General features: G+C 63.7%; 61 protein-coding genes (1 of these 61 cut by a window edge). 21 read left to right on the forward strand and 40 right to left on the reverse strand.

The features are described from left to right. Positions 1-233: 233 nt before the first annotated feature. Entirely contained in the window at positions 234-563 is a 330-nt protein-coding gene (locus AC1DXS_RS19205; protein WP_477739126.1) for a hypothetical protein, read from the reverse strand. A 386-nt stretch (positions 564-949) separates the two neighbouring features. On the opposite strand from AC1DXS_RS19205, the gene AC1DXS_RS19210 reads away from it, so the two are divergent. Then, positions 950-1264, forward strand: coding sequence for a hypothetical protein (locus AC1DXS_RS19210; protein WP_477739065.1), 315 nt, complete (start codon positions 950-952; stop codon positions 1262-1264). Between the two features lie 327 nt (positions 1265-1591). Here AC1DXS_RS19210 and AC1DXS_RS19215 read toward each other — a convergent pair whose 3' ends face one another. The 3 genes from AC1DXS_RS19215 to AC1DXS_RS19225 all read right to left on the reverse strand — a co-directional run bounded on the left by AC1DXS_RS19215 (position 1592) and on the right by AC1DXS_RS19225 (position 3274). Continuing rightward, on the reverse strand, positions 1592-2083 hold the full coding sequence (locus AC1DXS_RS19215; RefSeq protein WP_477739066.1) for a GNAT family N-acetyltransferase: 492 nt from the start codon (positions 2081-2083) through the stop codon (positions 1592-1594). 303 nt (positions 2084-2386) lie between these two features. Next, positions 2387-2680: a hypothetical protein gene (locus AC1DXS_RS19220; RefSeq protein WP_477739067.1), complete on the reverse strand. Its 294-nt coding sequence runs from the start codon at positions 2678-2680 to the stop codon at positions 2387-2389. A 117-nt stretch (positions 2681-2797) separates the two neighbouring features. Then, positions 2798-3274 carry a low molecular weight protein-tyrosine-phosphatase gene (locus tag AC1DXS_RS19225; protein WP_477739068.1) on the reverse strand — a complete coding sequence of 159 codons (477 nt, stop codon included), beginning with the start codon at positions 3272-3274 and terminating at the stop codon, positions 2798-2800. Positions 3275-3474: 200 nt separating this feature from the next. Between AC1DXS_RS19225 and AC1DXS_RS19230 the strand changes: the two genes are divergently transcribed. Continuing rightward, entirely contained in the window at positions 3475-3750 is a 276-nt protein-coding gene (locus AC1DXS_RS19230; RefSeq protein ID WP_477739069.1) for a hypothetical protein, read from the forward strand. 30 nt (positions 3751-3780) lie between these two features. On the opposite strand, the gene AC1DXS_RS19235 is transcribed toward AC1DXS_RS19230, so the two are convergent. The 10 genes from AC1DXS_RS19235 to AC1DXS_RS19280 all read right to left on the reverse strand — a co-directional run bounded on the left by AC1DXS_RS19235 (position 3781) and on the right by AC1DXS_RS19280 (position 15775). Beyond that, positions 3781-4278 (reverse strand): hypothetical protein, encoded by a 498-nt coding sequence (locus tag AC1DXS_RS19235; RefSeq protein WP_477739070.1) that lies wholly within the window; start codon positions 4276-4278, stop codon positions 3781-3783. Positions 4279-4469: 191 nt separating this feature from the next. Next, complete coding sequence (locus AC1DXS_RS19240; protein ID WP_477739071.1) at positions 4470-5162, reverse strand: Crp/Fnr family transcriptional regulator; 693 nt, start codon at positions 5160-5162, stop codon at positions 4470-4472. Positions 5163-5577: 415 nt separating this feature from the next. Then, a complete protein-coding gene (locus tag AC1DXS_RS19245; RefSeq protein WP_477739122.1) occupies positions 5578-6294 on the reverse strand; it encodes a Crp/Fnr family transcriptional regulator in 717 nt (238 codons plus the stop codon). 158 nt (positions 6295-6452) lie between these two features. Beyond that, positions 6453-6734 carry a hypothetical protein gene (locus AC1DXS_RS19250; RefSeq protein ID WP_477739072.1) on the reverse strand — a complete coding sequence of 94 codons (282 nt, stop codon included), beginning with the start codon at positions 6732-6734 and terminating at the stop codon, positions 6453-6455. A gap of 25 nt (positions 6735-6759) precedes the next feature. Further along, positions 6760-7158 (reverse strand): type II toxin-antitoxin system death-on-curing family toxin, encoded by a 399-nt coding sequence (locus AC1DXS_RS19255; protein ID WP_477739073.1) that lies wholly within the window; start codon positions 7156-7158, stop codon positions 6760-6762. Further along, positions 7155-7379 (reverse strand): AbrB/MazE/SpoVT family DNA-binding domain-containing protein, encoded by a 225-nt coding sequence (locus AC1DXS_RS19260; RefSeq protein ID WP_477739074.1) that lies wholly within the window; start codon positions 7377-7379, stop codon positions 7155-7157. Before AC1DXS_RS19260 ends, AC1DXS_RS19255 begins: the two co-directional genes overlap by 4 nt. 131 nt (positions 7380-7510) lie before the next feature. Continuing rightward, a complete protein-coding gene (locus AC1DXS_RS19265; RefSeq protein ID WP_477739075.1) occupies positions 7511-8902 on the reverse strand; it encodes a TIGR03862 family flavoprotein in 1392 nt (463 codons plus the stop codon). Between the two features lie 201 nt (positions 8903-9103). Then, positions 9104-9736 (reverse strand): hypothetical protein, encoded by a 633-nt coding sequence (locus tag AC1DXS_RS19270; RefSeq protein ID WP_477739076.1) that lies wholly within the window; start codon positions 9734-9736, stop codon positions 9104-9106. A 65-nt stretch (positions 9737-9801) separates the two neighbouring features. Next, the gene (locus AC1DXS_RS19275) at positions 9802-13086 is read right to left on the reverse strand and encodes a UvrD-helicase domain-containing protein (protein WP_477739077.1); all 3285 of its coding nucleotides are present in this window, start codon (positions 13084-13086) and stop codon (positions 9802-9804) included. A 130-nt stretch (positions 13087-13216) separates the two neighbouring features. Continuing rightward, positions 13217-15775 (reverse strand): PD-(D/E)XK nuclease family protein, encoded by a 2559-nt coding sequence (locus AC1DXS_RS19280; RefSeq protein ID WP_477739078.1) that lies wholly within the window; start codon positions 15773-15775, stop codon positions 13217-13219. Between the two features lie 179 nt (positions 15776-15954). Between AC1DXS_RS19280 and trxA the strand changes: the two genes are divergently transcribed. From trxA to AC1DXS_RS19305, 5 genes are all read left to right on the forward strand, one after another. Then, positions 15955-16287, forward strand: coding sequence for a thioredoxin TrxA (gene trxA / locus AC1DXS_RS19285; protein ID WP_477739079.1), 333 nt, complete (start codon positions 15955-15957; stop codon positions 16285-16287). A gap of 255 nt (positions 16288-16542) precedes the next feature. Then, the gene (gene rho, locus AC1DXS_RS19290) at positions 16543-17805 is read left to right on the forward strand and encodes a transcription termination factor Rho (protein WP_477739080.1); all 1263 of its coding nucleotides are present in this window, start codon (positions 16543-16545) and stop codon (positions 17803-17805) included. Between the two features lie 244 nt (positions 17806-18049). Then, positions 18050-18307, forward strand: coding sequence for a type B 50S ribosomal protein L31 (locus AC1DXS_RS19295; protein WP_477739081.1), 258 nt, complete (start codon positions 18050-18052; stop codon positions 18305-18307). A gap of 180 nt (positions 18308-18487) precedes the next feature. Beyond that, positions 18488-20269 (forward strand): hypothetical protein, encoded by a 1782-nt coding sequence (locus AC1DXS_RS19300; protein ID WP_477739082.1) that lies wholly within the window; start codon positions 18488-18490, stop codon positions 20267-20269. Beyond that, entirely contained in the window at positions 20266-21636 is a 1371-nt protein-coding gene (locus AC1DXS_RS19305) for an MATE family efflux transporter (protein ID WP_477739083.1), read from the forward strand. Before AC1DXS_RS19300 ends, AC1DXS_RS19305 begins: the two co-directional genes overlap by 4 nt. On the opposite strand, the gene phoR is transcribed toward AC1DXS_RS19305, so the two are convergent. The 7 genes from phoR to pstS form a co-directional block, all read right to left on the reverse strand. Next, the gene (gene phoR / locus AC1DXS_RS19310; protein ID WP_477739084.1) at positions 21633-22997 is read right to left on the reverse strand and encodes a phosphate regulon sensor histidine kinase PhoR; all 1365 of its coding nucleotides are present in this window, start codon (positions 22995-22997) and stop codon (positions 21633-21635) included. The genes AC1DXS_RS19305 and phoR overlap by 4 nt on opposite strands. Then, on the reverse strand, positions 22994-23719 hold the full coding sequence (gene phoB / locus AC1DXS_RS19315) for a phosphate regulon transcriptional regulator PhoB (protein WP_477739085.1): 726 nt from the start codon (positions 23717-23719) through the stop codon (positions 22994-22996). The genes phoR and phoB overlap by 4 nt, the downstream gene beginning before the upstream one ends. Positions 23720-23726: 7 nt before the next feature. Then, positions 23727-24428 (reverse strand): phosphate signaling complex protein PhoU, encoded by a 702-nt coding sequence (gene phoU, locus AC1DXS_RS19320; RefSeq protein WP_413331142.1) that lies wholly within the window; start codon positions 24426-24428, stop codon positions 23727-23729. Between the two features lie 166 nt (positions 24429-24594). Next, positions 24595-25377 carry a phosphate ABC transporter ATP-binding protein PstB gene (gene pstB / locus AC1DXS_RS19325; RefSeq protein WP_436154924.1) on the reverse strand — a complete coding sequence of 261 codons (783 nt, stop codon included), beginning with the start codon at positions 25375-25377 and terminating at the stop codon, positions 24595-24597. A gap of 11 nt (positions 25378-25388) precedes the next feature. Further along, positions 25389-26273, reverse strand: a complete 885-nt coding sequence (pstA, locus tag AC1DXS_RS19330) for a phosphate ABC transporter permease PstA (protein ID WP_074574719.1) — start codon at positions 26271-26273, stop codon at positions 25389-25391. Beyond that, the gene (pstC, locus tag AC1DXS_RS19335) at positions 26270-27235 is read right to left on the reverse strand and encodes a phosphate ABC transporter permease subunit PstC (RefSeq protein ID WP_477739086.1); all 966 of its coding nucleotides are present in this window, start codon (positions 27233-27235) and stop codon (positions 26270-26272) included. The genes pstA and pstC overlap by 4 nt, the downstream gene beginning before the upstream one ends. A gap of 118 nt (positions 27236-27353) precedes the next feature. Further along, complete coding sequence (gene pstS / locus AC1DXS_RS19340) at positions 27354-28361, reverse strand: phosphate ABC transporter substrate-binding protein PstS (RefSeq protein ID WP_477739123.1); 1008 nt, start codon at positions 28359-28361, stop codon at positions 27354-27356. A 293-nt stretch (positions 28362-28654) separates the two neighbouring features. Here pstS and AC1DXS_RS19345 point away from each other — a divergent pair, with 293 nt between their 5' ends. The 4 genes from AC1DXS_RS19345 (at position 28655) to AC1DXS_RS19360 (ending at position 32820) form a co-directional block, all read left to right on the forward strand. Next, positions 28655-29137 (forward strand): fasciclin domain-containing protein, encoded by a 483-nt coding sequence (locus tag AC1DXS_RS19345; protein WP_477739087.1) that lies wholly within the window; start codon positions 28655-28657, stop codon positions 29135-29137. Between the two features lie 136 nt (positions 29138-29273). Further along, entirely contained in the window at positions 29274-30416 is a 1143-nt protein-coding gene (locus AC1DXS_RS19350) for an ABC transporter substrate-binding protein (RefSeq protein ID WP_477739088.1), read from the forward strand. A 327-nt stretch (positions 30417-30743) separates the two neighbouring features. Continuing rightward, on the forward strand, positions 30744-32243 hold the full coding sequence (gene ppx / locus AC1DXS_RS19355) for an exopolyphosphatase (RefSeq protein WP_477739089.1): 1500 nt from the start codon (positions 30744-30746) through the stop codon (positions 32241-32243). A 124-nt stretch (positions 32244-32367) separates the two neighbouring features. Then, a complete protein-coding gene (locus AC1DXS_RS19360; RefSeq protein WP_477739090.1) occupies positions 32368-32820 on the forward strand; it encodes a hypothetical protein in 453 nt (150 codons plus the stop codon). Positions 32821-32929: 109 nt separating this feature from the next. Here AC1DXS_RS19360 and AC1DXS_RS19365 read toward each other — a convergent pair whose 3' ends face one another. The 16 genes from AC1DXS_RS19365 to arsC all read right to left on the reverse strand — a co-directional run bounded on the left by AC1DXS_RS19365 (position 32930) and on the right by arsC (position 44716). Further along, on the reverse strand, positions 32930-33484 hold the full coding sequence (locus AC1DXS_RS19365) for a hypothetical protein (protein WP_477739091.1): 555 nt from the start codon (positions 33482-33484) through the stop codon (positions 32930-32932). A gap of 135 nt (positions 33485-33619) precedes the next feature. Next, positions 33620-34051: a hypothetical protein gene (locus tag AC1DXS_RS19370; protein WP_477739092.1), complete on the reverse strand. Its 432-nt coding sequence runs from the start codon at positions 34049-34051 to the stop codon at positions 33620-33622. Between the two features lie 107 nt (positions 34052-34158). Then, positions 34159-34683 (reverse strand): SLOG cluster 4 domain-containing protein, encoded by a 525-nt coding sequence (locus tag AC1DXS_RS19375; RefSeq protein WP_477739093.1) that lies wholly within the window; start codon positions 34681-34683, stop codon positions 34159-34161. Positions 34684-34761: 78 nt separating this feature from the next. Then, positions 34762-35199 (reverse strand): membrane protein insertion efficiency factor YidD, encoded by a 438-nt coding sequence (yidD, locus tag AC1DXS_RS19380; protein WP_477739094.1) that lies wholly within the window; start codon positions 35197-35199, stop codon positions 34762-34764. Between the two features lie 68 nt (positions 35200-35267). After that, positions 35268-35807: a GFA family protein gene (locus AC1DXS_RS19385; RefSeq protein ID WP_477739095.1), complete on the reverse strand. Its 540-nt coding sequence runs from the start codon at positions 35805-35807 to the stop codon at positions 35268-35270. A gap of 259 nt (positions 35808-36066) precedes the next feature. Continuing rightward, positions 36067-36471: an iron chaperone gene (locus AC1DXS_RS19390; RefSeq protein ID WP_477739096.1), complete on the reverse strand. Its 405-nt coding sequence runs from the start codon at positions 36469-36471 to the stop codon at positions 36067-36069. Between the two features lie 98 nt (positions 36472-36569). Further along, on the reverse strand, positions 36570-37163 hold the full coding sequence (locus AC1DXS_RS19395; protein WP_477739097.1) for an immunity protein Imm33 domain-containing protein: 594 nt from the start codon (positions 37161-37163) through the stop codon (positions 36570-36572). Positions 37164-37273: 110 nt separating this feature from the next. Then, positions 37274-37693 carry a hypothetical protein gene (locus AC1DXS_RS19400; RefSeq protein WP_477739098.1) on the reverse strand — a complete coding sequence of 140 codons (420 nt, stop codon included), beginning with the start codon at positions 37691-37693 and terminating at the stop codon, positions 37274-37276. 89 nt (positions 37694-37782) lie between these two features. Beyond that, positions 37783-38001, reverse strand: a complete 219-nt coding sequence (locus tag AC1DXS_RS19405; protein ID WP_477739099.1) for a hypothetical protein — start codon at positions 37999-38001, stop codon at positions 37783-37785. 194 nt (positions 38002-38195) lie between these two features. After that, the gene (locus AC1DXS_RS19410) at positions 38196-38669 is read right to left on the reverse strand and encodes a SixA phosphatase family protein (protein WP_477739100.1); all 474 of its coding nucleotides are present in this window, start codon (positions 38667-38669) and stop codon (positions 38196-38198) included. Between the two features lies 1 nt (position 38670). Beyond that, entirely contained in the window at positions 38671-40767 is a 2097-nt protein-coding gene (ppk1, locus tag AC1DXS_RS19415) for a polyphosphate kinase 1 (RefSeq protein ID WP_477739101.1), read from the reverse strand. A gap of 75 nt (positions 40768-40842) precedes the next feature. Further along, positions 40843-41955, reverse strand: a complete 1113-nt coding sequence (locus AC1DXS_RS19420) for a glycosyltransferase family 4 protein (protein ID WP_477739102.1) — start codon at positions 41953-41955, stop codon at positions 40843-40845. After that, complete coding sequence (locus tag AC1DXS_RS19425) at positions 41952-42821, reverse strand: UDP-2,3-diacylglucosamine diphosphatase (protein WP_477739103.1); 870 nt, start codon at positions 42819-42821, stop codon at positions 41952-41954. Before AC1DXS_RS19425 ends, AC1DXS_RS19420 begins: the two co-directional genes overlap by 4 nt. Then, entirely contained in the window at positions 42821-43687 is an 867-nt protein-coding gene (locus AC1DXS_RS19430; protein WP_477739104.1) for a GNAT family N-acetyltransferase, read from the reverse strand. Before AC1DXS_RS19430 ends, AC1DXS_RS19425 begins: the two co-directional genes overlap by 1 nt. Before the next feature lie 132 nt (positions 43688-43819). After that, positions 43820-44101, reverse strand: a complete 282-nt coding sequence (locus tag AC1DXS_RS19435; RefSeq protein WP_477739105.1) for a hypothetical protein — start codon at positions 44099-44101, stop codon at positions 43820-43822. 180 nt (positions 44102-44281) lie between these two features. After that, positions 44282-44716: an arsenate reductase (glutaredoxin) gene (gene arsC / locus AC1DXS_RS19440; RefSeq protein ID WP_477739106.1), complete on the reverse strand. Its 435-nt coding sequence runs from the start codon at positions 44714-44716 to the stop codon at positions 44282-44284. 98 nt (positions 44717-44814) lie between these two features. Here arsC and AC1DXS_RS19445 point away from each other — a divergent pair, with 98 nt between their 5' ends. Genes AC1DXS_RS19445 through AC1DXS_RS19460 form a run of 4 tightly spaced genes read left to right on the forward strand, consistent with a single transcriptional unit; the run spans position 44815 to position 47647 of the window. Then, positions 44815-45177, forward strand: a complete 363-nt coding sequence (locus AC1DXS_RS19445) for an ArsR/SmtB family transcription factor (protein ID WP_477739107.1) — start codon at positions 44815-44817, stop codon at positions 45175-45177. 58 nt (positions 45178-45235) lie between these two features. After that, positions 45236-45688 carry an ArsI/CadI family heavy metal resistance metalloenzyme gene (locus AC1DXS_RS19450; RefSeq protein ID WP_477739108.1) on the forward strand — a complete coding sequence of 151 codons (453 nt, stop codon included), beginning with the start codon at positions 45236-45238 and terminating at the stop codon, positions 45686-45688. 44 nt (positions 45689-45732) lie between these two features. Then, positions 45733-46395, forward strand: coding sequence for an aquaporin (locus AC1DXS_RS19455; protein ID WP_477739124.1), 663 nt, complete (start codon positions 45733-45735; stop codon positions 46393-46395). Between the two features lie 43 nt (positions 46396-46438). Continuing rightward, the gene (locus tag AC1DXS_RS19460; protein ID WP_477739109.1) at positions 46439-47647 is read left to right on the forward strand and encodes an MFS transporter; all 1209 of its coding nucleotides are present in this window, start codon (positions 46439-46441) and stop codon (positions 47645-47647) included. Here the strand turns inward: AC1DXS_RS19460 and AC1DXS_RS19465 are convergent. Genes AC1DXS_RS19465 through AC1DXS_RS19475 form a run of 3 tightly spaced genes read right to left on the reverse strand, consistent with a single transcriptional unit; the run spans position 47629 to position 50012 of the window. Further along, complete coding sequence (locus AC1DXS_RS19465) at positions 47629-48147, reverse strand: GNAT family N-acetyltransferase (protein WP_477739110.1); 519 nt, start codon at positions 48145-48147, stop codon at positions 47629-47631. The genes AC1DXS_RS19460 and AC1DXS_RS19465 overlap by 19 nt on opposite strands. 9 nt (positions 48148-48156) lie before the next feature. Continuing rightward, entirely contained in the window at positions 48157-49011 is an 855-nt protein-coding gene (locus tag AC1DXS_RS19470) for an amidohydrolase family protein (protein WP_477739111.1), read from the reverse strand. Next, positions 49008-50012: an aldo/keto reductase gene (locus tag AC1DXS_RS19475; RefSeq protein ID WP_477739125.1), complete on the reverse strand. Its 1005-nt coding sequence runs from the start codon at positions 50010-50012 to the stop codon at positions 49008-49010. The genes AC1DXS_RS19470 and AC1DXS_RS19475 overlap by 4 nt, the downstream gene beginning before the upstream one ends. A 153-nt stretch (positions 50013-50165) precedes the next feature. Here AC1DXS_RS19475 and AC1DXS_RS19480 point away from each other — a divergent pair, with 153 nt between their 5' ends. The 6 genes from AC1DXS_RS19480 to AC1DXS_RS19505 form a co-directional block, all read left to right on the forward strand. Then, positions 50166-50612: an RbsD/FucU family protein gene (locus tag AC1DXS_RS19480; RefSeq protein WP_477739112.1), complete on the forward strand. Its 447-nt coding sequence runs from the start codon at positions 50166-50168 to the stop codon at positions 50610-50612. A 4-nt stretch (positions 50613-50616) separates the two neighbouring features. Further along, on the forward strand, positions 50617-51324 hold the full coding sequence (locus AC1DXS_RS19485) for a GntR family transcriptional regulator (RefSeq protein ID WP_477739113.1): 708 nt from the start codon (positions 50617-50619) through the stop codon (positions 51322-51324). Beyond that, positions 51321-52253 (forward strand): dihydrodipicolinate synthase family protein, encoded by a 933-nt coding sequence (locus tag AC1DXS_RS19490; RefSeq protein WP_477739114.1) that lies wholly within the window; start codon positions 51321-51323, stop codon positions 52251-52253. The genes AC1DXS_RS19485 and AC1DXS_RS19490 overlap by 4 nt, the downstream gene beginning before the upstream one ends. 61 nt (positions 52254-52314) lie before the next feature. Further along, positions 52315-53331 carry a sialic acid TRAP transporter substrate-binding protein SiaP gene (locus tag AC1DXS_RS19495; RefSeq protein WP_477739115.1) on the forward strand — a complete coding sequence of 339 codons (1017 nt, stop codon included), beginning with the start codon at positions 52315-52317 and terminating at the stop codon, positions 53329-53331. 26 nt (positions 53332-53357) lie between these two features. After that, a complete protein-coding gene (locus tag AC1DXS_RS19500) occupies positions 53358-53837 on the forward strand; it encodes a TRAP transporter small permease (RefSeq protein WP_477739116.1) in 480 nt (159 codons plus the stop codon). Beyond that, positions 53834-54169 carry the start of a TRAP transporter large permease gene (locus AC1DXS_RS19505; protein WP_477739117.1) on the forward strand. The gene runs 957 nt beyond the window's last position, so 336 of the gene's 1293 nt are visible here — the first part of the coding sequence; the start codon lies at positions 53834-53836; its stop codon lies beyond the right edge, outside the window. The genes AC1DXS_RS19500 and AC1DXS_RS19505 overlap by 4 nt, the downstream gene beginning before the upstream one ends.

Genomic DNA, 54169 nt, shown 5'->3' on the forward strand with positions numbered 1-54169 from the left:
GAGCCCAGCTACCAAAGGCGGGCAACCGCAAGCAAGCTCGATCCCTACGCCGAGAAGCTGGCCACCTGGTTGGTCATCGAGGCAACAAAATCGCGGAAACAGCGGCGCACTTTGAGGCAGATCCACACAGACTCAGCCCAAAAAGGAGAAAACCAAGAACTTATCCACATCGTGAGCACCTTCTGCTCACAAAGAGTGTGGGTCAATATTCGATGGAAAACTCGGGTCAGACTTCAGTGGAATTCAACAACGATGACTTCGCTCGACAATTCAGCCAATTCGCGTAGTTGCTCAAGAGTAGCGTTTGCCTGAGAAATAGCGGCATCAAGTTTGCGAGTTCGAGCCTCCACTCCTAGTCCTTTGAGGACTTCGAAACGCTCTATGGAGGACGCGAGCAAAAAGATGAGCCCCGCAGCGAGGCCAGGAATTGGCGCGGTGATGTCTGGGCGCAGCCACAACACAAAAACGCCCTGCAAGATACAGGCTATCCCTGCTAAGCCCAGCGTCAGATTGGTTGCCCACTGGAGTATTTGACTTCCCCAATGCGCTTTCTTTTCGCTCATCTTTTGACTCCCTTTGCGGCGAATATACGCCCTACCTCAAACACTAAGCGTTTGAATCCTGCGTTATCGGCGAAAGCCAAACCGCCGCCGCCTGCGAGGGCTCCATAGCTCTTAAGTTGGCATCCTGCCAGATACCCACGGCCACCTCTTCAAGCTGCCCAGGTTCCACCGTCTGCCACCTTTCATGCAGCCGCTCGGCACACTTGGAAATCCATTGGGTTGGCGTGAGGTCGTCCATAACTCGATTCTAACCAGAGTGCTGTATTTTTGTACAGTACCAGGGTTCGTTTTGATGGCTTATGACACCCTCCCCGAATGGCCCTTAAAAACGCTGTAGTCAAGCCAAGGCCTTCGCTATACCATGACTTTCACAGAGGGGGCACATCATGCAAAAACGATTTTTTATACTGCTAATGTTTGTCACATCTATGGCCGCTCACGCACAAGTCGCTTTCGGAACACCCGATTGCGGGCGCTGGATAAAACAGCCTACAGAGCCTCGAAAGGCTTGGCTGCTCGGCTACATGTCCGGCCTGAGCGCTATGCACAAGATGACTAACGGTAAGCCGAACGACCCTCTCGACAAGGTCAGTTCTGCCGAACAAATCTTCCTCTGGATGGATAACTACTGCAAGGAGAACCCACTCCAAGTGCTGACGGTAGGAGGTGCTGAACTCTTTGTTGAGCTAATGAAAAAGTAGAGCCGATCCGCGTTAAGCTACGGCTTCGCGTGGCACTCTGCTGTGTCACTTGAGGAACCGGAAGGGTCTGCAAACCCGCATGGATATTGGGTTTAGGAGTTTGAACCGTGAGGTCAAGGCTCGTCACCTTATTCATTTCAAATCTGCAGTTCTTGCGGGTTTCGAGCCCATAGCGGCCCTCCGCAGCGGTTTTTGTATCACTTGACTGTGTTACTTCATAAGATGAAGCAAGGAACTGCCATGGCTCAGTCGAAGGATTAAACCTCCGGTGCTTCCATCGATATGTCCGAATCGCCGTCACGCACGACCTCCATCATTGACGTCTACCTACCGCTCGCGCCGCTGCCAGAAACCGTTGGGTAAAGGCGCCATGCCAATGCTTTCATAAAACCCAACCGATTCCGGAACGGAACTGAGGATAAGGCTCACATTCGGCCCTAAGTGCTTGCGTGTTGCCTGAATCAAGCCAGCGCCTACGCCCTTACCCTGTGCCTGGCGGCTTACAGCCAAATCAGAGAGGTAACAACAAAACGCAAAGTCGGTAACCGACCTGGCAATACCCACCAGAACGCCGTCTGTTCTGGCCGTCACCACCAGGTTGGCGTTCCTGAGCATCGCCTGAAGTCGCTCGGGCTCATCCACCGGCCTGCGCACTCCCAGACCCGATTCCGTCAGCAGCAAGCGAAACTCTTCAACGGAAACCGTTGCTTCAATGGCGTATGTCGGAAGGCTTGATATCACTACGTTGTTCCTTGAGTAAAGCAGTGGAATTTTATGTTGGAGATAAGTGATCCAAATTATCCAAACATACTTCAACATGTGAGCATCTCCAGCGGGTGGCAGCGACAACGCACATGCAAGCCAGCGAAGCAAAATATCTGTCTGCGCGCGCCCTGAGGCTCACTCAAGTACCACATCGACCTCCCCGCTAATCTTTCCAGCTAGCACATTGCCCATTCGGCTTGCGGTATCCAGGCCCCCCTCTGGACCCGCAACCACGGCTTCTGCCGCCACCGCCGCTACGGCCTCCAGAACCGCTACGCTTCCCGCCGCTTCTGCCTCTCGCCGCCGCCTCGTTACCTACCAATGCGGCAACGATCCACGCGGCAAACAATCGCCGCTTCATTTCTTGGCTCCCTCTTTGCCGGTATAGGGATTGGTGTTTCCCTTGTGCGTGTAGTTGTCGCGCCTGGTCGAATTGGGATTGGTCGCGTGGCTTGGAGCGACATGGGTGCCGTCCTTTTTGGTGTAGCCGTGTACCGAGTGGTTCTGGCTGTTCACATGCCCCGAGGAGCTGTGATGAGAGGCGCCGCTGGAGTGGCTTCCTGAGCTGCGGTGCCCACCTCCGCCCCCACCTCTTGCGTAAGTCCCCATCGAAATGGTGCAGAGCACCAAAAGAATCAATATTGTTTTCATGCGCATCCCCATGGCCCGGAACGGGCGCCCCGAGTCTGCGCTTTAGTTCCGAAAACAGCATCATCTACATGGAGTAGATGGCGGGGAAAGGGAGGCTCGGCGAAGGCCTTTATGCGGCTACAAGCGCTGCTCAACGTGGCGCATCAACCCCTCGCAGGCATCCTCCACCAGATCCAGCACGTGCTCAAAGCCATCCTTGCCACCGTAGTAAGGATCAGGCACCACCGGGCTGTCATGCCTCAAACAAAACTCCGTGAGCCTGCGCACTTTATAAAGATGCTCAGCGGGACAATCGTCCTGCACCAAAGCCAGGTTGTCCCAGTCCATGGCCAGGATCAAATCGTGGCGCTCAAAATCCGCATCCGAAATCTGCCGGGCCCTGAGGCCTGAGAGGTCGTAACCGCGTCTGGATGCATGGGCCTGTGATCGCTCGTCGGGCGGGTTGCCGGGATGGTAGTTGTGCGTGCCGGCCGAGTCGACCTGAATCTGGTGGGCCAGGCCGCGGTCCATGACTTTTTGCTGGAACACGCCATGGGCCGTGGGGCTGCGGCAGATATTGCCCATGCAGACGAAGAGGACGGAATAGGGTTTCATTAAAGGGACGTGGGACGGGGATGTGGGCCGGAAACTGGCCCTGCGAGCTCAGCCAAAGGATTTTTGCCTTTGATCTGTCAGCCCCATTTTAGGTTTGCCGCCCTGCTATCCGGCCGTCCAGGCCGCCAGGCCAGCCGAAAGGGCCATAGCCACAAACGCCCCATGCGTATACAGTCCGCTGAACAGAGGACAACAATGCAATGCTGATGACCTGCATAGGCGGCCCGCTTCATGGGCTGCAAGTGGGACTTGCCGACGATGCCCGGGTGTATGAGGTGCAGGACAGCAAGCCGCGCGCGCGTTATTTGCGGCAGGTGCCGTCACAGTACTATGACCCGCAAACCGGCAATGCCGGCTCGACGGCCTTCTTTGCGCTGAGTTCGCTGGGCGGGATGGAGGTGACGGACCTGATCATCGCCCACCTGGAGAGCTTCAGGCCCGCTCCACCCCTGCCGGTCGCGTCCAGGCCGGCCTGACAGGCCCCCAGGCAAATCCCAAAAGAAACATCAGCGCAGGGAAGCCGGCCGGTTGGCCTGCACGCCCGCTGCCGTCGCCGCCGGATGATCGCGCTGGCCGCGTTCCTGCATCAGCGCCAGGTGCAGCTGGTGCAAGGCACCCACGCATTCGAGCACAATGGACTGCACCAGTTCGGCCGCCTCTTCGGCCTGCGACTTGGGCGCGGCCGCGAGCTTTTCTCCGACGCTGAGCATGAGCCTGGCCCTGACAGCGCGGAACAGCACGTCCCAGTCGGTGATGGCGATGTCCATCGGATGGTCGGGTGCAAGCGCTTCGAGTTGCCGCTCGGGAAGCGAGGCGAGATGGATGTCATCAGCGCCCTCGCCGTCCCCTTTGGCCCAGTCGCGCAGCACGTCCAGCGCGGCGGCGCTGCTGGCGGGCAGTTCGCATCGGGATTCCTTCAGGAGCTCGGGAGAGCTCAGCATGGTCAGCGCGGAGCGCGCCAGCAGCTTGAGGCTGGGGGCAGGTGCGGAAGCAAGTCGGATCATGGCGAAACCCTCGCTAACACGGATGCCGCATGGCGCTGCGGCATGGAACGGGCACCACAGCCCGGCTGGGCCCGTGATCGCCTTTCTCCTCATTTGTAGGCGGCCTGACGCTGCCCGTCGGTGCGGTGCCGCACATGCGGCGCCAAAGTTTTGTATGCCGCGCCGGAACGCGAGCTTTCTCAGTACAAGCGTCAGTGCAGCAGGCGGGCGTAAGTCTTACGGTCGGTCGCGTAACAGCTACAGGTCGCGGCTTCCAGGCCTGGGCGGTCCAGCACCGTCACATCGCCGCGGTGGTATTCGATGAGGCCGCCGCGCTGCAGGGCCTTGGCAGCGGCCGTAATACCGACGCGGCGCATGCCCAGCATGTAGGCCAGGAACTCGTGCGTGACGTGGAAGTGGTCGGAATGCGCCCTGTCCTGGCTCATCAGCAGCCAGCGGGCCAGGCGCTCGGTGGTCTGGTGAAACCGCAGGCAGGCGGCCGAGGCGGCTTGCTGGGCCATGAGCACATAGAGGTAGCGGTCCAGGCCGCGCTGCAGCGGCAGGCTGCGCGCCAACTCGCGCCGGAAAGCCGGTGTGCCGATCCGCCAGGAAGAGCCTGCCCCCTGCACCACCGCATGCAGTGGCGCGGTGACGACGCCCAGCGCCAGCTGCGCACCCAGCATGCCTTCGCGGCCGACCATACCGACTTCCACGCCGGGACTGCCTTCGACCATGGCCACCAGGGAAATAAAGGCGTCGATGGGAAAGTAGACATGGCGCGTGGGCTTGCCGGGATCGCAGAGCACCTGGGCCAGCACCAGCTCGACAGGCTCGCAAACGGCCAGCAGGCGCAGACGGTCCTTGCGCGGGAGAATCTCAATGAGGTGGTTTTCGACAGGGGCCAAGATGGCTCTCCGGTGAAGAACCTGTTCACGGCCTAAACGGGGCCGCGCAAGCACCTTCTCGGGATGGGATGCAAGGCGCGGTGCGCCAGCCCATAGCATCGCTATGGGCCAGCGCCGCAACGCCGCAGACCGCCCGAGAAGGCGCTTGCCCTCCGGGTTGGGGTGAAATCGGGCGATTGAGCCACCCGAGCCCTTGCATGGGCATTAGCCCATGCGGCGTTCTCGCGCGACCCACTCATCCCGATTGCACCCCAACGCGGCTCCGTTTAGGCCGTGAACAGGTTCTAGGACTCCCGGATGTGCCGGGTCATGGACAAGGCCGCGCTACTGTCGTCAGTTCAATTCGGTGTCCCAGTATGCACGACATACCGCACACGCCACCGTGTGCCGGCGAACACAGACCGCAAACGGCCGCCTAGACCGCAAGCTTTTCGGGCAGCAGCCGGTCGTATTCCCTCTTGACCACGGCATAGCATTCGCAGGTGCGTTGCTCCAGGCCCGGCCTGTCCAGCACCGTGATGCGGCCGCGCGAATAGCGGATGAGCCCGAGGTTTTGCAGCTTGAGCGCGCCTTCGGTGACGCCCTCGCGGCGCACGCCCAGCATGTTGGCGATGAGCTCCTGCGTCATGACGAGTTCATTGCCCTGCAGCCGGTCCAGGCTCAGCAGCAGCCAGCGGCACAGTTGCTGGTCCAGCGAATGATGCCGGTTGCACACGGCCGTCTGCGCCATCTGGGTGATCAAAGCCTGTGTGTAGCGCAGCAGCAGGTGCAGCACCGGCGCGCGCTTGAACTCTTCCTTGATCACATCGGCCCCCAGGCGAAAGCCCTGGCCGGCACTTTGCACAACGGCGCGGCTGGTGGTGGATTCGCCGCCCATGAAGAGCGAGATACCGACCACACCTTCATGGCCGACCACCGCGATTTCGGCCGAGGCGCCGTTCTCCATCACGTAGAGCAGGGAGACGATGGCCGTGGCGGGGAAGTACACATGGGCCAGCGTGCTGCCCGATTCATAGAGCACCTGGCCCAGCGGCATGTCGACCCACTCCAGTTGCGGCGCCCAGCGCTGCCACTCCGCGTCCGGCAAGGCGGCGAGCAGTTGGTTCTTTTTGGGGTCGGGGGAAGTGCTGATTGCGAACTCCGGGCGGATCTGGCTTCGAGTCGGCCTCTGGCAGAGGTCTCGCACCGTCTTCGGAGTATAGGCAGTAAAGGCCTCCTGGTATGTACGCTAGCGCACAAACCAAAGCAACTGATTCAAGGCCCCGTGAGTCTTTTGGCCTACCGGGGAGACTACCTGGCCGCCTCTTCAATCGCCTCTGTGGTTTGCAAGGCATGCTGGGCGATCTGCGCCGAGGCCAGGGCCAGCGAGGCCAGCGCATAAGTGCCGCTGATGATGCCTTTGTAAGCCACTTCGGCCGCGATGGCGTCCTGGCCCAGTCCTTCGGTGGCGGCGATGATGCAGGCCTCGACGCTGTCCAGGCCGGCGTCGCCGAAAAGGTCTTCGCCTTCGTAGCTGACGCGGTACTCGAACTCTTCCTGCATCATCGGTTCGATATGGAAACGGACAATCATCGCAAGCTCCTCTTCATCAGCGAAATCACAATTTTTTTCCAGGTCGAGCAAGCACTGTTCTGCGAAGCCAGGCGGCAAACTGCTCTTCGGTGATGTCACCCGCGGCCAGCGCCAGCACGGTGACGGTTGCATCCGCTTGCGTTGTACTCAAACGGTATCCGTTCAAATAAAGAAACATACCCACCGTCAAAAAGGCAGCGCGCTTGTTGCCGTCGACAAAGGGATGATTTTTCGCCACACCCATGGCGTAACTTGCAGCCAGAGCGGCTACGTCGGGTTCGCCATAGGCAAGCAGGTTTAAAGGTCGGGCCAACGCGGAGTCCAACAGGCCCTCATCACGCAAGCCCTCACCACCGCCGTGCTCGGCCAGGCTTTCGCCGTGCAACAGCAGCAAGGCCTGTTTGTCGATCCAGCGCCAGCTCATTTGGCAAGCTGGTGGAAGGTGTCCCGGTATTCACGCATGAATTCACGGCCTGCCTGAATCTGCTCGTCCAGGGCGGGGTTGTAGGGCGTGATGACGTAACCATCCGGTGTCTCCATGAGAAACACGGACTCACCTTTTTCAAGCTTGAGCCGCCCCAGCACTTCGCGCGGCAAGATCACGCCGATGGAATTACCAATTTGGGTCAGTTTGAGAGTGTGCATGACATACGCCTGTAAGTTATAACGTATGTAATACTAACCCAAACCAAGGTTTTCTACCACTCTGGCGATGCTGAAGGCCAGCAACACAAAGAAGCCTCACTCAATTGCGCTTGAGTCCCACGCCTATCAGGCTACAAGCCGAAATGCGCAATAACGCCCTGCCCCGCAGCGCGGCCGCTGGCAAAGCAGGCGGTCAGCAGGTAGCCGCCCGTCGGCGCTTCCCAGTCCAGCATCTCGCCGGCGCAGAACACGGGCTGGCCGGGTCCTTTGAGATTCTGCAATTGCAGTTGCGCGTCCATGGCCTCGAACACCACGCCGCCGGCGGTGCTGATGGCCTCGTCCAGCGGCCGGGCCGCCGTCACACGCACCGGCAGGGCCTTGATGCCAGCGGCCAGGCGCACCGGGTCGGCGATGGCGTCCTTGCCCAGCAGTTCATAAAGCATGGCGGCCTTGATGCCGTCAAGATTGAGTCGGCTTTTGAGGTGGCTGGAGAGGGAACGCGAGCCACGCGGGTGACGCACTTCGACCAATACCTGCTCGGCTGATTTGTCGGGCAGCAAATCCAGCATAAAGGTGGCGCTGCCGTGGGCGGCGATCTCGTCGCGCAGCAGGCTGGAGGCGGCATACACCAAACTACCTTCGACGCCGGTAGCAGTGGCGATGAACTCGCCCTTGCGGCTGAAGCTACGGCCGCGCGAATCGGTGAAATGGATGGCGACGGATTTGAAAGGCTGGCCGGCGAAGCGGCTGGCGAAATGTTCTGTCCAGCCGGTGTGCGGCTGCGGGCTTTTGCCTATGAGCTCCTGCAAAAATTCGCGGCGGGTTTCGCCGGGCTCGGCGATTGCCTCCTGCAGTTGCGCGGGGCTGTCGGGCCGTGCCGCGACGTCAAAGCCGCAGTTCGCAGGCAGCAGCGGCGCAAGCGCCACGCCGCGCGCGGCCAGCAGCGGCACCCAGGCGCCGTCGGAGCCCAGCCGCGCCCAGCTGCCGCCACCCAGCGCCAGCACCACGGCGTCGGCCTGTGCCAGCACCTCGCCGGTGGGCGTTGAGAACTTCAGCATGCCGTCATTGGCCCAGCCTAGCCAGCGGTGCCGCATCGAAAATTTCACGCCGGCATTGCGCAGGCGCTGCAGCCAGGCGCGCAGCAGCGGCGCGGCCTTCATATCCTTGGGGAACACGCGGCCGGAGCTGCCGATAAAGGTTTCCACGCCCAGGGCTTCGGCCCAGGCGCGCAGCTCGGCCGGGCCAAAGGCGGCCAGCAAGGGCTGCAACTGTGCGGCGCGCTCGCCGTAGCGGCTGAGAAAAATCTGCGGCGGCTCGGAGTGCGTGAGGTTGAGCCCGCCTATGCCGGCCAGTAAAAATTTGCGGCCCACCGAAGGCATGGCGTCGTAGACCTGCACGGACACGGCAGCCCCCGCGCCGGCCAGTACCTCGGCGGCCATCAGGCCGGCGGGACCGCCGCCTATGACGGCCACGCGCAATGCGGCGGCGGGTGAGGATTGAAGAGGAGATGCGCCAGGGATCAAGGGGTTTCCGCGTGCAGCGGTCGCAGGTTAGACAGGAACAGGACAATAAAACAAGGAAGCCAAAGCTTAAGGAAGCCAAAGCTTCGCGATCACGAACGGCAAAGCGTCAGCCGTCAAGGCAGACGCGGTTCGGTGAAACAGGATGGCTCGATTATTACAGCGGTGGCGTGGCGCCCTTTCCCGGCGCAGCGCGAACCTCAACTACATGGGCGGCGCAAACCCATTGCGCCCGACGATCACGCGCAGCGCGGTCGGCTTGCCGCCCTGTTCCTGCGCGGTGATCATCACTTTGGCGCCGGGCACCAGCAGCGCGTTTTCATCGGCCTTGCCGGGCTTGAAGGAGACCACGGGCGCATCGGGCGGCACGATGACGGTTTTTTCGCCGTCTTTGTACTTCAGCGTGAGCTTCTGCCCGCCGGGCACCGACGTGGGCGCGGCGGCCAGGTCAGCCACGGTGGCGTTGGTCATGGTGCTTTCGGGCCGCAGGTCCCAGGGGCGGTGGCCTTCGCCGGTGCCGCGCGCGGCTTCGGGGAACACCACGACCTCCAGCGCCAGCTGGCTGCCGTCGGCCTGCGGCATGGCGGCGGTGCCGATGTAGCTGCCGGGCTTGATGTCGGCCAACGCCAGCGGAAAGACTTCCGAGACATCCATCGCGGCAGGCCGCACCAACGTGATGACTTCGCCACTGCGCTCCCGGACCGTGAGGCTGGTGGCATCGATTTTTTCAATCGTGGCGCGCAGGCGCACAGTGGGATTGGCCGGTGTGGGGCTTTGCGCCAGGGCCAGCGGCAGGGTGGCCGCCAGGGCCAGGGAAGCGGCGAAGTGCTTGAACATGGGGTGCCTTTCAGCCGGCATGGAGTGGAAAGAGTAGGAATAGGCGCCGGACAGGCCCGGTGTGATCAGTCCACAAGGACCACAGTTCCCTGCCCCGTCAGAAAAGCCGCTTTGACGGGCGCGCCCGGGTAGATGCGCTGCACCGCCGCGCGGTAGGCCTGCAGCTGCGCGACCAGCGCGGGCTGGCGCTGCGGGGCGGTGGCCGATTTGTAGTCCAGCACCCACCAGTGGCCTTCGTGGCCAGCGTCCTTGCGTTGCACCAGGCGGTCCAGCCGCAAGGCCTGGCCGGCGTAGACCAGGTCGACTTCGTTGCCCTGCCAGGCGAGCACATCGGGCCGCCAGGCCCAGGCGCCTTCGCCGGCCAGGATGCGGCCCGCCAGCGCGGCCGACTGCGCGGCCTGGGCCGGGCTCAGGCGGAACTCGCGCGCCGCAGCCGCCACCTGTTCGGGCAACACGGCACCGCCCCACTCGAGCAGACGGTGCATGGCCTTGCCGATGCGGGCCTTGAGGGAATCCTCGTCGAGACGCTGCACGTCGGGCGGCTCCGGCATCAGGACTTGGGGCAGCTCGGGCAATTCGGGCAGGTAGAAGACGCCGGCATCCGCCGCATCGATGTGCAGGCCGGCGCTTTCGTCGGCCACGGGCGCAGGCAGTTCGCCCAGCAGCCCCTGCAGGCGCTGCCACCAGCTTTCGGTGGTCACACGGTGCGGCTCGATGGAAGAGATCACCAGGGTGTGGCGCGCGCGCGTAAGCGCCACATAGAGCGCATTGAGTTCTTCGCGCTTGCGGGCGGCCTGCTCGGCGGCCAGGGTGTCGGCGGCACAGGCCGGCGGGCGGCTTTCGCTGACCAGGAAGACGAACTTGCGCGGCTCGGTGGCCTCGCCGGGCCAGTCGACCAGCACGCCCATGCTGTCGGCATTGCGCTCGACGGTGTCGGTGTCCAGCAGCAGCACGGCCTCGGCCTCCAGGCCCTTGGCGCCGTGAATCGTCAGCAGGCGCACCGCTTCGCCGCTGACAGTGGCCGGTGCCTGCGTGCCGCCGGCCTTGAGGGCGCGCACAAAACCATAAGGCGTGGCGTAGCGGCCGCCGTCCAGCTCCAGCGATACGCCCAGCAGCGCGCGCAGGTTGGCCAGCACGGCCCCACGTTGCGCGGCCGGCGCCGCGGCACCAAAACGCGCCAGCACGTCGCCGTCGTCGTAAATGCCTTGCAGCGCGTCGTGCGGCGGCAGGCTGTCGAGCCAGCTCTTCCAGCGCGACAGCGTCTCGCCCAGGCCTTGCAGCTCGGGGGTGAGCAGTTCCTCCTTCTGCAGCAATTCGTACCACGGCGCACCGTATTCGCGCTGCAGCAAGGCCAGTTGCACCAGGCCATCATCGGACAGACCGAAGAGCGGCGAGCGCAGCGCGCGCGCCAGCGACAAATCATGCTGCGGCGACACCAACACGTCGAGCAGCGCCACCAGGTCCAGCACCTCGCAGCAATCAATGAGTTCGGTTTTTTCGCCGACCTGGGCGGGAATGTGCAGGGCGCGCAGCTCGTCCTGCAGCGGCAGCAGGCCGGCGCGTTTGCGCGAGAGCACCATCACGTCCTGGGGCCGCAGGCCGCTGGCGATCTGTTCCGATATCCACGCGGCGGCCTGCCGGGCCTCGCGGGTGCGCAGGGTTTCCTCGGGCAGTTCGCGCGGCGTGGTCAGGCTGTCGCGCCAGCCGGCGGCCAGCGGCGAGGCTTCTTCCTCGTCCTTGTTGCGCGGGATGGGTGGCAGGCGGCCCACAGCGCCAGCCACGCCGGACGCCGTGGTGTGCTCGCGAAAACCGTCGTAGCCGTCGGCCTCGCGCGCCGTGACCATGGCGGCGTTGACGGTGTCGATGACAGCCTCGGCGTTGCGGCGCGTGTGGTCGCAACTCAGCAAATCGCCGCCCAGGCCGTGCACCACAAAGGCCTGCGCGGCGCGAAAGACCTGCGGCTCGGCGCGGCGGAAGCGGTAAATGCTTTGTTTGGGGTCGCCCACCAGGAACACGCTGGGCGCCGTGCCCGCACCCGAATAGCCGATCAGCCACGAATACAGGGCCTGCCACTGCAGCGGGTTGGTGTCCTGAAACTCGTCGATCATCAGGTGGCGTATGCGCGCGTCCAGGCGCTCCTGCACCCAGCCCGAGAGCACGGGGTCGGCCAGCATCAACAGCGCGGCGCGCTCGACGTCGTTCATGTCAACCCAGCCGCGTTCGCGCTTGAGGGCGGTGAACTGCGCAATCAGCACGCGGCTCAGGCGCGCCATGCGTTGCTGGTGCTGCCAGGCGTCGTGCTGCTGGCGCGCCGCCATCACGCGCAGCACCAGGTCCTGGGCAATGCGCACCTGCTCGATGCCGATGATTTTTTCGCCGAACTTGCGCGGTGTGCCTTTTTCGGTCAGCAGGGCCGCGATGGCCGCCGGGAAGTCGCCGGCCGTCAGCGCCTGCTCCAGCTCCACCCCCTTGGCCGAAAAAGTCGGCGCGCTCGCGCGGCCCAGCGCCATGGCGGCGTCCCTCAGGGTCTGCCGGTGAAAGCGATTCGTGCTGAGCAGTTCTTCCGGCTCATCAAGTCCGCCGAATTCGGTGAACTGCAGTGCGAAGGGCTGGACCGAAGCGGCGATCACGCCTTTTTCGTCGGCCAGCGTGAATTCGGTGCGCTTGTCGAGCGCGGCCTGCAAGGCCTTGTCGGCCTGGAAGCGGCCGTGGGTGAGCACCACGGCCTCGAAGTCGGCCTTGAGCGCGGCGTCAAGCGCGACCGCCGCGTAAAAACGCCGCCAGACCAAAGCGCGCGCGGGCGCGTCGTCTTCGAGCAGTTCGTAGTTGACGGGCAACTCCAGCCGCTGCAGCACCGCGACCGGCGCGCTGCGCAGCAAGGCCGCGAACCAGCTGTGGAAGGTGCGTATCTGCACCGAGCGGCCGCTGGCCAGGATGGAGCGGTACAGATTGGACAGCTGCTCGCGCAGCTGTTGCGCGGCCTGCCGGCCCTTGGCGCCGCCCAGGTCCAACTGCACGCCGCGCATTTCAAGCTCGCGCTGCAAGGTGGCGTCGTCAGCACTGGCAAAGGCCTTGAGCCAATCGTCCAGGCGCTCGCGCATTTCGCCGGCGGCTTTTTTGGTGAAGGTGATGGCCAGGATCTCATGCGGCAAGACCTGCTGGCCGGTCGCGGCCGTGGCGCCGTCCAGCAGGGCGCGCACAATGCGCGAAACCAGCATCCAGGTCTTGCCGGCGCCGGCGCAGGCCTCGACCGCCACACTGCGCCGCGGGTCGCAGGCAATCGCATAAAAGGCCTCGGCCGAGACCGGCCCACCGTTGCATTCGTAGGCGGCGGTATGGGCAATTTTCATGGCACGCCCTTCTCAAGGGGCACAGGTATCCCTTGCAAGCAGGGGCCGCGGAACCGGCTTTGCCGGGCCGCAGGCGCAGCGGCCCCCTCGGGGGGCAGAGAGTTACACGAAGTGAACGAACGTGGGGGCATCAGTTAGTCCAGAAGTCTTTGCGGCACAGACCGCGCGCTGCGCAATAGTCACAGGCCTTGCCTTCGCCCAGCGCCGGCAGCGCCGCGCCGCGCGCGATGCGGGCCATGTCGGTCAAGATGCTGTCTATCAGTTCATCACGCAAGCCGACGATCTCGGGCTGCTCATAAGTTTTTGTCGGCTCTTTTTCACCGAGGTTGACGTAGGCCGCGGCCAGGGTGTCGTCGCTCATGAGCGCGGCGTAAAAGGCCAGTTGCGTGTCTTCCTGGCCGCCCTTGATGCGTTCAGCCGTGGTGGCGCGCGGCTCGGTCTTGTAGTCGATCAGCAGCGCATGGCCGTCGGCCTGGCGGTCTATGCGGTCCAGCTTGCCGAGCAGCGTCAGCTCGCCCAGCGGCATTTCGCGCCAGACCTCGGCTTCGTCAAAAGTGGCGCCAGTGGCTTCGTGTTCGGCCAGCCATTTCAGGTAACCCTCGCGCACGCCGGGCCAGGCGGCGGCAAAAGGCAGAAATTCGCTTTCACCCAGGGCCAGTTCATGTGCGGCCTGCTCGGCAGCCGCATTGATCATGGTGACGCGCACGGCAGGATCAGCCGTGGGCGCTGCCTTGAGCGCCTCGTGGAAATGCCGCAGCAGGTCATGCAGCCAGTTGCCGAAGTCGCGCTTGCCGAGTTCGCTTTCAAGCTCCTCGGGTTCCTGCAGCTTGAGCTGGCGCAGCGCGAAGAAGCGGTAAGGGCAGCGGCGCAGGTCTTCATAGGCGCTCGCTGACAGCTTGGTAATGGGCAAGGCCTCACCGGTGGGAAAAGGATGCGGCGTGGGCTCGATGCCCACGGCGCGAAGGCTGCGCGGGTCGGCGGCGATCCAGGCTTCTTGCCCGGCATCGTCCTGCGCCAGCAGCAGCTCCTGCACAAAGCCGCTGGGGATCAGGTGTTCGCCCGATTCGCTGGTCCGCCACAACACGTCAACCTGGGGCGCCTGCAAGGCATAAAGCCAGGCCTGGCGGGCCGCCCCGGCCAGGGTTTCGCGCGAAGGCAGCCCCAGCAGTTCGCGCTGGCTGGGCGTCCAGGGGCCGGTGGGCTCGGGCGACACCGGCAAGCGGATCTCGTCGCAGCCGGGCAGCACCACGGCGCGCATGGGCCGGCCCAGCAGTTGCGGCAGCGGCAGGATCACGACCTGCTCGGCCGCCGGATGCGGCGGCGCGAACTTGCCACCTTCGAGCGCCTGGTTGGCCCACTGGGTGAAGTCATTGAGCCGCATCACAGGCGAGGCTTCGAACTCAACTTCAGCGCCGTCATACAGGCGCAGCACCTCGAGCACGGCCTGGCCGGCTTCGTCTTCGGCCAGCGCATCCCACTGGCCGGCCGCCTGCAGCGCGGCACGCAGGTCGCGCAGCCACACAGCCAGCGGGCGGGCGCGGGCCAGGGGCGCGCGCAACGCATTGGCCTGCAGGGCCAGCGGCTGGGTGGCCATAAAGGCCGGCGGCACGATGTCTTCGGCGGCAAAGGCCGGCAGGTCGCGCCAGGCGCGCACGCCGACGCGGCGCAGCTCGGTTTCGGCGGCCGTGACCAGCATGGGCTCAAAAGCGGGGGCATTCTTGAGCCAGTCCAGCACGGCGTCGGTGGAAGCATCCCAGGGCAAGGCGCGCAGCAGGCTCATGAGGGCGGCGGCTGCGCGCGTGGTGGAAAGCTTCCAGCCGGTTTCATCGCGCATGGCGATGCCGCGCTCGGCCAGCATGGCGCCCACGCGGCGTGTGAGCTGCCGGTCCTGCGCGATCAGGGCGACCGGGCTGCGCCCCTGCGCCAGATGGGCCAGCACGCAGGCCGCGGCGCGCCCGGCTTCGTCTTCGGCGTCCTGCGCGGCATGCAAGGCGGGCGGCGGGCCAGCCTCCAGGGGAATGCACAAGGGGATGGACAGGGAGCGATCGCCGAAATGCGCCTTGAGCGCCTCGGTCAGCGGGTCGGCCTGGAAGCCTTCGAGCACGGCGAACAGCGCGGGCTGGGCCAGAAACAGGCGGTCCGTGGCGTAGGCCGAGGCCGCGGCCCAGGCCAGCGCGATGCGGCCCACGGCGGCTTCGAGCGCCAGCACCGGGGAGTCCAGGCCGGCGCCCAGGGCCTGCGCGAGTCCTTCGCTCCAGGCCCGGCGCCGCGCCGGCATGACGGCGGCGGCCACGCCGGCCAGGCTCCAGGCGGCCTCGACCAGGCGCCCGGCCAACGCATCCTGCTGGCTACCGAGTCCGGCGCGTTCCAGCAGCGAAGTGGCCGTGAGCATGTCGACGGCGACATCCATGCGCAAATCGTCGCCCGAGGGCATGAACAGCCCCAGCGTGCCGCCCAGGCCGCCGGCCCAATTCATGGTGGTCTCAAAGCGTGGGACGAAAAAGGTATCGCCGGCCTGTGCAGCCCAAGCCTGGCGGGCCTGCTGGATCAGTTGCGCATAGGGCAACAGCACGACGGACTCGGCCGGATGCACACCTCGCGCCATGATCGCCGCTGCCAGCCCGGCCATGGCCTGGCGCCAGCACAGTGCATCAGGCGGGACGGCATCGACGGTATGGGCTGGTGGCATGAGTGGGTTGGGCGGCGGGAAACAGAAAAGAGACCGGGGCGGACCGCAGGCGGATTGAGCGGGTGGCTATCAGGGTGATAGCCCCTGCCTGCCCGACCCGGCCACTTGCTTTCTGCCACAATGACTGCAACTTTAGCCCTACGTATCGTAACCATCCTAACCAAGACAAAGGAGCCGCCATGGCGAGCGAACTGATCAAACATACCACCGATGCCACCTTCGAAGCCGATGTGCTGCAATCCTCCAAACCCGTGCTGGTGGATTACTGGGCCGAATGGTGCGGTCCGTGCAAGATGATCGCTCCCATCCTGGATGAAGTGGCAACCGGCTACGACGGCAAGCTGCAGATCGCCAAGATGAACGTGGACGAAAACCGCGACATCCCCGCCAAGTTCGGCATCCGCGGCATTCCCACGCTGATGCTGTTCAAGGACGGCAAGCTGGCCGCCACCAAGGTCGGCGCCATGAGCAAGGCCCAATTGACCGCCTTCATCGACCAGCAACTGGCCTGAAGCTTCGCGCCGGAAAAGGAAGCTCGGCGCCCCGCCGCTTCCTGACCGGCGCACTCTCTCAATCGCCCGCACGGGCACGTGGATTTCAGCCCCCATCCCACGCAGTTTTCCGCCTGAATTTCCTGTCATAATGTGTCTTATTCACCGGTCGGCCCTCAGCGCCCGGTTCGAGTTACCGGTTTGTAAGCCACCTTCTGCGGCTTCTTTTCAAACCTCCCCCGTTTTCCATCAATGAACTCCGCAAGGAGTAATTCCATGCACTTAAACGAACTCAAGGCACTGCACGTGTCTGAAGTCCTCAAGCAGGCCGAAGCCCTTGAGATCGAAAACGTCGGCCGCATGCGCAAGCAGGAGCTGATGTTCGCCATCATCAAAAAACGTGCAAAAACCGGCGAGACCATCGTCGCCGACGGCGTGCTGGAAGTGCTGCCCGATGGTTTCGGCTTCCTGCGTGCCCCTGATTCGAGCTACACCGCGTCGACCGACGACATCTACATCAGCCCCAGCCAGATCCGCCGCTTCAACCTGCATACCGGCGACATGATCGAGGGCGAAGTGCGCACCCCCAAGGACGGCGAACGCTACTTCGCGCTGAACAAGCTCGACAAGGTCAATGACGGCCTTCCGGAAGACAACAAGCACAAGGTCATGTTCGAGAACTTGACCCCGCTGTTCCCGCGTGAGCAGTTCAAGCTTGAGCGCGACATCAAGGGCGAAGAAAACCTGACCAGCCGCATCATCGACATCGTCTCGCCTATCGGCAAAGGCCAGCGCGCCCTGCTGGTGGCGCCGCCCAAGTCCGGCAAGACCGTGATGATGCAGAACATCGCTCACGCCATCACCGCCAATTACCCCGACGTGGTCATGATGGTGCTGCTGGTGGACGAACGCCCTGAAGAAGTGACCGAAATGCAGCGCAGCGTGCGCGGCGAGGTAATTTCCTCAACCTTCGACGAACCGGCCGCACGCCACGTGCACGTGGCCGAAATGGTGATCGAACGCGCCAAGCGCCTGGTCGAACTCGGCAAGGACGTGGTCATCCTGCTGGACTCCATCACCCGCCTGGCCCGTGCCTACAACAACGTACTGCCCTCTTCCGGCAAGGTGCTGACCGGCGGCGTGGACGCCAATGCGCTGCAGCGCCCCAAGCGCTTTTTCGGCGCGGCCCGCAAAATCGAGGAAGGCGGCAGCCTGACCATCATCGGTACGGCCCTGGTCGATACCGGCAGCCGCATGGACGAGGTGATCTTTGAGGAATTCAAGGGCACCGGCAACTGCGAAATCCACCTGGACCGCCGCCTCTACGAAAAGCGCGTGTTCCCGGCCATCCACCTCAACCGCAGCGGCACCCGCAAGGAAGAACTGCTGCTCGCGCCCGAAATTCTCCAAAAATCGCGGATTTTGCGCCAATTCATGTACAACATGGACGAAATCGAGTCCATGGAGCTCATGCTCAAGAACATGAAGGCGACTAAAAATAACCACGAATTCTTCGACATGATGCGGCGAGGCGGCTAAAACGTAGCCCCCACGGTCGCTCACTTCGTGTAGCTCACTGCCCCCCGAGGGGGCCGCTGCGCCTGCGGCCCGGCAAAGCCGGTTCCGCGGCCCCGGCTGGGTTGGGATCGGGGCCCTCCGTGGGAAATCTACCATTTTTGGGCTAAAACGGCGCTAAGTGCTTGATTTCATGCCATAATCAGTGGCTTAGCGGAAAGTGCCCAGGACTGGCTTGTGTGGCTCCCGCATCGAACAAGGAAAGATCATGAAAGAAGGCATTCACCCCAATTACCGCGAAGTTTGTTTCCTGGACCTGTCCAACAACTTCAAGTTCGTCACCCGCTCCTGCGTGAACACCAAAGAAATGGTGACCATGGATGACGGCCGCGAACTGCCCCTGTACAAGCTCGATACGTCCAGCGAATCGCACCCCTTCTACACCGGCACGCAAAAATCCGTGGACAACATGGGCGGCCGCGTCGAGAAATTCCGCAACCGCTTCGGCAAGACCGCTGCGAAGTAAGCTGCGAATCCTTTCGCCAGCCTGCAAAAAGCAGCCTGAAATTCAGGCTGCTTTTTTTTCGGCAAAATTTGCCGGGCAACGCCAAACCCCACAATGCGGTTTGACGCAAAATCACCGGTGGCCCGGGATGGCCCGGCGGCATTGCCGGCCCTCCCCCGCATCTTCCCGACCCCAACCGTTTTGAACAAACCTTCACCCGCCATCATTGCCCAGTCCGCCGTGCGCCGCCTGCCCCGGCTTGCGCTGCTGCTGTTCTGCGTGGCCTATGTGCTGCCGGGCTTCCTCGGGCGCGGCCCCTGGAAGAACGAAGATATTGCGGCTTTCGGCGTGATGCGTGAGCTGGCCTCGACCGTGGCCAACTGGCTGCAGCCGCAGTTGCTGGGCCGGGCCACCGAATTTGATGCCCTCGCTCCTTACTGGCTGGGTGCGGTCGCGATCAAATGGCTGCCTTTCCTGGACCCGGCCCTGGCGGTGCGGGTGCCCTTTGTGGGCCTGCTGGTGCTCACCCTGCTGGCCACCTGGTATGCGGTCTATTACCTGGCGCGCAGCCCGCTGGCACAGCCGGTCGCGTTCGCCTTTGGCGGCGAGGCCAGCCCGGTGGACTACGCCCGGGCCATCGCCGACGCCGGCCTGCTGGCGCTGATCGCCAGCCTGGGTCTGGCGCAGCTCTCCCACGAAACCACGCCGGCGCTGGCGCAATTGGGTTTCACGGCCCTGGCCTTTTACGCCATGGCGGCCAGCCCGTACCGCCGCGCCACCAAAATCCTGGGGCCGGCCTTCGGCCTGTTGATCGGCCTGGCCGGCCTGACCCTGAGCGGCGCTCCCACACTGGCGCTGCTGCTGGGCGTCGGCGGCGCGCTGGTGGAGTGGATGCATATGCACTGGGGCGCCGACCCGGCGGACCCCGCGGCCAGGCAGCAGTCCTGGCACTGGGTGCTGCTGATCACCACCATCACGCTGGGTGTCGCGTTGCTGGCTTACAGCCTGGATCTCTGGCGCTGGCGCATCCACCTGCCCGGCACCGACGAGGCCTCGGCCTGGAAAGACTGGCGCAGCCTGGGGCGCCTGCTGCTGTGGTTCACCTGGCCGGCCTGGCCGCTGGCGATGTGGACGCTTTACCGCTGGCGCCGGCAACTGGCCAGCCGCCACGTTGCGCTGCCGCTGTGGTTCGCCGCCATGGCCGTGGCCGCCACGCTGACCACCACCGCCTCCGACCGCAGCCTGCTGCTGAGCCTTCCGCCGCTGGCCGCGTTGGCAGCCTTCGCGCTGCCCACGCTCAAGCGCAGCGTGGCCTCGCTGATCGACTGGTTCACGCTGCTGTTTTTTACCGGCTGCGGCATCATCATCTGGGTGGTCTGGATCGCCATGCAGACCGGCGTGCCGCGCCAGCCCGCCGCCAACGTGGCCAAGCTCGCCCCCGGCTTCGAACCCAGCTTTTCCTGGCTGGCTTTTCTTTTTGCGCTGGCCGCCAGCCTGGCCTGGGCCTGGCTGGTCAAATGGCGGGCCGGCGCACAGCGCGCAGCCGTCTGGAAGTCGCTGGTGCTGCCGGCCGGTGGCGCCACTTTATGCTGGCTGCTGCTGATGACGCTGTGGCTGCCGCTGCTCGACTACGCGCGCAGCTTCGCGCCCATGTCGCGGCAAATCGCCAGCCTGGTGGACAAAAACGCCTGCGTCGAAATCTACGGCATAGGCAGCGCCCAGGCCGCCGCCCTGCAATACCACGGCCAGCTTGAGCTGCGCCAGGCCGGCGCGCAGGCCAGCTGCCCCTACCTGATCGTCGACATCGAAGCGCAGCCCAGGCTCAGCAGCAGGGTCAACCTGCCCGACTGGGCCTTCCAGGCGACAGTACGCAGGCCCACGGACAAAACCGAGAACGTGCTGCTCTATAAACGGGTCAGCGTCGATACCCCCGCTAACCCGCCCACCCCTTCCCGCCGCGCCAGCGGCAAGACCCGGCCTTGAGCGAACTCAAGGTCATCAGCCGGCACGCGGGCACGGTGCTGGTCGGGCAGTTGGCCGTCATGGCCTTCGGCGTGGCCGACACCGTGATCGCGGGCCGCTACAGCGACGAGGCGCTGGCCGCGCTGTCGGTGGGTTCGGCCCTTTATGTCAGCGTGTATGTCGGGCTGATCGGCATCGTGCAGGCACTGCTGCCCATCTGGTCCGAGATGCTGGGCGCGCGGCGCCACGAGGCGGTGGGCGCATCCCTGCGGCAGAGCATGTACCTTTGCTGCTTCATCGTGGCGGTGGGCATGGCGGCGATGCTGTTCCCCGGCCCGCTGCTGCGCTGGGCCCAGGTGCCTGAGCTGATGCGGAACGAGGTGCAACACTACCTCGCGGTGCTGGCCTTTGCGTTTGCGCCCTCGCTGCTGTTTCGCATCTACAGCACTTTTAACCAATCGCTGGGCAAGCCGCTGCTGGTCACCTGGCTGCAAGTCGGCGCGCTGCTGGTCAAGATTCCGCTGTCCATCTGGCTGGTGGCCGGCGGCGCCGGTGTGGAGCCCATGGGCGCCGTGGGCTGCGCATGGGCCACGCTGATCGTCAACTACCTGCTGCTGGTGCTGGCCTTCCTGATGCTGCGCACACAGCCGATGTACATCCCTTACCGCATCTGGCAACGCATGGAAAAGCCCGACTGGTCGCAGATCGGCAACTTCGCGCGCCTGGGCATCCCGGGCGGCTTGGCCTACCTGGTGGAGGTGACCTCGTTCACGCTGATGGCCCTTTTTATCGCCCGCCTGGGCACGGTCGCCTCGGCCAGCCACCAGATCGCCTCTAGCGTGGCGGCCGTGCTTTACATGATGCCGCTGTCGATGGCGATTGCCTGCAGCGCGCGCGTGTCCTTCTGGATGGGCGCCGGCCGGCCGGACTATGCCAAACGCGTGGTGCTGCTCGGGCTCAAGGTCACCGGGCTGGCGGCGGTCACTCTGGCGGCTTTTGTGTCTCTGGCCGGGCCCCTGCTGGCGCGTTGGTACTCGAGCAGCCCTGAAATCATCACGCTGGCATCCTCGCTCCTGGTGTGGGTGGCCTTCTACCATGTCGCCGACGCCACCCAGGCCCTGACGGCGTTTTTGTTGCGTTGCTACCGGATCACCATTGCGCCCCTGGCGCTCTATGGCGTGCTCCTTTGGGGCCTGGGCTTGCTGGGCGGCTACCGCCTGGCCTATGAGGGCATCGCGGGCCATGCGGCCACGCAATCGGCGGCCAGCTTCTGGGCGGCCAGCACGGTGGCCATCGCCTTGGTGGCGGCCTGCTTCCTGGGCCTGCTGTGGCACGCCGTCAGGCGCAGCCTGCGGCCGCCGCTTGCACCCGAAGCCCGGGCTGCTTAGGCGGCCTGAGCGAGTTGAACCCGGCGCACGCGCGAGGCCGGAAAGACAATGGAAAAGCAGGAGCCCTGACCCGGCTCGCTCTCGATATGCAGTTCGGCGCCATGGCGCTGGGCCACGTGCTTGACGATGGCCAGGCCCAGTCCGGTGCCGCCGGTTTCACGTGAACGGCTGCGATCTATGCGATAAAAGCGCTCCGTCAGGCGTGGCAGGTGTTCAGGCGCGATGCCGGGGCCGGTGTCCTTGACCTTGAACTCACCGCGGCCGTCTTCCAGCAGCTTCCAGCTCACGCGAACCAGGCCGCCTTCGGGCGTGTAGCGCACCGCGTTGGTCACGAGATTGGACATGGCGCTGTAAAGCTCGGTCTGCACACCGGCGATTTCAGAGACCGGGCCGGACTCGAACTCCAACCGGTGCCCGTGCGGCGCGATCACCGCCGACAAGGCCCTGGCCTCCTGCTCGCACTGGGCCAGCAGCGCACCCAGCGTCATCCAGTCGTTAGCGCTTGGGAAAGGGCTGCCCTCAAGACGCGACAAGGTCAGCAAGTCACTGACCAGGGTCTGCATGCGCTGCGACTGCTGCGACATCAATGCCAGGTAGCGGGCACGCTCGGGCTCCTTCAACGGCAGGGTTTGCAGGGTTTCAATAAAGCCGGACAGCACGGTCAGCGGCGTGCGGATTTCATGCGACACATTGGCCACGAAATCGCGGCGCATGGCTTCGGCCAGTTCCACCGCCGTGATGTCGCGCGACAGCAGCAGTTTGCGGTCCTTTCCGTAGGAGTGCACGTGCACCGAGAGCTTCACCGGGCGCGCCGGCGTGCTGGAACTGCCCGGAATGACCACGTCGTGCGCGAAGTTGCCCGTCGCCATGTAGGCCTTGAAGGCCGGGTCGCGCACCAGGTTGGCGATGTGCTGCATCACGTCGCGCTGGGCATCGAAGCCGAAATGCTGGCTGGCCATCTGGTTGCACCATTCGATGCGCCCTTGCGCGTCGAGCAGCACCACACCGCTCGGGGAAGCCTGCATGGCCGCCAGAAATTCGTCGAGCCTGGCCTGGCTTTCCTGGTATTGCTGGTCGCGGTTCTTGAGCAGCCGACGGGTGCGGTCGGTGACCTCGCCCCAAACGCCGGGCAGGCTGGGCGCGCTGCCGGCCATCACGGCGGGCGTGTCGTTGTTCTGCTCGGCCCGCAGCCAGCGCAGCAGGCGATTGATAAAGAGGCTGTCGATCACCAGCCAGACCATGGCGGCCACCGCCAGGCCTATGCCCAGGCCGAAACTCAGGCCGTTGACGGTGCGCGCCCAAAAGCCCAAACCGCCGCCCACAAGCATGCAGGCGGCGAAAATAATCCACCGGTTGATCATGCGCTGGATTGTGCCGCAGCGACCGGGTTGTTGGCGGCCATCGCCGTCAGCCGGTAACCCGCGCCGCGCACGGTTTCCACCATGGTGCCCGCCGAGCCCAGGGCTTCGCGCAGCCGTTTGACGTGGACGTCGACGGTGCGCTCTTCAATAAAGACGTGGTCGCCCCATACCTTGTCGAGCAGCGAGCTGCGGCTGTGCACGCGTTCTGCATGCTTCATCAGGTAGTGAAGCAGCTTGAACTCAGTCGGGCCCAGCTTGAGCTCCTGGCCCAGGTGGGAAATGCGGTGGGTGGCGGCGTCCAGCACCAGGCCGCCCACCGTTACGCTGTCGTTCACCGACTCGGGCGCGCGGCGGCGCAGCACGGCGCGTATGCGCGCCAGCAGTTCCTGGGTGGAAAACGGCTTGGTGATGTAGTCGTCGGCGCCGGCATCCAGCCCGGCGACCTTGTCGGGTTCGTCGCCGCGCGCCGTCAGCATCAGGATGGGAATGCTTTTGGTGCGCGCCTGCTTGCGCCAGTGGCGCGCCAGCGCCAGGCCGCTTTGGCCCGGCAGCATCCAGTCGAGCAGGATGGCATCGGGCAGCACGGCATCGAGTTCGCGCTGGGCCGACACACTGTCTTCCGCCACCACGGGATCAAAGCCGCCATGCCGCAGGTTGACGGCAATCAACTCGGCGATGGCCGGCTCGTCTTCAACAATCAGTATGCGTGGCAGGTGTTTCATTCCGTCTTTACTTTACTGCAGACTCGATCTGTTCCATCGGCGTGTGCCGCACGTCGGCACCCTTGACGATGTAAATGATGAATTCCGCGATGTTCTTGGCGTGATCGCCCACGCGCTCTATGGCCTTGGCCACAAACAGCAGGTCCAGGCTGGGCGAAATCGTGCGCGGGTCTTCCATCATGTAAGTGATGAGCTTGCGCACAAAACCGTCGAATTCCTGGTCGATCTGGTCGTCTTCCTTGAGGATGGAGACCGCCACCGCGGTGTCCAGCCGGGCAAAAGCGTCCAGCGCCTTGCGCAGCAGGCCGGAGGCAAGTTCGGCCGCGATGCGCAGGTCTGACGAAGGCAGGGCCCGGGCCGATCCACTCTCGATGATGGACTTGACCATGCGCGCGATCTTCTCGGCTTCGTCGCCGGCGCGCTCCAGGTTGGCCGTGGTCTTGGAAATGGCGATCAGCAGGCGCAGGTCGCGGGCCGTGGGCTGGCGCCGCGCGATGATGGAAGACAGCTCGCGGTCGATGTCGATTTCCATCGCGTTGACGCGCGCTTCGGTTTCGATGACCTGGTTGGCGCTCTCAGCGCTGAATTGCGACAAGGCATAAATAGCGAGACGGATCTGCGACTCGACCAGGCCGCCGAGTTCCATGACGCGCGAAGAAACGCCGTTGAGTTCGCTGTCAAACTGGGTCGATAGGTGTTTATCAGGCATGTTGTTCCCTTTGATTATTCGCCGTTGCAGTCGAGGCCGCAACGCATGAAGCACTGAGTACGAGACCAGCGGGCGCCGCGCAACCGGCTTTGCCGGGCCGCAAGCGCCGTCCCCCTGAGGGGGATTCCGGCTACACGCAGTGAGCCGAGACAGGGGGCAATCTGCTTCATCCGAAACGGCCGGTGATGTAGTCTTCGGTTTCTTTGCGTTTCGGCTTGAAGAACAGGTCTTCCGTCGCGCCGAATTCAACGAGGTCGCCCAGGTACATATACGCCGTGTAATCGCTGCAGCGGGCGGCTTGCTGCATGTTGTGCGTCACGATGACCACCGTGTAGTCGTTCTTCAACTCGGCGATCAGCTCTTCCACTTTGGCGGTGGAGATGGGGTCCAGCGCCGAGCAGGGCTCGTCCAGCAGCAGCACTTCAGGCTTGATGGCGATGCCGCGGGCAATGCACAGGCGCTGCTGCTGACCGCCCGAGAGGCTGGAGCCGCTCTGGTTGAGCTTGTCCTTGACTTCGGTCCACAGCGCGGCCTTGCGCAAAGCCCATTCGACGCGCTCATCCATGTCGGAGGCGTTGAGGTTTTCGAACAACTTCACGCCGAAAGCGATGTTGTCGTAGATCGACATCGGGAAAGGCGTCGGCTTCTGGAACACCATGCCGACCTTGGCGCGGATCAGGGCGACGTCCTGCTTGCTGGTCAGCAGGTTCTCGCCATCGAGTGCGATCGTGCCCTCGGCGCGCTGCTCCGGATAGAGTTCGAACATGCGGTTGAAGGTGCGCAGCAACGTCGACTTGCCGCAGCCCGAGGGCCCGATGAAGGCCGTGACCTTGTTCTCGGGGATGTCGAGGTTGATGCTCTTGAGGGCGTGGAACTTGCCGTAGTAGAAGTTCAGGTCCTTCACCGCGATCTTGGCGCGGGGCGCCTGGGTGGCAACTGTTGCAACCATTTGATTTCCCTTTAATTCTTGCTCCGCGTCAAAATGCGCGCGAAGATGTTAAGTGCCAACACGGCGACAGTGATCAGGAACACACCAGCCCAGGCGAGCTTCTGCAGGTTCGGATCGATGTTCATCGCGAATTTGAAAATCGTGACGGGCAGGCTGGCCATGGGCGACGTCAGGTCGGAGGACCAGAACTGGTTGTTCAAGGCGGTGAAAAGCAGTGGAGCGGTTTCACCGGCAATGCGGGCGACCGCCAGCAACACGCCTGTCACCACACCGGCACGCGCCGCACGCAAGGTGATTGCCAGGATGACTTTCCACTTGGGCGTGCCCAGCGCGTAAGCCGCTTCCCGCAAACCGGGAGGCACCAGTTGCAACATGTTCTCGGTGGTACGAATGACGACGGGGATGGTGATCAGGGACAAAGCCAGCGCACCGGCAAGGCCGGAGTAACTCTGGAACCGCGCCACCACGAGGGCATAGACGAACAGGCCGATCACAATCGATGGCGCCGACAGCAGGATGTCGTTCACAAACCGGACCACGGACGACAGCCAGCCGCGCGGGTTGTATTCCGCCAGGTAAATGCCGGCCATGATGCCGATCGGTGTCCCGATAAAGGTGGCAATGCCCACCATCACCAGCGAACCCGCGATGGCATTGAGCAAGCCGCCCTCATCGCCGGGTGCGGGCGTCATTTGCGTGAAGATGGACAGCGACAGACCGCTCACGCCAAGGCGCAGCGTTTCCCAGAGAATCCAGACAAGCCAGAACACACCGAAGGCCATCGCCGCAAATGACAGCGCCAGGGCGATCTTGTTCACGCGGTCGCGGGCCGCAAACCTGGCCTGGCGCGTTTCGGCCAGCGTCTTGGCATCCAGCAGGGCTTTACCAGTACTCATGATTTTTTCCCTTCGCTCTTCTTCATGCGGCTAAGCAACAGCTTGGACAGCGTGAGCACCACAAAGGTAATGAAAAACAGCACCAGTGCGAGGTACAAAAGCGCCGCCCTGTGCATGTCGCTGCTGGCTTCCGCGAACTCGTTTGCAAGGACGGACGTGATGCTGTTGGCCGCCTCGAACACCGAGAGCGAGGCAAGCTGGTTGGCGTTGCCGATCACAAAAGTGACAGCCATCGTCTCGCCCAGCGCACGGCCCAGACCCAGCATGATTCCGCCGATAACGCCGGCCTTGGTATAGGGCAGCACGACCTTGCCGACCACTTCCCAGGTCGTCGCACCCAGCCCATAGGCGGACTCTTTCAACAGCGGCGGCGTCACCTCGAACACGTCCCGCATCACCGAGGCGATGAAGGGAATGATCATGATCGCCAGGATGATGCCGGCAGACAGGATGCCGATGCCCACCGGCGGGCCGGAGACCAGGGAGCCCAGGTAAGGCACGCCCTTGAGCATGCCCTGCAGCGGCTGCTGCACATAGGTGGCCAGAATCGGGCCGAAGACCAGCAGGCCCCACATGCCGTAGACGATGGAAGGCACCGCCGCCAGCAGCTCGATGGCCGTGCCCAGCGGGCGCTTGAGCCAGGCCGGCGACAACTCGGTCAGGAACAGGGCGATCCCAAAACTCACCGGGACGGCGATGACCAGCGCAATGAGAGAGGTCGCCAGCGTCCCGTAGATCATCACCAGGCCGCCGTACTCGTTCTTGACCGGATCCCATACGCTGCTGGTCAGGAAGCCGAGCCCGTATTTGCTGATCGCCGGCCATGCGCCGACGAGCAGCGAGATCAGGATGCCAAACAGCAGACCCAGGGTCAGGAGCGCCGCTCCCTGGGCAGCCCAGCCAAAGAGCCGGTCTGCCAGCGGGCTTCTGCGCACTGGGTTGTGGGGGGGTGGTGTAGCCATGTCGCGTCCGGACGATTTGACCGGGTAGTCAAAATCGGCCCGGTTCGCGGGAAGTGTAGAGGACACGTTGGAAAACCCCTATGTTCTGGACAATATGGGCAGCAATGGAATTGCCGTCTTATTTGTACGCAACGGCTTTGCCGGAGGTGTCCTTGATGTCAGCCCAGGACTTTTCGATCAGCACCTTGACGCTTGCGGGCATGGGCACATAGTCCAGGTCGGCTGCGGTCTTGTCGCCGCCCTTGTAGACCCACTCGAAGAACTTCAAGGCTGCCGCGGCCTGGGCGGGCTTGTCCTGGCTCTTTTGCATCATGATGTAGGTGGCGGTCGTGATGGGCCACGAATCCTTGCCTGGCTTGTTGTTCAGGATCTGGTAGAAGGTCTTGGTCCAGTCGGCTCCCGCGGCTGCCGCCTTGAAGGTGTCGTCGTCGGGAGAGACGAAGCTGCCGCTCAGGTTTTGCATCTGCACGTAGGTCATCTTGTTCTGCTTGACGTAGGCGTACTCGAGATAACCGATGGAGTTGGGCAGGCGGCCGACGAACGCGGCGACGCCTTCATTGCCCTTGCCACCTGCGCCTACCGGCCAGTTCACCGCGGTGCCTTCACCGACCTTGGCTTTCCATTCGGCGTTGACCTGGCTCAGGTAGTTGGTGAATGCAAAGCTGGTGCCGGAACCATCGGCGCGGCGAACCGGTGCGATGGCGGCGTCAGGCAGGGCCAGGCCGGGGTTCAACGCCTTGATGGCCGCATCGTTCCAGTTGGTGATCTTGCCCAGGTAGATGTCACCCAGCAGCTGGCCGTTGAGCTTCATCTGGCCGGGGGCGATGCCCTTGATGTTGACCACGGGCACCACGCCGCCAATCACGGTGGGGAACTGCACCAGGTTTTTGGCCTTGAGTTCTTCGTCCTTCAGGGGCGCATCGGAAGCACCGAAGTCCACGGTCTTGGCTTCGATCTGCTTGATGCCGGCGCCGGAGCCGACGGACTGGTAATTGATCTTGACGCCGGTGGCCTTGTTGTAATCGGCAGCCCATTTGGAATACAGGGGAGCCGGGAAGCTGGCGCCGGCGCCGGTCACGTCCTGGGCGGTGGCCAGGGTTGCAAAAGAGGCGAAGGCGAGGCCCATCGCGGCCGTCAGGGATGCTTTGTAAGTCAGGTTCATCAGAATACCTCTGGTTGGTAAATAGTTGGGAACGGTTAGAAGCGGTTGGAAAACGGTTAGAAACAGTTGGGATTGATCAGGACTGCATCAGGTGATGCGTCGACTGTAGGAATCTTCTGTGACAAGCTTGTGACAAATATGACAGTGCCCTAAGCCACCTCCATCCCTCTCGGCGTCACAAAACCTTTAAATTTCCGTCACGAATCTGTCACCGGCGGCTCCTACGCTTGGCCCTGTTCTTAATCAGGAGAAATTCCATGCTGAACCGCCGTTTTCTGGTCATTGCCGCTGCCGTCGCCGCCCTCACCGGCTGCGCCACCTCCTCCACCCCGGTGTCCGTGGCCGACACCATCGCTTCCCAGTCCCAGCTGAGCACGCTCAACGACCTGGTGGCCAAGGCCGGCCTGACCGACACGCTCAAGAGCGCCGGCCCCTATACCGTGTTCGCCCCCACCAACGACGCCTTTGCCAAAGTGCCCGCCAAGACCATGGACGAACTGGCCAAGGACCCGGCCAAACTCAAGGCCGTGCTGAATTACCACCTGATTCCCGGCAAGGTCATGGCCGCCGACGTCAAAAATGGCAACAGCAAAACCGTCAACGGCGCCAATGTGGCCCTGTCCAAGGCCGGCGAATTCGTCATCGTCGAGGACGCCATGGTGCAGACCGCAGACATCTCCGCCACCAACGGCGTGGTGCATGTGGTGGACGCCGTCTTGATCCCGCCAGTCCGCAAATAACCCTTCCGCCAAGGCCGCGCGCCTTGCCTCCGCTTTTGCCCGCTTCAGGCCCCTGTTTTCCCCGGAAAGCAGGGGCCTTCACAGTTTCGCCGTACCTCGTCTGACATCTGACGGCGACAAACACCAGGAATTCACCATGCTCCCGCCCAATCCCCTCCTCCCCCGCCGCCGCCTGTTGCAGCACGCCGGCCTGCTGGCGGCCGGCGTTGCCGCGCCCGCATGGGCGCAGCCTGGAAAATCCGCATCGCGCAGCCTCGCCGTGGCACAGGTGGTGGATTTTTCCCAGTCGCAACAGGATGTCTCCAAGGACTTCCTGATCGGCTCGCGCGCCGCCTGGCAAGACATCAATGCCAAAGGCGGCATTCGCGGGCGCCGCATCGAGCACCTGACGCTGGAAACCGACGGCACGCCGGCCGGCCTCAAGGCCGCTCTCGATTCCGTCAGGGACAACCCCGCCTGCGTGGCCCTTTCCGGCAGCGTCGGTGACCTTGTCGCGAGCCAGCTCGTGGATCTTTCCCACAAGGGCGGGCTGCCGATGGCGCACGTGGCGCCCTGGCTGCAGAACTCCAGTCTCGAGATTGACGACAAGACCTTCCCGATCTTTGCGGCGCGCCAGGAACAAATGGCCTACGCGCTCAAAAGCCTCTCCACCATGGGCCTCAAGGAACTGGGCGCGATCTACGCCACGGCACAGGATTACAGCGCCTACCATGCCGACGTGGAACGCATCGCCGCAGCCCTGCAGCTCAAGTTGCTGCCCTTCAAGGGCGCGGGCGACCTGCGCGCCCTGGGCCAAAAGCTCACACCCCGCACGCCCGCCGTGCTGCTCTTTGTGGGCGGCACACCCGAGTTGGCCGAATTCACCCAGGGCCTGGAAAAGCAGTCCCGCCAGCGCTACATCGTGGCCCTGGCGGACGTCAACCTGACGACCATGCTGCAAATGGGCGCGGCGCGCAACACCCCGGTGATCGCCACCCAGCCCGTGCCCCTGGTCAACGCCAGCCTGCCGATTGTCCGGACCTACCGCGAAACCCTGGCGCGCCTCTTCGACGAGCCGCCCGCCGCCCTGAGCCTGGCCGGGTTTATCGCCGCGCGCTACACCTATGAGGTGCTCAATGAGGTGGACGGTCCCTTGAACCGCCTGAATGTGCTGGGGGCCTTCCAGCGCCGCGGCGCCATGAACATGGGCGGCTTCAGCGTGAGCTTCAACCCCCAGCGCCGCAGCAGCACCTACGTCACCCAGAGCATGATGACGGTCGACGGCCGGCTCATCGGTTAGGCCGAAATGCTGATGCAGGTCCCACGCGATAGCTATGCCCAGCCCTTAGAACCTATTTACGATTTATTGGGGGCCGCGTTGGGGTGCAATCGGGAAGAGTTGGGGGCCCAGGGCCCGCCGCATGGGCTCATGCCCATGCAAGGGACTGGGGAGCCAAATCACCCGATTTCACCCCAACCCGGAGGGCAGGAGCCTTTTCGGGCGGTCTGCGGCGTTGCGGCGCTAGCCAATAGCGGGCTATTGGCGGCGCACCGCGCCTTGCATCCCATCCCGAAAAGATTCCTGCGCGACCCCCAATAAATCGTAAATAGGTTCTTAAACTCAGGCATGCAAAATGGAACGCTGCTCGCGGCTGTGGACCTGGGGTCCAACAGCTTTCGCCTCGAAATCGGCCGCTTTGACCATGGCCGCATACACCGGACCGAATACCTCAAGGAAACCGTCCGCCAGGGCAACGGGCTGGATGCCGACCGCAACCTGACGCCGGATGCCATGCAGCGCGGCTGGGACTGTCTGGCGCGCTTCGGCGAGCGCCTGGCGGGCTTCAAGAAATACCAGGTGCGCGCGGTCGCCACCCAGACCCTGCGCGAAGCGCGCAACCGCGAGGAATTCCTCGCACGCGCCCACAAAATCCTCGGCTTTCCCATCGACGTCATTCCCGGCCGCGAGGAAGCCCGCCTGATCTACCAGGGCGTGGCGCATTTGCTGCCGCAATCCGACGAACGCCGGCTGGTGGTCGACATAGGCGGCCGCTCCACCGAGATGATCCTCGGCAAAGGCCTGGACGCGCGCACCATGGAGTCCTACCGCGTCGGCAGCGTGGCATGGTCGATGAAGTATTTCCCCGAGGGGCAGTTCACCGCGCGCGCCTTCACGAGCGCCGAGGTGGCCGCCAAGGCGGTGCTCGACGAGGCCGTCAATGCCTACCGCGCCGAGGCCTGGGACACGGCCTATGGTTCCTCCGGCACCATAGGCGCCGTCAGCGACGTGCTGACAGCTGCAGGCTGGCCCGCCGGCCAGGTCACGCGCGAGGGCCTCGACTGGCTGCTGGACAGGCTGCTCAAGGCCCAAAGCGCCGACCGCCTGAAGCTCGACGGCATGAAGGACGACAGGCGCGCCGTCATAGGCGGCGGCGTCAGCGTGCTGCGCGCGGTGTTCGACCTGCTCGGCATCTCGCATATGGAGGCTGCCCAGGGTGCCCTGCGCCACGGTGTGCTCTACGACCTGCTGGACCGCGAACACGACCTGACCGACCTGCGCTCCACCACGGTACAGCGCCTGGCCAATAAATTCAGTGCCGACCCGGTGCAGGCCCAGCGCGTGAGCAAGGTGGCGCGCCACCTGTTCGCGATGGCGGGCGCCGGCATGCCCGCCGCCGATTCCGCACGTTTCCAGCGCAAGCTCGAATGGGCCGCGCAGCTGCATGAAATCGGCAGCCAGATCTCGCACAGCGACTACCACAAGCACGGCGCCTACATCCTGGACAACGCCGACGCGCCGGGTTTTGCCCTGCCTGAGCTGCACCGCATCAGCCTGCTGGTGCTGGGCCACCGCGGCAAGCTGCGCAAGCTCGAAATCGATTTCGAGGACCGGGTGTTCATCCAGCAGTTGCTGTGCCTGCGCCTGGCCGTCATTCTGTGCCACGCGCGCCGCGACCCCGACCTCAAAGGCCTGCAGCTCGAATGCGGCGACCAGCCTGGCCGGATTTTTGTGCTGAACTGCCGCGCCGGCTGGGCGCAGGCCTTCCCGCAATCGGCCCACCTGCTGCAGGAAGAAGTGCTGGCCTGGCAAAAGACGCCGTGGACGCTGGTCGTTCCGAGCGCCTGATCCGTCCCTTGCCGCCCCGCCCCTCATGCGCCTGGGCGCCGCCGGGGGCAGCTTGACCGTTTTCGAATAAACCGTATAAACTGTATATACGGTTTATTCGACCGCACCCAAAAAGGATCAATCCATGGCTACCAGCAAAAAAGCAACTGCGAAACCCGCCGCCCCGGCAACGCCCAAGGCTCCCGTGAAACCTGCCGCCAAGCCCGCCCCGAAAAAGGCGTCCAGCCCCAAGGCCCCTGCCGGCAAAGGCACGGTTAAAAAAGCCATCGTGAAAAAGACCGGCGCCAAGAAGCCTGCCGCCAAGCCCCAGGCAAGCGCCAAACCTGTGAAGGCAGCCAAGCCCGAGAAAACCAAAAAGCCAAAACTGGTGCGCGACAGCTTCACCATTCCCAAGGCCGAATACGTGGTGCTCGACGAGCTCAAGCAACGCGCCGCCAGGCTGACCCGCCCCGCCAAGAAAAGCGAATTGCTGCGCGCCGGCATCAAGCTGCTGGCCGGCCTTTCCGATGCCGCTTTCCTGACGGCACTGGAGCAGGTTCCGGCGATCAAGACCGGCCGGCCTACGCTCGGCAGCTAAAACTACACAGAGGCAGGCTCCGGCACTCGCAAGAGTGCCGGACTACCCGGCCAATCTATCGGTCAGGTCCTTCCTCTTGAGGGGGAATCCGTCCAGGAAGAGTCAGGCCTCAGCTCATCTTCAGACATGGATGCTCAGCAACTTCCTCAATGGTCCGTTCTTCAATCTTGCGCGACTTGCTCATGCCGAGCTTTGTTCCGGTCGAATTCACAACACAATCGACTTTCCACGTGTTGTCCTCGAGCCGCATCAGGTAGCCAAAGAAGTCGACCATTTCTTCGCCATTGGACTTCCAACGCTTTTGGTAGAAGAGCCGCCCGACGCTTGCCCGTCCTTCGGCCTTCACAAAATCAAAGCCATCCAGGCTTGTCGAGTACTTTGATACCCGTTGCAACGCGGCGCCAGCTTCGTTCTCGGGAGTCCCAGCTTTACGCAGGTTCCCAAGTGTCTCATCAAGAGCGGCCTTTGACCTGAACTTTCTATAGGACGTGAGGCTTCCCGCCCGTTCCGCTTCGAGCATGCCTTTGTAGGCGGCCTCGGCCTGAACCACGAACTGGTTTGATTTTTGAGTCGTATTTGCAGCGGCTGCAGGCTGGCCAAACGCATTGCCCAGTGCACAGCCAAGGGCTGCAAGCGTCAGAACCTGTCGAATATTGTTTCTCACGTGACTCCGCCTGTTAAGGCCTAAGGTTGAAGGTGACCGGCTGCGGGAATGCGCAGAATGGAGGGAACGCAAAAGCGCAGCTATTCGGGAAGTTCGGTTCCACGTTGAGCGACAAGTTATGCGCCGGGACTCTCATCATCTGCCCACACACTCCACCATCACCCAAACATACTCACCGCTGCGAGGGCCTACAACCTGAGGCCTCTTGGTTCGAGCAACGCGCGAGGGGCAGAAGTTTCGAGCCACAACTTCTTTTTCGGCGAACAGGGCAAGTTCCGCTTTGATGTTCTCCGGACCCACGCGCTTCATCAACTCAAGGTATTGCCTGTTACCGACCTTAACCCGGAAGGCGTCGGCATTGGCTGCTTCGGCCGGCAGCCAGCCAAACGCGAAATTCGGAATTGGCGCCGCGGGTGGAGGAACATAGCGCTCAGGTTCCACGATCACAAAATCTGTATTCGACGGCGGCGAGGCGCAGCCAGACAAGGCTTGGACCAGCAGAGCGAAGGCCAGGAACGTAGCCGATGCGGATAGCCTAAGACGCATAACGTTTGAGGTGAAAGTCACGAGGGAGGGGTTGGGCAACGTTTGAGCAGCGCTCCCTGGCTTGCGGCTTTGCATTCAGCACAAGGCGGGCTCGCACGCAGCCGGAAGGCGTTTCTTTAAAAGACAAGTCAAGCCACACTCTTGACCAATCCAAGACTGCGCAGGTTTTCCTGCAACTCGGCGATGGTGCTCCAGGGCAGGATCGGGGAGTTCGCCCGCTCATCGGGAGGATTGGACGGCAGTTCGTCAGACCAGCCGCCGCAGCCGACCAGCGGAAGCAGGGGCCGCTTGTGCAGCCAGGCCAGGTGCACCTCGGATTTGGTCCCTGCACGGCCACCGATGACGATGCAGGCATCGCCGGCAAGGGCCATCAGCAGATTGCGCGCGTCCCCCATGCCGCAGGGCAGCACCACCGTGGCGGGCCAATCCGGCGCGGGCATCTGGTCTGGGGGCACGATGCTGAGTACCAGGCCGTTTGCCTGAATGGCGCGCTCGGCGGCAACCCTGGTTGCGGGGCTGCCGCAGCCGCTCACAACGGTAATGCCCAGTTTGGCCAGCGCTTCACCCGCCTGGCCGGCAAGTTCATAGGCACGGGAACCGGGCTCGGCGCTGCCGAGTACACAGACCTGGGGCTTTCGATAAGAAGCGTTCATTGTGGGGATGAGTTTACGGCCAGACGCAGGACATGAAGGGCTGTTGACAAGACAGAATGGACTGGGGCCTGTGAGACTTCAAATCCGGTTTACCTTCCGGCCTCCGGTGTTCGGCGGGATATACACGTATTTCTCACCCTCTTGACTCTTCCGGCTACGACTCGGCCAGTCGCAGCCCCCACCATCGCAGCAACCAGCGAAATCACCCGGCGAAAGGCATCCGTCCACGCCGGGAAGATCACAGGGCAAATCACAGCCAATATCGCAGAAGCCTTGCTGCGAGTGAAGGAACCGGTTGGTCGGCTTCGCGTGGCGCCTGTGAGCAACACCGCACAAATAAGTGCGGCGCCTGAGAACCGCGAAACCCATTAAAACGCCATATCTACGCACGGCCCTGAAACCCAGAGCCGAGCAGCTCTTGTGCCCCGTGTGCACACGATACGCGCAGCAAAAGCCTTTGTACGGAGACAGGTAGGTCTGGTAGCCGGTTATCGCGGCAAGAACAAGTTTGCGCATACGGCTAAACCCCAAGGTTTGACGCGGGCCTCTGATCAGTTGTCGGCAGGGGCATCGCGAGGCAAGGCTCAGGCATCACGCTTCTGCGCAGCCTGGTAGGCATCAATAAGCGGAAGCAACACCTCTCGCCTCGCCGGGCTTTCTGCAGGCCAGTAGAGCTCCCGGTCGTAGTACTCTTCCATCGCTGGCGAGTTCTCCGGCAGGGTTACCCACGGCTGCTTTGAGGCGGTGAAGATATGTATATCCGGCGGCAGAAGGTCCGGATTGTCCAAAGTGCCAACGCGCACGAACTTGATCAACGGCCCCGCACTGGCATAGTTGCTCCACACCGCGACCCGGCATGCAGGGCAACGGGCGATCAACTGGCCACGCCCACTCGCCGTAGGCGTGTTGACAAGCTCTGGTGACTGAGCAAGCTGTGTCACCCGGTCACCTTCGATCATCGCGTTGAGCGCGAACGACGAGCCGGATTCCCGCTGGCACCAGCGGCAGTGACAGCAATGAACAAAAAGCGGCCGGCTCTCCAGCCGGTACCTCACCTGACGGCAGCTGCATCCGCCTTCAATCGGGTAGGTCACCGCATTGGCCATCGCGGGCTGTTGATTCATTCTTGAACAAGCCCAACCCTGGCCCGCCTCCATTCGTTCCACGCGTCCTCCGCGACGATGTCGGAATATCCACGCTTAGCCGCCAGCATCGCCGCCTGGGATGCAGGTATGGCCATGCACGCTGCAGCGTCTCGAAGAGCAAGGACCTCAGCCTCGGTCAAAGGCGCTCCCTTCTTCCGCTCAGCATTCAGCAATATCGCAACGAGCGCCGGGATAAACACCAGGCACAGGGGGTCCGAGTCAGCAGAGGGTGATTGGCTCATGCCGCATTTTGTTTCATGACTTTAATGCTCGCCTTCACCAGTTTTTTCACCAACGCCTTTGGTATCGGCTCATCCACCGGGAAACTGACAATCGCCTTGGTCTTGGTATAGGCCTCAATTTCTTTGCTGTGGTCTTCGAGCACCGGTGGGCGCACATGGAGGCGGACAAATGGCTTCTTGTAACTAAACCAGGCAAACATCCCGTTGTAGTCGTAGCCTTCATAGTAGTAGCCCGGCATCTGAAAATAACTGACCGTTTCTGAACTGCCGGGAGAAGCGCTTTGAATAGCGTCGCGAATGTCCTCCAGTTGGGGGCGTACCTCTTGAGGGCTGGCTTTGATGTACTCGTCAACGCCGCCAGGTACGACGACCTTCGTTGCGCTACTGGATTTCTTTGCCATAACTCGTCTCCAGGTGTGGTTGTGCGTCATTACGTTTGAGATGAGGGGCGGCCGACAGCAGGCGAAGCCTGGTGTTGGACTGCCTCTCGATCGACCGGTTAGACATCTCTCGGCCAAACCTTCTCATTGCTGGTGTTCACCACCGCAGCAAGATCGGCGCCGTCATAGAGGACCAACCAACCGGCAGGCAGAACCAGCGGTGCCAACAACTCGGGCCGCGCTGCGACAAGTTCATATGCCCAAATTGCTTCAAGGTCTTGCATTCCCGGAGGGCCTGCCTCCCCTCTTGGCCCAAAGTACCAACCTGAATCTCCCCTTGATGGTACGGAACGCTCGCCATACAGCGCCTCCGCATTCAAGCAGCCTTTTCGGAGAACGACCTTGTCATCGAAGCGTGTGGGCAACGCCGCTTCCTGCCCAAGCTTCATGAACTCAGACTGCACAAGAATCGCCTTCAGAGAGGCGGTCACGTCGAAGCGCGTTTCTGACTTTGCGTTCCCATCAAAGTTCGGTTCGTGGACGAGCAGCACATCGCCTTCGGCTATGAGCCTGAGGAGGGTCCAGCCGAGTTCAATCGTCGTGCCGTCGCCAAGGTCAGGAATTGCTGCAATTGTTTCGCTCAACCATCTTCCCTGCGCTGAGAACATGTCATCGCACTTGAGCTGAAAGTTCGGGCCATGAATGATGGTCACGATAGCTGCCTAGCGTAGAAGTGACCGAGCCACCAGCCTTTTCGGCGAAACCACCTTCTGTTGCGGGTCGGTGTCGATCGACATGCTGTTGCGGCTGCTTGTGGTGCGGCCTACACGGATGCCCTGCCGCGGCGCACAAGATGGATGCCACCGACAGCGAGCAAAGCACCAAAGCCAATCACCCACGTCCACGCATAAGCCCACTGCCAGCCAAGTGACGACAGGCCGAGCATGAGGGCACTGACGACAAACGCTATCTGGCCGCGAGGACGCTCACGAACCACAAAAGGAGTGGCGCAATAGAGGCACAAATTGCCCAAAGCCGCGCCCAGGAACGCGATGAAGCTGACGGCGCCGGTTCTAGTCAGCTCGAAATATGCGGGCGCGTAGCTACACGTCGCAAGAAATTGAAGCAGGACCAATGCGCCAAAAGCGTACCGCGCTGCCCTCAGTCGGGATGCGTGTAGCTCGGGTGCTTCGATATCGGCCACGGGCGAGCCAGGCGGAGAGTATGGATTGGGTTCGTTCATGGGCATTCAGAAAGGATGCGGTTTGGCTTGAGCAGTGCCATCAGGTGTCCGTTTGAAGAAGGGATCAGGCGCTACCGACGATGCGAATCTCAGCTTGCCGCGGGCACGCGCATGGCGAAGAGGATACACAAGCCGAAGGCGATCTCGCCAAGGCCGACGAGGATCGCAGGAAGCCCTTCAACGACACGATGTTTGTCGCTATCTTCATGCCATGTGAATTTGGCTTCCCGGCGCAGGACACTCTTCACGCCCGAGGCGATGAATGCGAGGCCGAACAGCAGGATGGCGATTTTTAAAAACAGTGCCATGGGACCCTAACGTAATGTGTGGCGCGGAATCCGAAGGTTCAGTACTTGCACTATAGCCTTGGCATCCAAAAAACCGGGCTGTACCGGGTCCGTTTTTGTCCGCTGGCATGGCCGCAACGGCCACATGACGCATCCGCGCGACAGGGACGCACACGCAATAGCCGCTTTCCTCGCGATACCGGCCACACCCTAGCTCAAAGCACCTCAGGCGACTGCACCGTCACCACCACCGTCTGGTTGTGGCCTTCACGGTCGCGGCTGCGCAGCCACCAGAGCGCGCCCTTCTTGACGGGGCAATCGCTGGCCTGAAGGCCCAGCAGTTGCGCGATGGTTTCGCCGAGGATGGGCTGGTGGCCCACCACCAGGATGGGCGACTTGGCCGAGGGCCACTGCACCAGTTCCAGCAGCTGCGCGGCCGTGGCGTCGGGGGCCAGTTCGTTCCTGATCTTGTACTTTCGGCCCAGAGCGAGTGCGGTCTGCTCGCAGCGGCGCGCCGGGCTCACAAAAATGCGCGCGCCTTCGGGCAGCTGGCGGTCCAGCCAGTTGGCCATGCGGGCGGCCTGCTTCTCGCCGCGTGACGTGAGCGAACGCTCCAGGTCGCTGCCTCCTTGTGGATCACCTTCTGGCCAGTCTTCTGCCTCCGCATGACGCCACAAGATGAGGTCCATGTTATTTGTCCTGGTGTTGGGGGGCCGAATAGCGGGTCATCAAAGCTGCCTGCGCACCGTGGCGCGGAGTATCACCCTGCGAATTGACCCGCAGGTAGCTGCCGTCGGGCTGCAGGTCCCAGGCGTCGCGCCCGTCATGCAGGTAGGCCACCAGGCACTCGTCGATGATGCGCTGGCGAATCACCGGGTCCGTCACGGGCCAGGCCAGTTCAACCCGGCGCAGCATGTTGCGGTTCATCCAGTCGGCACTCGACAGCAGCAGGGTCTCCTCTTCGGCGCAGCGGAAGTAGAAGACGCGTGAATGCTCCAGGAAGCGGCCTATGACCGAGCGCACGCGGATGTTGTCGGTCACGCCGGGCACCTGGGCGGGCAGCATGCAGGCGCCGCGCACGATCAGGTCGATCTTTACGCCGCAGCGCCCTGCCCTCACCAGTGCCAGCATCAGGTCTTCGTCGGTCAGCGCATTCATCTTGGCGACCAGGCGCGTGTCCTTGCCCTGCAGCGCGGCTTCGCCGAGGGCATCGATTTTTGCAATCAGCTTGTGGTGGAGCTGGAAGGGCGCGAGCAACAGGTGGTGCAGCTTGGGCAGTCGGCTCTGGCTGGCCAGGTGCACAAACACGTTGTCGATGTCGGCGGTCATCAGCGGGTCGGCCGTGAGATAGCTGATGTCGGTATAAAGCCGCGCCGTACGGGGGTTGTAGTTGCCGGTAGAAAGGTGGGCATAACGCGCCAGATGCCGGCCTTCGCGGCGCGTGACCAGCAGCATCTTGGCGTGGGTCTTCAGCCCCACCACGCCGTACACCACCTGCGCGCCTATGGATTCCAGCATTTCTGCCCAGTTGATGTTGGCCTCTTCGTCAAAGCGCGCCTTGAGTTCCACCACCACGGTGACTTCCTTGCCGCGCCGCACGGCCTCGCGCAGCAGCACCATCAGTTCTGAATCGGAGCCGGTGCGGTAAATCGTCTGCTTGATGGCCAGCACCTGCGGGTCGTTGACGGCCTCGCGCAGGAAAGCCAGCACGCCGTCGAAACTCTCGAAAGGCTGGTGGATGGAGACATCACCTTCCTTGAGCCGCTCAAAGAAGGACTGGCCTGGCTGCAGCTGCGTCGGGTAGCAGGGACTGTGGGCGGGGAACAGCAGCCTGGGGTCGTTGACCAGGTCCACCAGCTGCGTCAGGCGCACCAGGTTCACCGGGCCGTGAACGCGGTACAGCGACGGTGCCGGCAGGTTGAATTGCTTCAGCAGGAAGTTGGCCAGGTATTCCGAACAACCGGCCGACACCTCCAGGCGCACGGCCTGGCCGTAGTGGCGCTGCTCCAGGCCCTGGCGCAGGGCGGTGCGCAGGTTCTTGACGTCGTCCTCGTCCACCGCGAGGTCGGAATGCCGGGTGACGCGGAACTGCGAAAACTGGCCCATCTCGCGGCCGGGGAACAGCTCGGCCAGGTGGGCGCGTATCACGCTGGAGAGCGACACGAACAGCCTGTCCTCCTTGTGGTGGCCGCGCGAAGGCATGTGGATCAGCCGCGGCAGCACCCGCGGCACCTTGACGATGGCGATGTCGTTCTCGCGGCCGAAGGCGTCATGGCCGCCCAGCCGCACGATGAAGTTCAGCGACTTGTTGGCCACCTGCGGAAAGGGGTGAGACGGGTCCAGCCCGACCGGGATCAGCAGCGGGCGGACTTCCCGCTCGAAGTATTCTTTCACCCAGCGCCGCTGGGCGGCGTTGCGCTCGCCGTGCGAAACAATGCGTATGCCCTGGCGCTCAAAGGCCGGCAGCAGGTCGTCGTTGTAAAGCGAATATTGGCGCGCCACCATGTCGTGCGCGGCGGACGACAAGGCCTTGAAAGATTGCACCGAGTAAGGCCCTTTTTGCTCATTGGCCTGGGCTGCCGTCAGGTGGGGCGCGGTGCGGACTTCGAAAAACTCGTCCAGGTTGGACGACACGATGCACAAAAACCTCAGCCGTTCCAGCAGCGGCACATCCGGGCGTTTGGCCCAGTCCAACACCCGCTCGTTAAAAGCAAGAATGCTGTGGTCGCGGTCCAGGAACTGGACGGGTGGCGCGGCGGCGACCACAGAAGCGGGTGAAGTGGGCATCAACAAGGGTGGTCTTTGTCATCAAACGTAATCCAGAGTGTTGACGGGTTTCATGACAAAGTCGTGACAGTACTTTTAACTGATATTGCCCCCAGCTGTGGAAGCTGGCAAGCGGGCCCCCTGACTGCCCTTCATCTCCTTGGGGTCTGTCTTGACACCGTTTTGCGCGGCATTGACGAGATAAGACGCAAAAAGCTGCGCCGCATGGCCCCAGCTGAAGTCCAGCGCGCGTTGGCGTGCTTCATGGCGCGGCACGGCCAGCGCACCGTAACAAGCCTGTTGCAAATCTTCATTCATGACACCGCCGTGACAGCTTCCGTCGGCTTTTCCGAGCACTTCCAGCGGGCCGTCGACCGGATAAGCCGCCACCGGCGTGCCGGCCGCCATGGCTTCGAGCATCACCAGGCCGAAGGTTTCCGAGCGGCTCGGGAAAACAAAGACGTCGGCCGCGGCATAGACCTTGGCCAGCTCATCGCGGGCCAGCACGCCCATCCAGCGGACCTGGGGGTAACGCTGCTTGAGCGACTCTTCCAGAGGCCCCACGCCGCAGACCACCTTGGTGCCCGGAATGTCCAGTTTGAGGAAGGACTCGATGTTTTTCTCGTAAGACACCCGGCCCACAAACAGCGACACCGGGCGCAGCAGCGTGCCCATGGGCGGATGCGGGCGCGGCTGCGGCTCAAACCCGAAAAGCCCGGTGTCCACGCCATGCGTCCAGCCGCGCAGGTTCTGGAAGCCGCGTTGCTCCAGCATGCGCAGCACGCCCTGGGTGGGCACCATCACGCCCGATGAAGGCCTGTGGAAGTGGCGGAACAGCGCATAGCCCCAGGACAGCGGGATCTTGAGCGCCGCATGCAGGATCTCAGGGAATTTGGTGTGAAAGGCCGTGGTAAAGCGCAGGCGGCGCTTGATGCAATAGCCACGTGCCGCCCAGCCCAAGGGGCCTTCGGTGGCGATGTGGATGGCTTCGGGCTGGAAGGCGTCCAGCTTGTCGGTCAGCCCGCGCTTGGGGCGCACCGCCAGGTCTATGCCGGCATAACCGGGGCAAGGCCGCGTCTTGAAGAGGTTGGGGTGTATCACCTCCACCTGGTGGCCCAGTTCCGCGAGTTCGCGCACCAGCTCCACCAGCGTGGTGACGACGCCGTTGACCTGCGGCTGCCAGGCGTCGGTGACCAGGGCGATCCTCATGCGACCACCGTGGAGGCGGCGTGGCCGCGGCCCTGGGTCTCATGGGCGGGCGCCCAGTGCACCAGCTCCAGCGTGCCGTCGAAGTTTTCGACCAGCGCGGTGCGGCTCTCCACCCAGTCGCCGTCGTTGCAGTACAGCACGCCGTTGATCTCGCGCATCTCGGCGCGGTGGATGTGGCCGCAGACCACGCCCTGGTGGCCGCGCCGGCGCGCCTCGTTGGCGACCGCCACCTCGAAATCGGTGACGTAGTTGAGCGCGCTCTTGACCTTTTGCTTCAGGTAGGCCGAGAGCGACCAGTAAGGCAGGCCCATGCGGGCGCGCAGGCTGTTCAGGTGGCGGTTGAGTTTGAGCGTGAATTCATACAGGTTGTCGCCCACATAGGCGAGCCATTTGGCGCACTGCACCACCGCGTCGAAGTAGTCGCCGTGGATGATCCACAAGCGGCGGCCGTCGGCGGTGGTGTGCACGGCTTCATCGATGACCTCGATGCCGCCGAACTGGTTGCCGATAAATTCACGCGCAAACTCATCGTGGTTGCCGGGTACATAAATGATGCGGCAACCCTTGCGGGCGCGGCGCAGCAGCTTTTGCACCACGTCGTTGTGCGACTGCGGCCAGTACCAGCGGCGGCGCAACTGCCAGCCGTCCACGATATCGCCCACCAGGTAAAGGTTGTCGCTGGGGTGGGCCTTGAGGAAATCCAGCAGGGCCGCCGCCTGGCAGCCGGGCGTGCCCAGGTGGATGTCGGAGATGAAGATGGTGCGGTAGCGCTTGCGCAGCGAATCGTCATCATCGTGGTCGTCCCCGCCCCCAGCCCCGCCGAAGCCGTTGCCCAGCGCCCCCATGGCGTCAAACATGCTGCGCATCAGGCCTCCGTGGTGTTGCCCGGCACCGGTTTGCCGGAGAAATGCTTGAGGTAGCGCGGCGGCAGGTCGGCGATGCGCATCATCATGGGCAGGTCGGCCGAGTTGAAGTCCGGGTCCCAGGCCGGCGCGCCCAGCACCTTGGCACCCAGGCGCAAATAGCCCTTGATCAGCGCGGGCGGCTCCACGTCCAGCGTGTCGTCGAGCTTCTCGACGGGCAGCGCCAGGCGCGGCGTGACGCGGTATTCGATGGGGGCCAGGTGCGTTTCGCGCACCTGGCGCCAGATGCTGGCGGCCGCGTGGCCGTTGGAGACGCCGTTGTGCTGCATCGGGATGCTGGCGCAACCAATCATGGTGTCGAGCTGGTTGCGCGACATGAATTCGGCCAGCGCGCCCCACAGCGCCAGGATGACGCCGCCGTGGCGGTGGTCGGCATGCACGCAGCTGCGGCCCAGCTCAACCATGCGCTCGCGCAGCGCGCGCAGGCGCGTCAGGTCGAACTCGGTGTCGCTGTAGGTGCTGCCCACGCGCTTGGCCTGGGTGGGCGTGAGCACGCGGTAGGTGCCTATGACTTCCTGGGTGTCGGCGTCGCGCACCAGCAGGTGTTCGCAATAGTCGTCAAACAGGTCGACATCGTGGCCGGGCAAGGTCTTGGACAGCGTGGCGCCCATCTCGAGCGCGAACACCTGGTACCTCAGGCGCTGCGCCTGCCGGACCTCGTCCTGGTGCCGGGCCCAGCCGACCGAGATTTTCCCCACTGCAGCCCTTTGAACAGGGGCTGGACTGACAGCATGACCGCTTTGATGAAGTGACCCCCGTGGCATTGCGACTGGCGACAATGCAAAGGTGGGGTTGGGCAGTTCTTTCATGGCTAACTCCTTGTTCCTTGTTTCCGTGTCTCAACAACTTCGGTTTTGACCAGCCCGGCCAGCTCACTCACCCGGACTCGCGGCATTTCTTCGCCGCCTGTAAAAAAGCCCCATCAAGGGGCTTGTCGACACTCAATCACCGGCGGCCAGCGAAACCGCCTTGCCGGGCCGCCCCAGGCCGGCCATCAGCGCCGGCCGCGCATTCGACAAGCCTTCCAGCCAGGGCCGGGTGCCGGCCTTGAAGCGCAAACCGCCGGGACTGTTGGCCAATGCCTGGGCCGTGCAACGCAGGATGCGCAGGCACTGCTTATTCAGGTCCTGGATGCCGGCGCCCAGGCTGCGGGCGGGGTTTGCGTCCGGCCTGTCGTGCGTGTGCGAGTGAAGTCCCATCGAGTGCTCAGTCATGCTGGTCATGACGTGATTCTGGGAGTGGGGGGTGACGCGTTCGTGTCAGTTCAATGGCAGTTGTGTGACACGGTGCAGCGGGCCTGAAGAAGTGGCGGGAGCGCCACAGGCCGGGAGAAGGCGAATGAAAATCCGCAGGGGAAAACGGCGGCGCGCGGCTTGCGCGCCTGGCCGGAAAACGGTGAAAGATCAGGGCCGGGTTACCCGCTCTCCCCGCTCATTGATGACCTGCTCGCCGTCTTCCTTGCTGAAGGCACCGCGCTGCGGCAAGGGCAGGATGTCGAGCACAGCTTCCGAGGGCCGGCACAGGCGTGTGGCCAGCGGCGTGACGACGATGGGCCGGTTGATCAGCACGGGATGGGCCAGCATGGCGTCCAGCAGCGCCTCGTCGCCGAGCGCGTCCAGGCCCAGCTCCTGGTAAATGGATTCCTTTTGCCGGACCACTTCACGCACGGGCACGGCCATCTGCGCAATCAATTCCTGCAGTTTCTCGCGCGAGGGCGGCGTCTTGAGGTATTCAATGATTTCAGGCTCTATGCCGGCATTGCGGATCAGCGCCAGCACATTGCGCGAAGTGCCGCATTTTGGGTTGTGGTAAATCGTGACCTGGGGGACGGCTGGCATGCGGTTTTGCTCCTGGAAGTTGACGCGTTAAAGAAAAATAAGAGGGGCTGAGCATAGGGCAATTTGCCTCAATTCAATAATTCAACTATATTTGAATTATGGAAATCTTAGCCCAATCCCCTGAACTCGCAAACCTCGATGAAAGCGCCGCCGTCAAGGCACTGGCGGCCCTCGCCCAGGCCCAGCGCCTGCGCGCCTTTCGCGCCTTGGTGGTGGCAGGCCCTGAAGGCCTGACACCGGGCGCCATCGCCGAGCGATTGGGCATCGCAGCCAGCGCGCTGTCTTTTCATCTGAAAGAGTTGTCGCACTCGGGCCTGGTCAGCAGCGAAGCACGCGGCCGCAACCTGATTTACCGCGCGAACTTCCCCCAGATGAACGCCCTGCTCGGCTATTTGACCGAGCACTGCTGCGAAGGCGGCGCCTGCGAAGTGGATCCGCAGGCCGGTTGCACCACCTGTTAACAACTTGCCCCCCATTCCCCCTGCACTCACCGTTCAACCACCACCCCAGGAGAGCACCATGAAACGCTTCCATGTCCACGTGCATGTCAAAGACCTCGAAAAAAACATCGCCTTTTATTCGGCCATGTTCGACCAGCAACCCGCGCGTACCGAAGCCGACTACGCCAAGTGGATGCTCAGCGACCCACCGGTCAACTTCGCCATCTCGACGCGCGGTGATGCCCCCGGCGTGGACCACCTGGGCATACAGGTCGACCAGGCCGAAGAGCTCGACGCCCTCAAGGCGAACGCAACCCGCGCCGACATGACGCTGCTCGACGAAGGTCCGACCACTTGCTGCTACGCCCGCAGCGACAAATACTGGCTGACGGACCCACAGGGTATTGCGTGGGAGCAGTTCCACACTCTCGGCAACATCCCGGTGTTCAGTGAGCCAAAGCCCGCCGCCGGTTCTGCCTGCTGCGCTGGTGCTGACAGCAAAACGTCGCGCCCAGCTCAAGCGTGTTGCTAAGCCCCACCGAAGCCGGCCATGCCCAAACCCTTGGCGAGCCCCCGCTGGCGCGCCAGGCGTTTGCGGAATTCGCAGGCACAGCCGCCCTGCTCTGCGCCGTCATAGGCTCGGGCATCATGGCCGAGCGGCTTTCGGCCGGCAACATGGGTGTGGCCCTGCTGGCCAACACGCTGGCCACCGTGTTCGCGCTGTATGTGCTGATCGAGTTGCTGGGCCCGGTCAGCGGTGCGCACTTCAACCCGCTGGTGACCCTGGTGCTGGGAGCGCGCACCGAAGCCTCGGTCAAGCGCACACGCAGAACCCTTTGCTTTATCGCGAGCCAGTTGCTGGGCGCCGTCGCAGGCGCCTGGCTGGCCCATGCGATGTTTGACATGAGCATGCTACAGCTCAGCGCCAAGGTCCGCAGCAGCACCGGCCAGTGGCTGGCCGAGGCCGTCGCAACCGCCGGGCTGATCCTCGTCGTGCTGCGCGCGCCCGCGGCCAAGACGCCGGCCATGGTGGCCTGCTACATAGGTGCGGCCTACTGGTTCACCGCGAGCACCTCGTTCGCCAACCCGGCGGCCGTGTTGGGCCGCATGCTCTCGGACAGCTTTGCGGGCATTGCGCCCGCCAGCGCGCCCGGCTTTGTGCTGGCGCAGGCGGCAGGTGCACTCGCGGGCGTGGCCCTGCATCGCGCGCTGGGCATGCAGAAGGCCAGCCCGGATTGAGGAGCCCCCAAGGGCCAAGGCTTTTCTTGCTAACCTCGAAACCGTGACTTCGACAGCAAGCCGCACCGCCACCATCGTCCAGCTGGGCATTGCCCAGACATTGGCCTGGGCCTCCAGCTACTACCTGCCCGCCATCCTCGCCGTGCCCATGGCGCGCGAGCTGGGCGTCAGCACGCCCACGGTGTTTGCCGCCTTCTCGGCCGCGCTGGTGGTCTCCGCCCTGCTGGGGCCGGCCGCGGGCAAAGCGATTGACCGCCGGGGCGGCCGGCCCGTCCTGGCCGCCAACAGCTTTGTATTTGCCGCCGGCCTCGTCGTGCTGGCACTGGCGCAGGGGCCGGCAGGCCTGTTTTCGGGCTGGGTGATCCTGGGCGTGGCCATGGCCGCCGGCCTTTACGAAGCGGGCTTTGCCGCGCTGGTGCATCTGTACGGCAAGGATGCGCGCGGTGCCATCACCGGCATTACGCTGTTCGCCGGCTTTGCCAGCACCGTGGGTTGGCCGCTGTCGGCCTGGCTGGAGCTGGAATGGGGCTGGCGTGCGACCTGCCTGGCCTGGGCGGCGCTGCATTTGCTGCTGGGCCTGCCGCTTAACTGGCGGTTGCCGTCGTTGCCTGCAACAGTCGCTCCCGCCGCAGCGCATGCAGACACGGCCCAGCCCGCAATAACAAACTCATCCCCTTCTCGGAGCGGCACCCGCACGGCGGTACTGCTCGCCTTGGTGTTCGCCGTGACCTGGTTTATCAGCACGGCCATGGCTTCGCACCTGCCGCGCCTGCTGCAGGCCCACGGCGTGCCGCTGGCCACCGCGCTGGTGTTCGCCGGCCTGGTCGGCCCCGCGCAGGTGGCCGGCCGGCTGCTGGAATACGGCTTGCTGCGCAACATTCACCCGCTGGTCTCGGCCCGCGTGGCCGGCAGCCTGCACACGCTGGGCGCGACGGCTTTCCTGTTTTTCGGCGTGCCGGCCGGCGCGGTCTTCACCCTGCTGCACGGCGCCGGCAACGGCGTGCTGACGATTGCCAAGGGCACGCTGCCGCTGGTGCTGTTCGGCGTGCGCGACTACGGCGCGCGCCAGGGCCTGCTGATGGTGCCGGCGCGGTTTGCGCAGGCGACGGCGCCCTGGCTGTTCGGCCTGGCGATTGACCGCTTTGGTGCGGGTGCGCTGTGGTTTTCAGCGGCGCTGGGGTTGGTGGCGTTCGCAGCCTTGATGGCGTTGCAGGGACCGTCCACCGGTCAATCTCAATCCAACCACTTCTGAAAAAACCGCGCCTGCCCCATGGCCGGGTCCAGCTGGTAGCCGGCGAAACCCACGCGCTCGTAAAGCTTGACCGCGCCCAGGTTGCCCTGCAGCACTTCCAGCGTCAGCTTGCAGGCGCCCCGCTCGCGGGCAATCTGGTCCACCAGCGCCAGCATTTTCTCGCCTATGCGCTGGCCGCGGTAGCCGGGCAGCACGACCACGTCGTGGATGTTGACCAGCGGGCGGCAGGCGAAGGTAGAGAAACCTTCGATGCAGTTGACCAGACCCACGGCTTTGTCGCCGTCAAATGCGAGCACGCTGAAAGCCTGGGAGCGTGTAGCGAGCTCCTTGACGAGATGGGCTTTGGCGTAATCGCTGAGGGGCTTGCCACCGCCGGCAGGGTCCTGCGCATAGCTGTCCAGCAACTGCACGACGGCGCGTGCATGCACCGGGTCGGTGTAGTCGGCGCGGCAGACGCGCACTGAAGAGGGAGAAGATAAAGAAGAAGCGGCTTCGGTCATCAGGGGATTTTAGGAATGCTCGGCTCTTGGAGGCAACTCAAGCCCATAAAGCCTTGCTGCATTGCCGCCCATCACGGCCGCCTGGCCCTTTTCGTCCAGCCTTTCCACCAACTGCCGCGAGGTGGCCCACCACATCGCATAGGGAGCAGCCAGTTCCAGCACCGGCCAGTCGCTGCCCCAGACGACTCGATCGGCACCGAAGGTTTGCAACACATATTCAGCCCAGCGCCGCACCGCGCCCGGCGCGGGACGCGGACCGGCTTCGGTCAGCAGGCCCGAGAGCTTGCACATGGCCTGGGTTTCGTTTGCGATGCGCGCAATGCCGTCGGCCCAGGGCTGCCACTCGCCCGCCGCGATGTCGGGCTTGGCGCCATGGTCTATCACCATGCGCAGTTCAGGATGGCGGCCGGCCAGGGTCAGGATGTGCGGCAGGTGCGCGGACTTGACCAGCGCGTCGAACACCAGGCCGCACCCGGCCATGGCGCGCAGGGCCGGAGCCGCCGCAGGTTGCAGTATCCATTCGGGATCGGCGATGTCCTGCAGCATGGGCCGCAAGCCCTTGAGGCGCGGATGCCGCGCCAGCGTCTTTATGCGGGCCGGCGCGTCGGCGGCCAGAAAATCCACCCAGCCCACTACGCCCAGCACGGCCGGGTTGGCGTCGGCCTGCTCCAGCAGGAAACGCGTTTCCGCCTCGGTGGGCGCGGCCTGCACCAGCACGCCGCCGCGCACGCCGTGGGGCTGCGACTGCTCCTGCCAATCGGCCACGGCCACATCGCGGTAAATGGGCGCCAGGGCCGGCGTGAGCCAGCCGTAGTCGCCGCGCGCCAGCTCCCAGCAGTGAAAATGGGCATCGATGATGGTCACGGCGTCGGCGCCTCTTCGGGCAACAGGCCCTGGGCGCGCAGATCTGCCCAGAAGGCCGCCGGAATCGGGTGCTGCATCATCGCCACCGCATCGGTCCACTCGGCGACCTTGCGCGCACCCAGCATCACGATGTCGACGGCCTGGTGGGCCAGTGGAAACTGCAGGGCCGCAGCGCGCAGCGGCACGCCGTGCGCCGCGCAAACCGACTCGATGCGGGCCGTGCGCTCCAGCCACTCGCGGGCGGCCGGCGCGTAGTTGAAGCTGGCCGTGCCGCCCTGCGCCCCCGTCGCCAGGATGCCCGAGTTGAACACGCCGCCCAGCGCAATGCGTACCCCGCGCGCCGCGCACTGCGGCAGCAGCGCCGGTAGCGCGCTGTGGTCCAGCAGGCTGTAGCGCCCGGCCAGCATCAGCACGTCCAGCGCGGCCTCGCGCAATACCTGCAGCACCACGTCCACATCGTTGGTGCCCAGGCCGATGGCGCGTATCAGGCCTTCCTCCTTCATTTTGTGCAGCATGGGCAGGGTTTCGTCCAGCACCTGCCGTAGCACGGCCGGCGCGCGTTCGCCGTGTGAGGCGACGTCCGGGTCATGCACATAGACCACGTCCAGCCGAGGCAGGCCCAGGCGCTGAAGGCTGTCTTCCACGCTGCGGCGGGTGCCGGCCGCGCTGTAGTCCCAGGTCTGGTTGAAAGGCAGGATGTCCACATAACTGTGCTGGGCGCGCGCCGCGTTCGCATTGGGCAGCAAAAGCCGGCCCACCTTGCTCGACAGCACATAGCTATCGCGCGGGTGGCCGCGCAGCGCGTCGCCCAGGCGCCGCTCCGACAAGCCGTGGCCGTAATGCGGGGCGGTATCAAAAGTCCGGCAGCCGCCGGCCCAGGCCGCATCCACCAGGGCCCGGGCCTCGGCGTCGCTGACGGCGGAAAACAAATTACCCAGAGGGGCGCCGCCCAGGCCCAGCCTCAGGCCACTTGCTGCACAAGGAGAAAACACAGGGGCCATGTCCAAAGTTGTCATTTCATTAAGTGCTTTTTCAAAGCCGGTTCAGGGTTAATCCCAATAAAAGTTCAGTTATGTTATGACTAACATGTCAGTGATTGACAGCGGGAAATCCCGAGGTTGTGCGAATGTTCGCTGTCACCGCCGCTTTCTACCATGCTCAAACACATTCCGCCCTTGCTCACGCCTGACGCCCTGCATGCCCTGGCCAGCATGGGCCACGGCGATGACATGGCGATTGTGGATGCGAACTTTCCGGCCGCCCATGTGGCCCGCAAAAGCGGCGCGCGGCTGGTGACGCTGGCCGGCGCCACCACACCACAGGCGCTGGCCGCCGTGCTGCGGCTGCTGCCGCTCGACGACTTTGTACCCGACGCCGCCTGGACCATGCAGGTAGTGGGCGACCCCGACGCGGTTCCCGCACCGGTCGCCGAATTCGCCACCGTGCTGCACCAGGCCGGCGAGCGCCCCGCCGCATCGCTGGAGCGTTTTGCGTTTTACGAACGCGCGCAAGCAGCCTTCGTGATCCTGCAGACCGGCGAGCAGCGCAAGTACGGCAACATCCTGCTGCGCAAGGGTGTCATCGCGAGCGATCACACCTGATCCCATGAGCAACGCCACGCCCTCTGCTCCCATCAGCCTGCGCGCGCAGGCGTATGAGAGCTTCCAGCAGCAGATCGTCGATGCCAACATCCGCCCGGGGCAATTCGTCTCGCAGCGCGAACTCATGCAGCTGCTGGGCATGCCGCTGGGCGCGGTGCGCGAGCTGATCCCGCGGCTGGAGGCCGAGGGCCTGGTCAAGACCGTGCCGCAGCGCGGCCTGCAGGTGGCCCATGTGGACCTCAAACTGATCAACAACGCCTTCCAGCTGCGCGGCCTGCTCGAGCGCGAAGCCGCCAGCCGCTTTGTCACCACGGTGTCGGACTCGGACCTCGCCGCCATCGAGCAGGCCCACCTCAACATCGTGAGGCGCGCGCGCAAAAAAGCCATCGACGACGCGCTGCTGGAAGACGCCACCACGGTGGACTGGGGCCTGCACGACCTCATGATCGACACGCTGGGCAATGAGCTGATTTCCGAGGTCTACCGCATCAACAGCCTGCGGGTACGCCTGATCAAGCTTGAAGCCTCCTCCCTTTCCCCGGATGTGCTGATTCCCGCGATGGAAGAGCACCTCTGGTTCATCGATGCCCTCAAGCGGCGCGACGCGCAAGCCGTGGTCGACCGCCTGGGCCATCACATCGAGAGTGCGCACCGCCGCGTGCTCGGCCTGCCGCGGCCCGAAATGCCGTGGTCTCTGGAGATCCCTGAATGACGAGTTCCTTTCCCGCCGCCGAAAATTCCTTTCGCGGCATCTGGCCCGCCCTGCTGACGCCGCTCACGGCCGGCCTGGACATAGACCACGCCAAGTTCGCCGCCCACTGCAAGGCGCTGATCGCCAGCGGCTGCCCCGGCGTGACGGCTTTCGGCACCACGGGCGAAGGCCCGTCTTTTTCGCTGGCCGAACGCAAGGAAGCGATCGAGCAGCTCATCAAGAACGGCATTCCCGCCAGGCAGATCATGGTCTCGACCAGCTGCGCCGCCCTGCCCGAAACGCTGGAGCTCACGCGCCACGCCGTGAAAGCCGGCGTGCACGGCTGCCTGATGCTGCCGCCGTTTTTCCTCAAGGGCGTGTCCGACCAGGGCATCATCGACAGCTACCGCTACGTCATCGACGGCATGGCCGGAACGCCCTTCAAGCTTTACCTGTACCACATTCCCCAGGTCACGGGCGTGCCGCTGTCGCACCACGTGATCGCCACGCTCAAGAAGCAGTACCCGGACACCATCGTCGGCATCAAGGACAGCGCCTGCAACACCGAGCACTCGGTGGGCCTGGCCAATGCCTTCATGAAGGACATGACGGTTTACGTCGGCTTTGAACCCGACCTGCCCGAAATGGGCAAGCGCGGCAGCACCGGCGCCATCAGCGGCGTGGCCAACTTCATGCCGCGCCTGGTCAAACGCCTGGTGACCGAACCCGCGGCGCCGGCGACGCCCGCCGAGCGCGAGCGCGTGATCAAGCTGATAGGCCTGCTGGACGGCTACTCGCTGATGCCCGCGCTCAAGGGCATCATGGCCATGCTGAGCGGCGATGCCGCCTGGCTGCGCGTGCGCGCGCCGCTGGTGGCCCTGACCGCCGACGAATACAAGGCGCTGGAAAAAACCATCAGCGCTTTCGGGATTGATACAAAATCCGAGTGACTGCCGAACGCCGACCCGGGGCCTGAGCCCAACAACGATTGACCTAAAAAAGGAGACAACCATGAAGACTTCCCTCTCGTCCACCCTTCGCCGCACCCTTTTGGCCGCGGCTTCCGCCACCGTGCTGATGGGCACGCTGCTGCCGGCGGCCCAGGCCCAGAACAAGATGGTGCTGCGCGTATCCACCCCCGCCGTGCCCGACGACTGGCACGCCAAGATGTGGACGGTCTTCAAGGAAAACCTCGAAAAAAGCGCACCCGGCGAATTCGACGTGCAGATCAACCTGAACGCCTCGCTGTTCAAGCAGGGCACCGAGCCCACCGCCATGGCGCGCGGCAACCTCGAGCTCTCCTCCATCTCGGCCTTCGACATCGCCAAGCTGGTGCCTGAATTTTCGATCTTCACCGCCGGCTACATCGTGCGCGACCCGGACCACCAGCAAAAGGTGTTTTCCGGCCCCATAGGCACCGAGATGTTCAAGATGGTTTCGGACAAGATGGAAGTGACCCCGCTGTCCACCGTCTACCTCGGCACGCGCCAGGTCAACCTGCGCGAGGCCCACAACGTCAAGGTGCCGGCTGACCTCAAGGGCATCAAGCTGCGCATGCCGGGCTCCAAGGAATGGCTGTTCCTGGGCGAGGCTCTCGGCGCCACGCCCACGCCGCTGGCTTTCGGCGAGGTCTACCTGGGTCTGAAGACCGGCACCATCGACGGCCAGGACAACCCCCTGCCCTCCGTGCGCGCAGCCAAGTTCTATGAAGTCACCAAACAGATCGTCATGACCAGCCACCTGGTGGACGGCATCTTCATCTCGATTTCCAACAAGGCCTGGAACGCCATGAGCGCGGCGCAAAAAACCAAGGTCAAGGCGGCAGCGCAGGCGGCCGCCGTCTATAACAACGAAAACCGCATCAAGGAAGAAGGCCAGCTGGTCGACTTCTTCAAGAAAGAGGGCTTGACGGTTACGACGCCCGATGTGGACGCTTTCCGCAAGACGGTGCAAACGACTTACCAGAACTCGGAATACGCCAAAGCGTGGCCCAAGGGCCTGCTGGAGCGCATCAACGCGACCAAATAAGTCCCGCGGCAAGCACCACAACTCCCATGAAAAGCTGGCCCCAAAAAGCCGCCAACCTGATTGGCGGCGGACTCTTCCTGACCCTGTTCATCGTGTTCGTGATCCAGGTCACGGCGCGGTTTCTCTTCGGCAAGCCCCTGGCCTGGACCGACGAGGCCGCCGTGATCCTCTATGTCTGGGTCATTCTGTGGGCCGCCGCCGTGGTCGTGCCCGAACGCGAGCACGTGGTGTTCGACCTGCTGTGGAACAGCGCGCCCTACCGCGTGCGCCAGGCCATGGCCATCGTCGGCAACCTGATGATCGGTGGCCTTGCGGCCTGGGGCATCCCGGGCTGCTGGGACTACGTGCACTTCATGGCCCGCGAGGGAACGCCTGTGCTGGGCATGTCCTTCCAATGGGTCTTCATGCCTTTTGTGCTGCTGCTCGCCGCCCTCGCGGTGCGCTCGGCCTGGGCGATCTGGAACGCGATCCGTGGCAAGGGTCTTGAAGCGGAGTTGCGCATATGACAAGCGGCATCTGGATATTGGTGCTGGTGCTGGCGGGCGGCATGCTGCTGCGCATGCCCATCGGTTTTTCGATGGTCGCGGCCGGCATAGGCTACCTGCTGGTCAAGGGCCAGGACGTGGGCCTGGTGGCAGAGCAGATCGGCAACGGCCTTTACAACAGCTATGTGCTGCTGGCCGTGCCGCTGTTTGTGTTCGCGGCCAACATCATGAATGCTGGCACCGTCAGCGAGCGCTTGTTCGACTTTTGCCGCATCCTGGTGGGCCGCTTTCGCGGCGGGCTGGCGCAGGTGGACATCCTGGTCAGCGTGATCTTCTCGGGCATGAGCGGCAGC

It is taken from the genome of Polaromonas sp. P3_B1, assembly GCF_056402935.1.

Excerpts from the sequence above, each read along its gene's own strand:
- AC1DXS_RS19420 (WP_477739102.1), bottom strand. The coding sequence starts at position 41,955 with ATGAGGATCGCCCTGGTCACCGACGCCTGGCAGCCGCAGGTCAACGGC.
- pstA (WP_074574719.1), bottom strand. The coding sequence starts at position 26,273 with ATGAGTACTGGTAAAGCCCTGCTGGATGCCAAGACGCTGGCCGAAACG.
- pstS (WP_477739123.1), bottom strand. The coding sequence starts at position 28,361 with ATGGGCCTCGCCTTCGCCTCTTTTGCAACCCTGGCCACCGCCCAGGAC.
- AC1DXS_RS19235 (WP_477739070.1), bottom strand. The coding sequence starts at position 4,278 with ATGATCCGACTTGCTTCCGCACCTGCCCCCAGCCTCAAGCTGCTGGCG.
- ppk1 (WP_477739101.1), bottom strand. The coding sequence starts at position 40,767 with ATGCCCACTTCACCCGCTTCTGTGGTCGCCGCCGCGCCACCCGTCCAG.
- AC1DXS_RS19400 (WP_477739098.1), bottom strand. The coding sequence starts at position 37,693 with ATGAACGAACCCAATCCATACTCTCCGCCTGGCTCGCCCGTGGCCGAT.
- AC1DXS_RS19280 (WP_477739078.1), bottom strand. The coding sequence starts at position 15,775 with ATGCCACCAGCCCATACCGTCGATGCCGTCCCGCCTGATGCACTGTGC.
- ppx (WP_477739089.1), top strand. The coding sequence starts at position 30,744 with ATGCAAAATGGAACGCTGCTCGCGGCTGTGGACCTGGGGTCCAACAGC.
- AC1DXS_RS19295 (WP_477739081.1), top strand. The coding sequence starts at position 18,050 with ATGAAAGAAGGCATTCACCCCAATTACCGCGAAGTTTGTTTCCTGGAC.
- phoU (WP_413331142.1), bottom strand. The coding sequence starts at position 24,428 with ATGCCTGATAAACACCTATCGACCCAGTTTGACAGCGAACTCAACGGC.
- AC1DXS_RS19430 (WP_477739104.1), bottom strand. The coding sequence starts at position 43,687 with ATGAAAGAACTGCCCAACCCCACCTTTGCATTGTCGCCAGTCGCAATG.
- pstC (WP_477739086.1), bottom strand. The coding sequence starts at position 27,235 with ATGGCTACACCACCCCCCCACAACCCAGTGCGCAGAAGCCCGCTGGCA.
- AC1DXS_RS19260 (WP_477739074.1), bottom strand. The coding sequence starts at position 7,379 with ATGCACACTCTCAAACTGACCCAAATTGGTAATTCCATCGGCGTGATC.
- rho (WP_477739080.1), top strand. The coding sequence starts at position 16,543 with ATGCACTTAAACGAACTCAAGGCACTGCACGTGTCTGAAGTCCTCAAG.
- AC1DXS_RS19270 (WP_477739076.1), bottom strand. The coding sequence starts at position 9,736 with ATGTTCAAGCACTTCGCCGCTTCCCTGGCCCTGGCGGCCACCCTGCCG.
- pstB (WP_436154924.1), bottom strand. The coding sequence starts at position 25,377 with ATGGTTGCAACAGTTGCCACCCAGGCGCCCCGCGCCAAGATCGCGGTG.
- AC1DXS_RS19350 (WP_477739088.1), top strand. The coding sequence starts at position 29,274 with ATGCTCCCGCCCAATCCCCTCCTCCCCCGCCGCCGCCTGTTGCAGCAC.
- AC1DXS_RS19210 (WP_477739065.1), top strand. The coding sequence starts at position 950 with ATGCAAAAACGATTTTTTATACTGCTAATGTTTGTCACATCTATGGCC.
- phoR (WP_477739084.1), bottom strand. The coding sequence starts at position 22,997 with ATGATCAACCGGTGGATTATTTTCGCCGCCTGCATGCTTGTGGGCGGC.
- AC1DXS_RS19250 (WP_477739072.1), bottom strand. The coding sequence starts at position 6,734 with ATGATTGTCCGTTTCCATATCGAACCGATGATGCAGGAAGAGTTCGAG.
- trxA (WP_477739079.1), top strand. The coding sequence starts at position 15,955 with ATGGCGAGCGAACTGATCAAACATACCACCGATGCCACCTTCGAAGCC.
- AC1DXS_RS19485 (WP_477739113.1), top strand. The coding sequence starts at position 50,617 with ATGAGCAACGCCACGCCCTCTGCTCCCATCAGCCTGCGCGCGCAGGCG.
- AC1DXS_RS19225 (WP_477739068.1), bottom strand. The coding sequence starts at position 3,274 with ATGAAACCCTATTCCGTCCTCTTCGTCTGCATGGGCAATATCTGCCGC.
- AC1DXS_RS19435 (WP_477739105.1), bottom strand. The coding sequence starts at position 44,101 with ATGACCAGCATGACTGAGCACTCGATGGGACTTCACTCGCACACGCAC.
- arsC (WP_477739106.1), bottom strand. The coding sequence starts at position 44,716 with ATGCCAGCCGTCCCCCAGGTCACGATTTACCACAACCCAAAATGCGGC.
- AC1DXS_RS19360 (WP_477739090.1), top strand. The coding sequence starts at position 32,368 with ATGGCTACCAGCAAAAAAGCAACTGCGAAACCCGCCGCCCCGGCAACG.
- AC1DXS_RS19230 (WP_477739069.1), top strand. The coding sequence starts at position 3,475 with ATGCTGATGACCTGCATAGGCGGCCCGCTTCATGGGCTGCAAGTGGGA.
- yidD (WP_477739094.1), bottom strand. The coding sequence starts at position 35,199 with ATGCGCAAACTTGTTCTTGCCGCGATAACCGGCTACCAGACCTACCTG.
- AC1DXS_RS19425 (WP_477739103.1), bottom strand. The coding sequence starts at position 42,821 with ATGCGCAGCATGTTTGACGCCATGGGGGCGCTGGGCAACGGCTTCGGC.
- AC1DXS_RS19275 (WP_477739077.1), bottom strand. The coding sequence starts at position 13,086 with ATGAAAATTGCCCATACCGCCGCCTACGAATGCAACGGTGGGCCGGTC.
- phoB (WP_477739085.1), bottom strand. The coding sequence starts at position 23,719 with ATGAAACACCTGCCACGCATACTGATTGTTGAAGACGAGCCGGCCATC.
- AC1DXS_RS19405 (WP_477739099.1), bottom strand. The coding sequence starts at position 38,001 with ATGGCACTGTTTTTAAAAATCGCCATCCTGCTGTTCGGCCTCGCATTC.
- AC1DXS_RS19465 (WP_477739110.1), bottom strand. The coding sequence starts at position 48,147 with ATGACCGAAGCCGCTTCTTCTTTATCTTCTCCCTCTTCAGTGCGCGTC.
- AC1DXS_RS19345 (WP_477739087.1), top strand. The coding sequence starts at position 28,655 with ATGCTGAACCGCCGTTTTCTGGTCATTGCCGCTGCCGTCGCCGCCCTC.
- AC1DXS_RS19490 (WP_477739114.1), top strand. The coding sequence starts at position 51,321 with ATGACGAGTTCCTTTCCCGCCGCCGAAAATTCCTTTCGCGGCATCTGG.
- AC1DXS_RS19375 (WP_477739093.1), bottom strand. The coding sequence starts at position 34,683 with ATGAACGCTTCTTATCGAAAGCCCCAGGTCTGTGTACTCGGCAGCGCC.
- AC1DXS_RS19500 (WP_477739116.1), top strand. The coding sequence starts at position 53,358 with ATGAAAAGCTGGCCCCAAAAAGCCGCCAACCTGATTGGCGGCGGACTC.
- AC1DXS_RS19255 (WP_477739073.1), bottom strand. The coding sequence starts at position 7,158 with ATGAGCTGGCGCTGGATCGACAAACAGGCCTTGCTGCTGTTGCACGGC.
- AC1DXS_RS19385 (WP_477739095.1), bottom strand. The coding sequence starts at position 35,807 with ATGAATCAACAGCCCGCGATGGCCAATGCGGTGACCTACCCGATTGAA.
- AC1DXS_RS19475 (WP_477739125.1), bottom strand. The coding sequence starts at position 50,012 with ATGGCCCCTGTGTTTTCTCCTTGTGCAGCAAGTGGCCTGAGGCTGGGC.
- AC1DXS_RS19445 (WP_477739107.1), top strand. The coding sequence starts at position 44,815 with ATGGAAATCTTAGCCCAATCCCCTGAACTCGCAAACCTCGATGAAAGC.
- AC1DXS_RS19220 (WP_477739067.1), bottom strand. The coding sequence starts at position 2,680 with ATGAAAACAATATTGATTCTTTTGGTGCTCTGCACCATTTCGATGGGG.
- AC1DXS_RS19215 (WP_477739066.1), bottom strand. The coding sequence starts at position 2,083 with ATGTTGAAGTATGTTTGGATAATTTGGATCACTTATCTCCAACATAAA.
- AC1DXS_RS19390 (WP_477739096.1), bottom strand. The coding sequence starts at position 36,471 with ATGGCAAAGAAATCCAGTAGCGCAACGAAGGTCGTCGTACCTGGCGGC.
- AC1DXS_RS19495 (WP_477739115.1), top strand. The coding sequence starts at position 52,315 with ATGAAGACTTCCCTCTCGTCCACCCTTCGCCGCACCCTTTTGGCCGCG.
- AC1DXS_RS19410 (WP_477739100.1), bottom strand. The coding sequence starts at position 38,669 with ATGGACCTCATCTTGTGGCGTCATGCGGAGGCAGAAGACTGGCCAGAA.
- AC1DXS_RS19450 (WP_477739108.1), top strand. The coding sequence starts at position 45,236 with ATGAAACGCTTCCATGTCCACGTGCATGTCAAAGACCTCGAAAAAAAC.
- AC1DXS_RS19205 (WP_477739126.1), bottom strand. The coding sequence starts at position 563 with ATGAGCGAAAAGAAAGCGCATTGGGGAAGTCAAATACTCCAGTGGGCA.
- AC1DXS_RS19480 (WP_477739112.1), top strand. The coding sequence starts at position 50,166 with ATGCTCAAACACATTCCGCCCTTGCTCACGCCTGACGCCCTGCATGCC.